The 57,422-nt window shown below is 65.8% G+C and carries 50 protein-coding genes, 3 tRNA genes and 1 pseudogene (1 of these 54 only partly in view); 18 read left to right on the top strand and 36 right to left on the bottom strand.

Annotated features, from left to right (window positions below; genetic code table 11):
• Positions 1-814: the 5' portion of a pirin family protein gene (locus IRT45_RS04995; RefSeq protein ID WP_194804671.1), read on the bottom strand. The gene continues 164 nt to the left of window position 1, outside the view; the window shows 814 of its 978 coding nt (coding positions 1-814); its start codon is at positions 812-814; its stop codon lies beyond the left edge, outside the window.
• A 59-nt stretch (positions 815-873) separates the two neighbouring features.
• On the opposite strand from IRT45_RS04995, the gene IRT45_RS04990 reads away from it, so the two are divergent.
• Positions 874-1,365 carry a MarR family winged helix-turn-helix transcriptional regulator gene (locus IRT45_RS04990; protein WP_194804670.1) on the top strand — a complete coding sequence of 164 codons (492 nt, stop codon included), beginning with the start codon at positions 874-876 and terminating at the stop codon, positions 1,363-1,365.
• 97 nt (positions 1,366-1,462) lie between these two features.
• Here the strand turns inward: IRT45_RS04990 and IRT45_RS04985 are convergent, their stop codons facing one another.
• From IRT45_RS04985 to IRT45_RS04965, 5 genes are all read right to left on the bottom strand, one after another.
• Entirely contained in the window at positions 1,463-2,503 is a 1,041-nt protein-coding gene (locus tag IRT45_RS04985) for a crotonase/enoyl-CoA hydratase family protein (protein WP_194804669.1), read from the bottom strand.
• 19 nt (positions 2,504-2,522) lie between these two features.
• Positions 2,523-2,882 carry a hypothetical protein gene (locus IRT45_RS04980; RefSeq protein WP_194804668.1) on the bottom strand — a complete coding sequence of 120 codons (360 nt, stop codon included), beginning with the start codon at positions 2,880-2,882 and terminating at the stop codon, positions 2,523-2,525.
• A 59-nt stretch (positions 2,883-2,941) separates the two neighbouring features.
• Positions 2,942-3,166 (bottom strand): DUF6221 family protein, encoded by a 225-nt coding sequence (locus IRT45_RS04975; RefSeq protein ID WP_194804667.1) that lies wholly within the window; start codon positions 3,164-3,166, stop codon positions 2,942-2,944.
• Between the two features lie 53 nt (positions 3,167-3,219).
• Entirely contained in the window at positions 3,220-3,663 is a 444-nt protein-coding gene (locus tag IRT45_RS04970; protein ID WP_194804666.1) for a YbaB/EbfC family nucleoid-associated protein, read from the bottom strand.
• A gap of 237 nt (positions 3,664-3,900) precedes the next feature.
• On the bottom strand, positions 3,901-4,536 hold the full coding sequence (locus tag IRT45_RS04965; RefSeq protein ID WP_228533668.1) for a hypothetical protein: 636 nt from the start codon (positions 4,534-4,536) through the stop codon (positions 3,901-3,903).
• On the opposite strand from IRT45_RS04965, the pseudogene IRT45_RS36645 reads away from it, so the two are divergent.
• The 3 genes and pseudogenes from IRT45_RS36645 to IRT45_RS04955 form a co-directional block, all read left to right on the top strand.
• Positions 4,495-4,752, top strand: a pseudogene (locus tag IRT45_RS36645) (hypothetical protein); the annotation flags it as partial. The gene IRT45_RS04965 and the pseudogene IRT45_RS36645 overlap by 42 nt on opposite strands.
• 164 nt (positions 4,753-4,916) lie before the next feature.
• Entirely contained in the window at positions 4,917-8,237 is a 3,321-nt protein-coding gene (locus tag IRT45_RS04960; RefSeq protein ID WP_194804718.1) for a protein kinase, read from the top strand.
• Positions 8,238-9,389: 1,152 nt separating this feature from the next.
• Complete coding sequence (locus IRT45_RS04955; RefSeq protein WP_194804664.1) at positions 9,390-9,737, top strand: dihydrofolate reductase family protein; 348 nt, start codon at positions 9,390-9,392, stop codon at positions 9,735-9,737.
• 110 nt (positions 9,738-9,847) lie between these two features.
• Here IRT45_RS04955 and IRT45_RS04950 read toward each other — a convergent pair whose 3' ends face one another.
• From IRT45_RS04950 to IRT45_RS04935, 4 genes are read right to left on the bottom strand one after another with little or no spacing between them, the layout of a single operon-like run.
• A complete protein-coding gene (locus IRT45_RS04950) occupies positions 9,848-11,482 on the bottom strand; it encodes a bifunctional 3-(3-hydroxy-phenyl)propionate/3-hydroxycinnamic acid hydroxylase (protein WP_194804663.1) in 1,635 nt (544 codons plus the stop codon).
• The gene (locus tag IRT45_RS04945) at positions 11,479-12,027 is read right to left on the bottom strand and encodes a VOC family protein (RefSeq protein WP_309240800.1); all 549 of its coding nucleotides are present in this window, start codon (positions 12,025-12,027) and stop codon (positions 11,479-11,481) included. The genes IRT45_RS04950 and IRT45_RS04945 overlap by 4 nt, the downstream gene beginning before the upstream one ends.
• A 34-nt stretch (positions 12,028-12,061) precedes the next feature.
• The gene (locus IRT45_RS04940) at positions 12,062-12,661 is read right to left on the bottom strand and encodes an amino acid synthesis family protein (RefSeq protein ID WP_309240799.1); all 600 of its coding nucleotides are present in this window, start codon (positions 12,659-12,661) and stop codon (positions 12,062-12,064) included.
• Positions 12,658-13,593 carry a fumarylacetoacetate hydrolase family protein gene (locus IRT45_RS04935; protein WP_309240798.1) on the bottom strand — a complete coding sequence of 312 codons (936 nt, stop codon included), beginning with the start codon at positions 13,591-13,593 and terminating at the stop codon, positions 12,658-12,660. Before IRT45_RS04935 ends, IRT45_RS04940 begins: the two co-directional genes overlap by 4 nt.
• Before the next feature lie 117 nt (positions 13,594-13,710).
• Between IRT45_RS04935 and IRT45_RS04930 the strand changes: the two genes are divergently transcribed.
• The 4 genes from IRT45_RS04930 to IRT45_RS04915 are packed head-to-tail and all read left to right on the top strand — an operon-like array spanning position 13,711 to position 18,079.
• Positions 13,711-14,898 carry an acyl-CoA dehydrogenase family protein gene (locus IRT45_RS04930; RefSeq protein WP_309240797.1) on the top strand — a complete coding sequence of 396 codons (1,188 nt, stop codon included), beginning with the start codon at positions 13,711-13,713 and terminating at the stop codon, positions 14,896-14,898.
• A gap of 8 nt (positions 14,899-14,906) precedes the next feature.
• Positions 14,907-16,112, top strand: coding sequence for a CaiB/BaiF CoA-transferase family protein (locus tag IRT45_RS04925; RefSeq protein WP_194804660.1), 1,206 nt, complete (start codon positions 14,907-14,909; stop codon positions 16,110-16,112).
• Positions 16,109-17,539: an aldehyde dehydrogenase family protein gene (locus IRT45_RS04920; protein ID WP_228533547.1), complete on the top strand. Its 1,431-nt coding sequence runs from the start codon at positions 16,109-16,111 to the stop codon at positions 17,537-17,539. Before IRT45_RS04925 ends, IRT45_RS04920 begins: the two co-directional genes overlap by 4 nt.
• Before the next feature lie 15 nt (positions 17,540-17,554).
• On the top strand, positions 17,555-18,079 hold the full coding sequence (locus tag IRT45_RS04915; protein ID WP_194804659.1) for a DoxX family protein: 525 nt from the start codon (positions 17,555-17,557) through the stop codon (positions 18,077-18,079).
• A gap of 62 nt (positions 18,080-18,141) precedes the next feature.
• Here the strand turns inward: IRT45_RS04915 and IRT45_RS04910 are convergent, their stop codons facing one another.
• The 3 genes from IRT45_RS04910 to IRT45_RS36640 form a co-directional block, all read right to left on the bottom strand.
• Entirely contained in the window at positions 18,142-18,822 is a 681-nt protein-coding gene (locus IRT45_RS04910; RefSeq protein ID WP_194804658.1) for a GntR family transcriptional regulator, read from the bottom strand.
• 75 nt (positions 18,823-18,897) lie between these two features.
• Positions 18,898-20,013 (bottom strand): alcohol dehydrogenase catalytic domain-containing protein, encoded by a 1,116-nt coding sequence (locus IRT45_RS04905; protein WP_194804657.1) that lies wholly within the window; start codon positions 20,011-20,013, stop codon positions 18,898-18,900.
• A gap of 38 nt (positions 20,014-20,051) precedes the next feature.
• Entirely contained in the window at positions 20,052-20,369 is a 318-nt protein-coding gene (locus IRT45_RS36640) for a cupin domain-containing protein (RefSeq protein ID WP_228533545.1), read from the bottom strand.
• A gap of 1,250 nt (positions 20,370-21,619) precedes the next feature.
• On the opposite strand from IRT45_RS36640, the gene IRT45_RS04895 reads away from it, so the two are divergent.
• Complete coding sequence (locus IRT45_RS04895; RefSeq protein WP_194804656.1) at positions 21,620-22,147, top strand: helix-turn-helix domain-containing protein; 528 nt, start codon at positions 21,620-21,622, stop codon at positions 22,145-22,147.
• A 12-nt stretch (positions 22,148-22,159) separates the two neighbouring features.
• Positions 22,160-22,729: a PIN domain-containing protein gene (locus IRT45_RS04890; RefSeq protein WP_194804655.1), complete on the top strand. Its 570-nt coding sequence runs from the start codon at positions 22,160-22,162 to the stop codon at positions 22,727-22,729.
• 74 nt (positions 22,730-22,803) lie between these two features.
• Here the strand turns inward: IRT45_RS04890 and IRT45_RS04885 are convergent, their stop codons facing one another.
• The 5 genes from IRT45_RS04885 to IRT45_RS04865 form a co-directional block, all read right to left on the bottom strand.
• Entirely contained in the window at positions 22,804-23,826 is a 1,023-nt protein-coding gene (locus tag IRT45_RS04885) for a Wadjet anti-phage system protein JetD domain-containing protein (protein WP_194804654.1), read from the bottom strand.
• Complete coding sequence (locus tag IRT45_RS04880; RefSeq protein ID WP_194804653.1) at positions 23,823-28,307, bottom strand: hypothetical protein; 4,485 nt, start codon at positions 28,305-28,307, stop codon at positions 23,823-23,825. Before IRT45_RS04880 ends, IRT45_RS04885 begins: the two co-directional genes overlap by 4 nt.
• Positions 28,304-29,038, bottom strand: a complete 735-nt coding sequence (locus IRT45_RS04875) for a hypothetical protein (RefSeq protein WP_194804652.1) — start codon at positions 29,036-29,038, stop codon at positions 28,304-28,306. The genes IRT45_RS04880 and IRT45_RS04875 overlap by 4 nt, the downstream gene beginning before the upstream one ends.
• Positions 29,035-30,606, bottom strand: a complete 1,572-nt coding sequence (locus IRT45_RS04870; RefSeq protein ID WP_228533543.1) for a hypothetical protein — start codon at positions 30,604-30,606, stop codon at positions 29,035-29,037. Before IRT45_RS04870 ends, IRT45_RS04875 begins: the two co-directional genes overlap by 4 nt.
• 525 nt (positions 30,607-31,131) lie before the next feature.
• Positions 31,132-31,207: transfer RNA gene (locus IRT45_RS04865), tRNA-Lys, on the bottom strand.
• Between the two features lie 348 nt (positions 31,208-31,555).
• Between IRT45_RS04865 and IRT45_RS04860 the strand changes: the two genes are divergently transcribed.
• Together IRT45_RS04860 and IRT45_RS04855 are read left to right on the top strand one after the other, a co-directional pair.
• Positions 31,556-32,740 carry an Ig-like domain-containing protein gene (locus IRT45_RS04860; protein ID WP_228533541.1) on the top strand — a complete coding sequence of 395 codons (1,185 nt, stop codon included), beginning with the start codon at positions 31,556-31,558 and terminating at the stop codon, positions 32,738-32,740.
• A gap of 354 nt (positions 32,741-33,094) precedes the next feature.
• Positions 33,095-34,549, top strand: coding sequence for an alpha/beta fold hydrolase (locus IRT45_RS04855; protein ID WP_228533539.1), 1,455 nt, complete (start codon positions 33,095-33,097; stop codon positions 34,547-34,549).
• A 103-nt stretch (positions 34,550-34,652) separates the two neighbouring features.
• Here IRT45_RS04855 and IRT45_RS04850 read toward each other — a convergent pair.
• Positions 34,653-34,725, bottom strand: a tRNA-His gene (locus tag IRT45_RS04850).
• A 54-nt stretch (positions 34,726-34,779) separates the two neighbouring features.
• Positions 34,780-35,418: an oligoribonuclease gene (gene orn, locus IRT45_RS04845; RefSeq protein ID WP_036499070.1), complete on the bottom strand. Its 639-nt coding sequence runs from the start codon at positions 35,416-35,418 to the stop codon at positions 34,780-34,782.
• Between the two features lie 170 nt (positions 35,419-35,588).
• Between orn and IRT45_RS04840 the strand changes: the two genes are divergently transcribed.
• Positions 35,589-37,313, top strand: a complete 1,725-nt coding sequence (locus IRT45_RS04840; protein ID WP_194804648.1) for a helicase HerA-like domain-containing protein — start codon at positions 35,589-35,591, stop codon at positions 37,311-37,313.
• A 48-nt stretch (positions 37,314-37,361) separates the two neighbouring features.
• Here IRT45_RS04840 and lysA read toward each other — a convergent pair whose 3' ends face one another.
• The 6 genes from lysA to IRT45_RS04810 form a co-directional block, all read right to left on the bottom strand.
• The gene (gene lysA / locus IRT45_RS04835) at positions 37,362-38,705 is read right to left on the bottom strand and encodes a diaminopimelate decarboxylase (protein WP_194804647.1); all 1,344 of its coding nucleotides are present in this window, start codon (positions 38,703-38,705) and stop codon (positions 37,362-37,364) included.
• A gap of 145 nt (positions 38,706-38,850) precedes the next feature.
• A complete protein-coding gene (cmrA, locus tag IRT45_RS04830) occupies positions 38,851-39,642 on the bottom strand; it encodes a mycolate reductase (RefSeq protein ID WP_194804646.1) in 792 nt (263 codons plus the stop codon).
• 11 nt (positions 39,643-39,653) lie between these two features.
• Positions 39,654-40,256, bottom strand: coding sequence for a VOC family protein (locus IRT45_RS04825; RefSeq protein WP_194804645.1), 603 nt, complete (start codon positions 40,254-40,256; stop codon positions 39,654-39,656).
• Positions 40,256-42,307 carry an NADPH-dependent 2,4-dienoyl-CoA reductase gene (locus IRT45_RS04820; RefSeq protein ID WP_194804644.1) on the bottom strand — a complete coding sequence of 684 codons (2,052 nt, stop codon included), beginning with the start codon at positions 42,305-42,307 and terminating at the stop codon, positions 40,256-40,258. Before IRT45_RS04820 ends, IRT45_RS04825 begins: the two co-directional genes overlap by 1 nt.
• 4 nt (positions 42,308-42,311) lie before the next feature.
• Positions 42,312-42,914, bottom strand: a complete 603-nt coding sequence (locus tag IRT45_RS04815) for a PadR family transcriptional regulator (RefSeq protein WP_194804643.1) — start codon at positions 42,912-42,914, stop codon at positions 42,312-42,314.
• Between the two features lie 199 nt (positions 42,915-43,113).
• Positions 43,114-43,731 (bottom strand): TetR family transcriptional regulator, encoded by a 618-nt coding sequence (locus IRT45_RS04810; protein ID WP_194804642.1) that lies wholly within the window; start codon positions 43,729-43,731, stop codon positions 43,114-43,116.
• A gap of 169 nt (positions 43,732-43,900) precedes the next feature.
• Between IRT45_RS04810 and IRT45_RS04805 the strand changes: the two genes are divergently transcribed.
• Genes IRT45_RS04805 through IRT45_RS04795 form a run of 3 tightly spaced genes read left to right on the top strand, consistent with a single transcriptional unit; the run spans position 43,901 to position 46,530 of the window.
• Positions 43,901-45,010, top strand: coding sequence for a ferredoxin reductase (locus IRT45_RS04805; protein ID WP_194804641.1), 1,110 nt, complete (start codon positions 43,901-43,903; stop codon positions 45,008-45,010).
• Positions 45,011-45,054: 44 nt separating this feature from the next.
• Positions 45,055-46,209 carry an acyl-CoA desaturase gene (locus IRT45_RS04800; protein ID WP_194804640.1) on the top strand — a complete coding sequence of 385 codons (1,155 nt, stop codon included), beginning with the start codon at positions 45,055-45,057 and terminating at the stop codon, positions 46,207-46,209.
• Positions 46,210-46,530 (top strand): hypothetical protein, encoded by a 321-nt coding sequence (locus IRT45_RS04795; RefSeq protein WP_194804639.1) that lies wholly within the window; start codon positions 46,210-46,212, stop codon positions 46,528-46,530.
• Positions 46,531-46,536: 6 nt separating this feature from the next.
• Here the strand turns inward: IRT45_RS04795 and IRT45_RS04790 are convergent, their stop codons facing one another.
• Complete coding sequence (locus IRT45_RS04790; RefSeq protein ID WP_194804638.1) at positions 46,537-47,079, bottom strand: DUF4254 domain-containing protein; 543 nt, start codon at positions 47,077-47,079, stop codon at positions 46,537-46,539.
• A gap of 358 nt (positions 47,080-47,437) precedes the next feature.
• Between IRT45_RS04790 and IRT45_RS04785 the strand changes: the two genes are divergently transcribed.
• The gene (locus IRT45_RS04785; protein WP_039778120.1) at positions 47,438-47,770 is read left to right on the top strand and encodes a hypothetical protein; all 333 of its coding nucleotides are present in this window, start codon (positions 47,438-47,440) and stop codon (positions 47,768-47,770) included.
• A 157-nt stretch (positions 47,771-47,927) separates the two neighbouring features.
• On the opposite strand, the gene IRT45_RS04780 is transcribed toward IRT45_RS04785, so the two are convergent.
• From IRT45_RS04780 to IRT45_RS04770, 3 genes are read right to left on the bottom strand one after another with little or no spacing between them, the layout of a single operon-like run.
• Positions 47,928-49,097 (bottom strand): ATP-binding cassette domain-containing protein, encoded by a 1,170-nt coding sequence (locus IRT45_RS04780; protein ID WP_228533536.1) that lies wholly within the window; start codon positions 49,095-49,097, stop codon positions 47,928-47,930.
• Positions 49,094-49,915 (bottom strand): ABC-2 family transporter protein, encoded by an 822-nt coding sequence (locus IRT45_RS04775; protein ID WP_309240796.1) that lies wholly within the window; start codon positions 49,913-49,915, stop codon positions 49,094-49,096. The genes IRT45_RS04780 and IRT45_RS04775 overlap by 4 nt, the downstream gene beginning before the upstream one ends.
• On the bottom strand, positions 49,908-50,714 hold the full coding sequence (locus IRT45_RS04770; RefSeq protein ID WP_309240795.1) for an ABC-2 family transporter protein: 807 nt from the start codon (positions 50,712-50,714) through the stop codon (positions 49,908-49,910). Before IRT45_RS04770 ends, IRT45_RS04775 begins: the two co-directional genes overlap by 8 nt.
• A 289-nt stretch (positions 50,715-51,003) precedes the next feature.
• Between IRT45_RS04770 and ectB the strand changes: the two genes are divergently transcribed.
• Complete coding sequence (gene ectB, locus IRT45_RS04765; protein ID WP_194804637.1) at positions 51,004-52,260, top strand: diaminobutyrate--2-oxoglutarate transaminase; 1,257 nt, start codon at positions 51,004-51,006, stop codon at positions 52,258-52,260.
• A gap of 103 nt (positions 52,261-52,363) precedes the next feature.
• Here ectB and IRT45_RS04760 read toward each other — a convergent pair whose 3' ends face one another.
• The 6 genes from IRT45_RS04760 to IRT45_RS04735 all read right to left on the bottom strand — a co-directional run bounded on the left by IRT45_RS04760 (position 52,364) and on the right by IRT45_RS04735 (position 57,318).
• On the bottom strand, positions 52,364-53,284 hold the full coding sequence (locus IRT45_RS04760) for an aromatic prenyltransferase (protein WP_194804636.1): 921 nt from the start codon (positions 53,282-53,284) through the stop codon (positions 52,364-52,366).
• A 281-nt stretch (positions 53,285-53,565) separates the two neighbouring features.
• A tRNA-Gly gene (locus IRT45_RS04755) sits at positions 53,566-53,641 on the bottom strand.
• A gap of 88 nt (positions 53,642-53,729) precedes the next feature.
• A complete protein-coding gene (locus tag IRT45_RS37695) occupies positions 53,730-54,944 on the bottom strand; it encodes a DUF445 family protein (RefSeq protein WP_309240794.1) in 1,215 nt (404 codons plus the stop codon).
• Positions 54,945-55,052: 108 nt separating this feature from the next.
• Positions 55,053-55,496 carry a nuclear transport factor 2 family protein gene (locus IRT45_RS04745; protein ID WP_194804635.1) on the bottom strand — a complete coding sequence of 148 codons (444 nt, stop codon included), beginning with the start codon at positions 55,494-55,496 and terminating at the stop codon, positions 55,053-55,055.
• Between the two features lie 37 nt (positions 55,497-55,533).
• Positions 55,534-55,875 carry an MmcQ/YjbR family DNA-binding protein gene (locus IRT45_RS04740; RefSeq protein WP_194804634.1) on the bottom strand — a complete coding sequence of 114 codons (342 nt, stop codon included), beginning with the start codon at positions 55,873-55,875 and terminating at the stop codon, positions 55,534-55,536.
• Positions 55,876-55,932: 57 nt separating this feature from the next.
• Positions 55,933-57,318, bottom strand: a complete 1,386-nt coding sequence (locus IRT45_RS04735) for an NAD(P)/FAD-dependent oxidoreductase (RefSeq protein WP_194804633.1) — start codon at positions 57,316-57,318, stop codon at positions 55,933-55,935.
• Between the last annotated feature and the right edge of the window lie 104 nt (positions 57,319-57,422).

Below are 57,422 nucleotides of genomic sequence, written 5' to 3'. Positions count from 1 at the left end.
CCTCGAATTGACCGGTGGGGCCTTCCTGGCGGTCGTCGGCGGTCAGCGCGACGGCCTCGCCGTGGCCGAGTACCGCCAGTTGTCCCTCGGTGAGGGTGCGGCCCTCGTCGCCGATGGTGCCGCTGCCGGCCAATACATAGGCCATCGCGGTGAACTCCTGCGGCCACGGCGTTTCCAGCCGCGCGCCGGGACTGATCGAGGTGTGCGCGTAGGCGATGGGCGTGTAGGTCGAGCCGGGGCCTTCGTATCCGCCGACATTGCCGGCGATGATGCGGACGAGTGCGCCGCCGTCGTGGGAGGTGACCAGTGTCAGTTCGCTCGCTCGTAGATCCTGGTAACGCGGGTCCGCCATCTTCAGCGACCGCGGCAGGTTGACCCACAGTTGCACGCCGTGGAAGACGCCACCCGAGATCACCAGTTCCTCCGCGGGAAGTTCGTCGTGCAGGATGCCCGAGCCGGCGGTCATCCACTGGGTGTCGCCCTCGGCGATCGTTCCGCCGCCGCCGTTGGAATCGTGGTGAACCATGGTTCCGTCGATCATGTACGTGACGGTTTCGAAACCGCGGTGCGGATGCCACGGGGCGCCCTTGGCCTGGTAGGGCTCGTAGGCGACCGGGCCCATGTGGTCGAGCAGGATGAACGGGTCGGCGGTGCGCACGTCGAGGCTCGGGAACGGCCGGCGCACCTCGAATCCGGCGCCCTCGAGTTGTTTGTGGGCGGTGGTCACGGTCCGGACCGGCCGCTGTCGCATGGTCTGCTCCGGGCGGGGCAGTCGCGGCAGCACCAGGATGTCGTCGACGGTGATCGCGGGCATGATGTCCTCCTAGGCCGGTTGGTGTCCATGTCAACCAATAACTCGGTAGGATCATTCCCATGGTGCGGTGGCTGGACGAACAGGAGCAACAAACCTGGTCTGCGTACATCAGGCTGCGTCAGCGGCTCGACGCCGCGATGGCCGCCGGGCTGGCCCGCGACGGACTGTCGGTCTCCGATTACGAAATCCTGGTGGCGCTGTCCGACGCGCGCGAGGGGAGCGTGCGCGCCCGCGACCTCGCCGCGCAGATCTGCTGGGACAAGAGCCGGCTGTCCAAGCATCTGGCGCGGATGGACAAGCGGGGGCTGGTGGTCCGCAGCCCGGCCGCCGACGATGCGCGCGGACGGCTGATCTGCCTCACCGACTCCGGTCGCCGGGCGCTCGAACAGGCCGCGCCCCGGCATGTCGACTTGGTGCGGCGGCTGTTCGTCGATCAGTTGACCGACGCGGAGGCGCGGGCGGTGCGATCGCTGGCGGACAAGGTGAGTGCGCGTGCCGAGCGCGAATCGGATATGCCGCCGGCGATCGGTGACGTTGCGCACGCGGATTGAGACGAACGCCGGATTGTCGTCCGAGTTTTCGGTACCGAGGCTCCGAAGTCGTCGCCGCCGGTTCGATACTCGGGTGGTTTCGTCCCGGATGCGGCATTCACCTGTCTTCGGCGCCATCCGACCGGTCGAATTGCGCCCGCTTCCAGTCGCCGAACGGTTCGTCGCGTTCACGCACCGCTTCCCGGAAGCCGACTGTGGCCGAACGCAATTGGAACGCATACCCTTCGCGCGTGTGCCGGGAGACCCCGTCGAACACGGTGCTCACCATGCCCGAGTTCGCGACGCCCTGGGCCAGCAGTGAGCTGTTGAGTGCCAATTTCGCCATGATCAGCTGATTGATCGGCATGCGCGAAATCCGTTCCAGCAGTTGCTCGGTGCGTTCGTCGAGTTCGTCCCCCGGACAGGACTCGACGGCCAGGCCCCACTCCTCGGCCTGCTTGCCGCTGAGGCAGTCACCGGTGAACAGCAACCGCTTGGCGCGCTGGTCACCGAGCCGATGCGCCCACATACCGGCCGCCGGAATGCCCCATACCCGAGTGGGGGGATAGCCGATCTTGGTGTCGTCGGCGCAGATGATCTGATCGCAGAACAGGGCGATATCGGTGCCGCCCGCGACCGCGAAGCCGTGCAGCTTGGCGACCGTCGGCTTGTTCGCGTGCAGCAGGCTGGAGAAGCCGCGGTTGAATCGGCTCATCATCTGGTAGTCGACCATGGGATCCCATGTGCCCCAAGGATTGTGGTTGCGCGCCTGCACCACCGGGTCGAGCACTGTTCCGGTCGTGGGCTGGGCCGACACGGTGGGGGACAGGCCGTTCTCCGCGAAGATCGAGAGGTCGTAGCCGCCGCAGAATCCCTTGCCGCGCCCCGAGACGACCATCACGTGCACGCGCGGATCCAGATCGGCGCGTTCGACCGCGTGGGCGAGTTCGATCGGAGTATCGGCGGTGATGGCATTGCCGTGCTCGGGACGGTCGAACGTGATGCGGGCGATGCGGCCGGTCACTTCGTAGGTGAGGGTGCGGTAGGCCGGGCCCTGCTCCGGTTCCGGACGGTCGGCGAACAGCGAGTCCTCGCCGCTGGTCAGGTCCTCGCGCCAGGCCGCGGGGCGGGTGCCGGAGTGGTGCGCGTCGTCGGTCACCCAAGAAGTGAACTCCAGTTCACTTCTTGCTGTCAAGGGTGGTGCGCGGCGGGTTTCCCTCGTCGGCGAGCCAGGGCGTCACCGGCGGCTTGATCCACAGAATCTTCTCGTCCGTGTGATCGCGTTGTGCGGCAGGATGATTCGGGTTGCGCGTGGCCCATGCGTCCTTCTCGTCGAGCAGCTGAGCGACCTGCGTCCAGGTCTCGTCGGTACTCGGCGGGTTGGTGCCGGCTGCGCGCGCGAGTTTCCGGCGAGTGGCCGCCGGGACGGTCGCGAGTTCGGCGCCGGAGACCCCGCGCTGCCACAGATAAGCCGCGAGCCGTCGCGCCTTCTCGGCGCGGCCCTTACTGGCGTGGTCGGTATGTGCGTAGTCGGCCATATCGGTTCCCGATCGCGAACGGATGCCGTCGAGCCTAACCGCGGACCCGCCGAGCGGAACTAGAGGATCCACTCCGGTTGATAGTCCGCATGGTCGGCCCAGCACAGCGCGACGCACCGCAACAACCGATCCTCCCGGCCGCCCCCGTCCGGCAGCTGTGCCAGCGTGACGATGAGCCGCTTGGCCAGCACCTCCCGCCACGCCCGCCGTTCTCCGTCGACGGCCCGCGCCGTATGTTCGTCCTCGCGCAACCGCGCATCGATGAACTCGATAATGCTCCCCACGGTTGTTTGGACGCCACGAGCCGGTCACCGGTTCCGTGGTCTGCCGGACTCGGCTACGGCACAGCTCCGCCCGCCGACCTGTCGGTTCCCCGGAAGAATTCGCGGATGTCCCGGAGTGTCGGCGACTCATCCAGAATGTCGGAGAGGTCGGGTTGGTCGTCCAGGTCGGCCGCGACCGACGCCGCGGCCGCCTCGCTCTGCCTGCGAGCCCGGCGGGCAGCCTCCTGTGTCGCCTCCACGATGGTGCGGACGAGTTCCGCCGCCGGCTTGCGCAGCGCGGCGGCCGACAGCGACAGATCGGTGAGTTCGCCGCCGGCGTCGACGGTCGCTGTGACCGAGCGGTCGGCGGAATCGGCTTGCACGCGAACGTTTTCCAGCTGCTGATTGATCTCCGCGAACCGGGAGTGCTGTTGCTCGTAGGAGTCGAGCAACCGCTCGACCTGGTTGCGCAGTCCGCTGTTGGCCGACCGCAGGGCCTCCCGCCGCCACCGATCCATATCGGTCTCCTCTCGCCGGCCGAACCGGGAGAGGCGATTGTCCTCCACCCTGCGTGACAGGCCGGACGCTGCTTTCTCGGTGGTGGGAGGATCGGTGGATCGTTCTTCGATAGAGAGATTGTCTTCTATCGAAGATGCACGTTTATGCGTGCACTAACACGGAGTCCCATGCGTTTGGTGTCGAGTGGCCGCCACCATGCCACATTCGAATTCGGTGGCCTGCAGGTGAACATCGACTCACCCGGCATCGCCCGCGTAACCCCCGTCGGCGCCGGTTATGCACTGGAATACCTGGCACCACCGAACTGGGATTGCGCGCTCGAGGGCGCGCAGCTCGGCGGCCCGTTCGGCGATTCGGTGGACCGCACTGTCTCGATCTACCCAGCGGAATCGCAGCTCGCGCCCGGGTCCGGCCTGCCCGAGAAGCGGCAGGCAGGTCTGTGTGGCAACGCCGACGATGGGGTAGCCCGCGGTCAGGCTTCGGTACCGGCCCAGGACGATGAGTTCGTCCGCGTGCAGGATCTCCAACGCCCCGATGGGAACTCCGTGCGACACGATCTCGGCGGTGTCGTGCGGGTGGCGTACTGGTCCGGTGAGGCGAAGCCCGACGTGATCGGAGCTGGGGCTGACGATATAGGCCGATGTCTCGATCAACTCGCGAATGCCGGGGATACTCCTGATCCCCGCAGTTTCGAGCACCTCGATGTCCCACGGCCCGGCCGTCAGCCGCAGGGCAGGCACGGGTAGTCGAAACAGCGGCGATCCTGTAAGTGCACGGCCGAACCCGTGGAATGCGGTGTCGAGTTCGATGCGAGATCCGCTGGTGACGGTCTGGCCGAACCCCATCCGTGCATCGGGGGCCGTGCTGCCCAGCAGAGTGTCGGCACCGGCCGCACGGGCATCGACCCGGCCGAGGTCGAGGACGTCATCTGGGGCTGCGTCGGACGGGTCGGCGAGCAGATCTACGACATCGCCCGTACGTCCGTGCCCGCGGCCGGCTGGCCGCAGACGGTGACTGGCGTAACGGTCGACGCCACTGCGGCTCATCGCGGCATCTTCGCCGCCGCCGGACTCGTTGCTGGCCAGTACCGCCCAAATTAGAAGTCTTCGGACTCACCGGGCGATTCAGAATGGCAAATCGGCGCCTGAGCGGATTAGGTGATCGTTGTATCGTTGGGGTGTTCCTGTCGTGAGGTCACCGGTGTGGCGCTGTGTCCCTGGGGATAGTCGCGATCTGAGGGATCGAAGTGACGATGGTTGAGGACGACCTGCTGGGTACACGCCGTGATGTGGTTCCGATGGTGGCCGCGGAACTGCGGGTGGCGGGGTTCGTCGATGCGGACGAGGTCGGGCGTGGCGGGTTCGGCGTGGTCTTCCGGTGCAGGCAGCCCGATCTGGATCGTGTGGTTGCGGTGAAGGTGCTCACCGGGGAGCTCGACGAGGAGAATCGGCAGCGGTTCCTGCGTGAGCAGCGGGCAATGGGCCGGCTGACCGGGCATCCGAATATCGTGAACGTGCTGCAGGTTGGTGTCACCGAAGCCGGTCGGCCCTATTTGGTGATGCAGTATCACCCTCAGGATTCGCTCGATGCACGAATCCGCCGCCATGGTCCACTCACCGTCGAGGAGGTTCTGCGGCTGGGGCTGAAGATCGCTGGCGCGCTCGACGCCGCGCACCGGCTCGGCATCCTGCATCGAGATGTCAAACCGGCGAACATTCTGCTCACGGACTACGGTGAGCCGGCACTGGCCGATTTCGGAATCGCACACATTGCCGGTGGTTTCACCACTGCCACGGGCACGATCACCGGGTCGCCTGCGTTTACCGCGCCGGAGGTGCTGTCCGGGGATCCGCCTACGCCGGCTGCGGACGTGTATGGGCTGGGTGCGACGCTGTTTTGTGCGTTGACCGGGCATGCGGCGTTCGAACGCGGCAGTGGTGAGCAACTGGTGGCGCAGTTCTTGCGGATCACGAGTCAGCCGGTCCCGGATCTGCGCGAGAGCGGCATCGACGATGTCGTGTGCACCGTGGTTGAGCGTGCGATGTCGCGGGATCCGCGCGAGCGGCCGTCGGCGGCGGAGTTCGGCGAGGAACTACAACGGCTTCAATCTCAGTGCGGGTGTGCGGTCGATGAGATGGCACTGCGTGCCGAACCGTATGTTCAGCGGCGCGAGGGCACTGTTGCGGCGCCGGTCCCGCTGACCACCGGTCCCTTGCCGGTGCACCGCCAGCCTCCCATAGCGGCTGGCATGTCGCCTGGTGGGAAGGGGGATATTCCGCTGGAGCTGACCAGCTTCGTCGGCCGGCGAACCGAGGTTGCCGCGGTTCGGGCACTGCTGTCGAGCTCGCGATTGGTCATGTTGACTGGAATCGGTGGTGTGGGCAAGACCCGGTTGGCGTTGCGGGTCGCTGCGGGTTCGCGGCGGGCGTTCGCCGATGGGGTTTGGCTGGTTGCGTTGGGGGAGCTGCGTGAGGGATCCCTGGTGGCCGAGATGGTGGCGGGGGCTTTGGGAGTGCATGCGCGTCCGGGGCAGACTGTGCCCCAGGCATTGACCGAGTTCCTTGCATCGCGAGAGCTGCTGCTCGTACTCGATAACTGCGAACAGGTCATCGACGCGGTCGCTGGCCTGTCCGAGATGTTACTGCGCGCGTGCGGGGGACTGCGAATCCTCGCTACGAGCCGTGAAGCGCTCGGCATCGCCGGGGAAGCAGTGCTGCAGGTGCCGCCGCTGACGGCTTCAGGCCCAGGACACGAGCTGTCACTTCAAGGGGTGTCCAGCTACGACGCCGTCACGCTGTTTGCCGATCGTGCGACGGCGTCTGTGCCGGGGTTCGAGCTCACCGAGGACAATGCGGACACGGTAGGTGCGATCTGCCGGCGTCTCGACGGGTTGCCGCTGGCGATCGAACTGGCCGCGGCGCGTCTGCGGGCGATGTCGCCGCAACAGATCCTGCAGCGGCTGGCCGACCGCTATGAGCTGCTCACTCGCGGCAGCCGGACCGCGCCGACCCGGCAGCAAACCCTGCGGTGGTGCATCGATTGGAGCTACCACCTGTGTACACCCACCGAACAGCTTGTGTGGGCCAGGCTGGCGGTATTCGCAGGGAGCGTTGAACTCGACGCCGCCGAACAGGTGTGCCGGTGCGACATCGCCCCGGGGGACCTGCTCGACGTGCTGACCGCCCTGGTAGAGAAGTCCGTTCTCATCCGAGAGGAGTCCGGTTCCGGGGTGCGGTTTCGAATGCTCGAAACGGTGCGCGAATACGGCCGGGACAAGCTCGAGCAGTACAGCGAGTACACAGATCTGCGTCGCCGGCACCGAGACTGGTACCTACACCTGGCCCGCGACGCCTACGACGGATGGATCAGTTCCCGGCAGCTCGACTGGATCGCGCGCCTGGACCGCGAACAGGCGAATCTTCGGGAGGCGTTGGAATCCTGTCAGAGCCACGACACCGCACCGTCCGACACCGCGTTGTCGTTCACGGCAGCCCTGACCCCGTTCTGGCTTGCCCGAGGCCAGATCAGCGAGGGAAAACTCTGGCTCGATCGCGCCCTCGCCAGCGGTTCGGGAAACCTGACAGCGCTGCGGGCCACGGCCCTGCGCTGGGATTGCCTGCTGACCGAAATATTGGGCGACCGGTCGGGAGCAGCCGCCCTGGCCGCGGAAGCACAAGCCCTCGCCGACAAGACCCATAACCCCGTTATCGAGGCATTCGCGGCCTCGGCCGACGGTCTCTGTACGCTCTTCGGCGGCGACCACGCGCGCGCGTGTGCTCGTCTGGAAGCAGCCTTGACGATGTTCAGCGGGAAAGCCGACCTCGTGATGGAGGTTTCGATGCTTCTCCCGCTCGGATGGGCATACGAACTGGCCGGAGAATTCCAGCGCGCCCACGACGCCCAGGAAAAGCTGCTTGCGATCGCCGAATCACACCGCGAATCGGTATATCAGTCGTACGCCCTGTGGTCGATGGCGTTCGGGGCGTGGCGCCAAGGTGATCACGACCGTGCGTTGCGACAGCTGAGCCGGGGGATCCGATTGGCTGGACAAAGGCAGGACCCGCTGGTGGCGGCGATCTGCCTGGAAATAATGGCGTGGATTGCCCACGATAAGGACGACGCCCGGCGATCCACAGTACTGATGGGGGCCGCGGAAATACTGGTACGACTGTCGGCCAGCTCCTCGGTGCTGTACCCCGACCTCGTCGTTTATCACGAGGAACACCAGCGAGCGGCACGTCGGGTACTCGGCCGACGATCGTTCGAGGCAGCGTACCGCGAAGGCGCGTCACTGGACCTCGACGCGGCTATCGCCTACGCATTGAGGGAACAACCCAAGCCGGTGGTCCGTGCTCCCGGCCAGTCGGCGCAACTGACCAAGAGGGAACACGAGGTCGCCGCCCTCGTGGCCGACGGGCTGACCAATAGGGAAATCGCGGCCCGTCTGGTGATCTCGCAGCGGACCGCGCAGGGGCATGTCGAGCACATCCTGACCAAACTCGGATTCACTTCCCGGGCGCAGATCGCGGCCTGGGCCGTTGAACAACGCCGACCTGAGGCTGGGGAGCCCTGACTCGGCGGCGACCCAGTACCCTCGGTCGATCCACTCGGCCAGATGAGGGTGCCTCGGCCCGAAACCGTGGTACCTGCACCGTAACCGGTAAAGATGCCTGTGTCGCCCGGCAGCACAAGCAGCCACTCCCGGATCGGTCCGACGATGGTCGGGAGGCCGGCCCGGGCGGTGATTTCCCACAGCATCGCTGCGCTGGCGTGCTCGGTGCTGCGCAATGCCATTGCGCTGCGGTCGCTGGTCGGCAGGATCGTATATTCGGATCGCGGCCCCCAAGCCGATTTCGCTCCCGGAAGTTCTGTAAACTCTTGTCAGACAACGGACTACGCGGCTCGATGGGGCGGGGGGCGCGTGCGCGGACAACGCCGCCATGGAATCGTGGTTCACGATCCTGCTGGATGCGGTGATGCTGGCCACCGTGCGGGACTGGGTCAGGCTCGCCGCCGAGTATCGGGACGAGGATCTGTCGAAGGGCGCCTTGTCCGGCACTGCGAGCCTGGTTTGCGATCGCCGTGTGCGGGCTGGAAATAGGTACTTGCCCGGGAGGACTACCGATGTGTCGGTGCATGCCCAGTGTCAGGCTTCACCTCACACATTGCCGACGCGACCAGCGCAGGACTCCTTATGGACCCTCACACACCACACCAGCCCCCATGGTCCGTCGGTGACGTCACGGGACGGCGTGAGGGCGAGGCGTTGATGATCCGGGCTTGTCTCGAGTGCGGGCTGCGGCTGGCTTCGGTGATCACCATTCAAACGGAATCTGATGGATGCGGTGTCCTGAGGGTGGCGGATGTACTCGGATTCCTCGGCCGTCCACACGTAATGAATCCTCGAGTGCCGGTTCCTCGGCGCTCATCATCGTCTGGATGAACGAGGCAAGCATCTCCCGCAGCAGGTCCGGGCTTGCCGCCCCGAGTTGATCGGCCTACGACTTTCGGGGGCGATAGCCGTGGACGTATGGGGACCAGGTGCACGGCTGAGGCCCGCACCAGTCGGTGAACCGGGTGCCGGCCTTTACGGAACTTCCGCCGGCCATCCCACCGCGAGGGCGACGAGCTCCAGACCAGCAGAGACGCACCCGCAAGGAAGCGTGGTTTCAGTGGTTTCGTCGTATCGAAACGCCGTCCAACTGCGGGTTTGTCGTTCGTCGCAATGCAGAGGAACAGTCCGACGCTGCTCGGCACCGATGTCGTCGACCAGATCGTGGCCCTCGAACAGCTCCCCGGCAACGAGTTGCAGGTGCATGGCAGCGGGCAGTTGGTCAAGACTGTCCTGGCACATGGTCTCGTCGACGAACATCAGTTCCTGATCTACCCGGTCGTTTTGAATCAGGGCAGGCGGCTGCTCGACGGGCTCTCCGCTCCTGCCGCCTTCCGGCTCACCGAGTCCCGGATGACCAGCAGTGGCGTGCTGGCCGCGACATACCTGCGTGTCGGCCGGCCCACCTACGTTTCATCTGCGGTGGCACCTGAACCCGAACAGCATCGACTCTTGCGCTAGTCGCTCCCGCCGAAGGTCGGTGCCGTTCGTGGGCGCGGCACTGACCGTTGACTACCACGGTGGCTGCTGTCGGGCATCGTGTCCCCGTCAGCCGCAGCTCGGTCTGTCGCCTATCCGTGCCGCGACTCCATGTGGGAACCGAGGTGGGTGAGTAGTTCGGCGATGAGCGTCTGGCATTCGTCGGTACTTGCTGCCGTGCCGTAGACGATGTGGTCGGGGCGGGCGATGACGATCGTTCGGTTCAGGTCCGTCAACCAGGAGGTCAGGAGGTTGTCCGCTTCGATGACGGTGCACGGCTCTTCGGTGGGGACCGAATTGCGAGGGAGTAGTCGAATTACCGAGCCATCGAGTGGCGCAATCGATTTCGTCAATGCGGCGATGTCGTCGGGGTTCACTTCCGCGCTGGTGATTACACGGAAACCACATCCACTCTGCTCGTCGAGCAAGACGGAGCCGCCTCCTGGGACCAGTACCCGCGGCTGCGGGAGAATCTGACCTGCGCCAGCAGTGTGTGTCGCGATCAGGCCGTCGGCCAGCGGTGGGAGGAAGGTCGATCGGTACGTGACTGGTACTGCGGTGTCGTCTGCGCCGCGGAGCTCGATGTCTCGTGCGCGGGCTTTGTTGAAGTCTCGTTCGCAGATGACCCGGCCGAGGTCGATGGTGTGGCCGGTGGTGGCGATGACATGCGGCCGGCGCTCGAGCTGGTAGCTGTCGAGTAAGTCCGGCACGGCCGTCGGAGCCATGAGGGCGTGCCGCAGTTTCCATGCCAGATTTTGCGCGTCGCGCATGCCCTGTGCCATTCCCTGGGCCATGAAAGGCGGCGTCATGTGCGCCGCATCACCGGCGAGAAGTATTCTGCCGCTTCGCCATTGGTCGGCGACGAGACCGTGGAACGTGTAGGCGGCCGAGCGCCACAATTCGGCGTCGCCGGGCTTGATCCAGCGCTCAAGAAATGGCCATGCCTCAGCGTCGGTGACCGCTCCGGGCACGAGCTCACCGGGATTCAGCATGATCTCCCAGCGGCGATGGTGCCCAGCAAGGACGACGAACGTGGACGGGCGCTCGGGCTCACAATATTGGACTTGTGTCGCGGGCAGCCGTGACAGTGCCTCGTCGCCGACGATCGCGTCGACGACGAGGAAGTCTTCGTGAAACTCGAGGTCGGTCAAGGTGATTCCGAGAGCTTGACGAACCGGACTGGACCCGCCGTCACAGCCGACGAGATAGCGTCCGGTGACCCGCTCGATAGTTGTCGTGTCGGCCCGCTGTACATCGACCCACGCGTGTTCTTCGTCCTGTCCGATGCGGGAGACGGTACATCCCAGCGAGACCGTGACCGATGGCAGAGCGGCGACCCGTTCGCGCAGGAGATTCTCGAAGGCCGGCTGGTCGAAGGCGTACATCGGATCCCAGCCGAGTCGATGCGGTGGAGGCGGTGAGTCCAGCCGTTTGATGACCTGACCGTCGACCCCGTGGTATTCGCTGGCACGGTAGGGCACGACATGCCGCTGCAAAGCCTCGGCGATCTGCAACTCTTGCGCAATTCGCATGACCTCGTGGTCCATGCCCGCCGCACGCGGTAGTGGGTAGAGTCCCGGCAGTTTGTCGAATACCGCCGTACGAATGCCGTGCTGGCCGAGCAGGCCAGCCAGGGCGGCGCCGGTGGGTCCCATGCCCACGATGAGAACGTCTGCGTCGTAATCTCTTCCGGCTTGCGCCGGTCGGGTGCGTTCGGGTTCGGTCATGACTGTTCGCCGAACTGCCGCCGCTGCCATTCCTCGACGGTGGCGAAGGTCGGATCCAGTCGGCAGACCCGTTCGGTTTCCGCCCAGATCTGCGCGTCGGCAACGCTGAGGTCGAGGGGATCGGCATGCGGCTGCGTCACATACCAGGGTGTATCGAGATAGACCTCGACAGTGTTGTCCTCGACATCGGAGAAGTAGATCGACAGCGCGTTTCCATGATTGAGGCCGCGCAGTTTGCCGGCCCCGGCAGATTCGGCTCTCGACCATGCCTCCCGGAGGTCATCGATGGTCGCGACCTTGAAGGACAGCTGCATCACGGTGCTCGGGGCATCCAGACCGCGTCCGGAGGCAAGCGCCAACTGATGATGCTGCGCGGGATTCCCCGAGAGAAACGCAATCGTAAACGGCATCGTGTGCCCCTCGCCGCGGTCGGTCTCGACCATGCCGAATACGGAGGTGTAGAAGTCGACCATCACATCGAGGTTGCGGCAGAACACGCCGAAATGAGAGAGGGTAGGCCGATAGGCCGATTCGTTGGAGGGCACGAGCAGACTCTTTCGTCGAGGGCAGTTCAGTGGGTCAGCGCTGTCCGTCGTGGACTGAGACATCGTCCTTGGACAGTCCACCCAGTCGCGCGTGGATGCGGCCGCCATCGCACATGGCGAGAGCGAACAGGATCTCGTCCGGACGTGGTGCGTCCTGGATGCCGACCTCGACCACGTTGTAGTGACTACGCACATAGGCTGCGTGGACGTAGTGCAATGGGACCATCAGCCGATACCCGGTGGCGGCCACCGCCTTTGCCGAGGGGACGATCGCCTTGGGGTTGCCGAGGGACTCACGCATTGCCCAGCCGCCTGCTTCATGCCACACGGCGCCGTGTTCGAGCTCGCCGTTCACTCCGACGATGCTGGCCTTGCCGTACGCCTCGACATTGTCCGCGCCGCCCAGGCCATCGATCAGTTCTTCGGCCAGGGACATGCCGAGCGGGCGCAAGGCGGTCATGAAGCCGGTCAAGTCCTCGACGTAACGCCCCGCGAAAGGGTTTGCCACAACCGCTGATGCGGTAGCGAGCCGGACTGGGCGCTGTGGTGCGGGACCGAATTCATGGAAGACGGTTTCGATGGAGAGTGCTCGTTTGCGGACCCGAACCAGTTCGGGGTCTTCTGCGGAGGTCACTTCTGCGCCTCGATGGGGTTGCGCAGGATGCCGATAGCTTCGATCTCCACCTCGACGACGTCGCCGGGCTTCATGTAGCGCTGTGGTTTGCGGGAGAAGCCGACGCCCGAGGGCGTGCCGGTGATGATGACATCGCCGGGAGCCAGGGTGAAGATCGTGGAGGCGTAGTTGATCAGTTGGGGAATACCGAAGATCATCTGACCGGTATTGCCGGTCTGTACCACTTCGTCGTTGAGGCGGGTCTCGAGCTTCAGTTCCCGGCCCGGCTCGATTTCGTCGGCAGTCACCATCCAGGGCCCGAAGCCGCCGGTCGACTCGAAGTTCTTGCCCGCGGCGATTTGCTTGGCATGGAACTGGAACTCGCGCACCGACGCATCGTTGTAGATGCTGTAGCCGGCGACGTGCTCCCATGCGGATTCCACCGGAATATCGCGGCCGCCGGGCCCGATGATGACCGCTAGTTCCCCTTCCCAATCCAGGGTCTCGGAGACGTTAGGTCGGATGATCGCGCCCTCGTGCGCGACCTGCGAGCGCCATACGCGCAGGAAGATCGGCGGGAAGTCGGACAGCTCCCGCTTGAGTCCGGACGCGAGCGCTTCCTGATGGTGGTCCATGTAGTTGCGCACCGAGGCGACGATCTTCTCCGGCCGGGGAATGACCGGAAGGTAGGTGACCTCGGCGAGCGGTATCGGATTCCCTTGCGCGACAAGCGCTTCACGCTCGGCATAGGAGTCTCCGGCGATGAACTCGGCGAGCGTCGGGGAGCCGCTGGGCCCGGACAGATCGATGACATCGTCGTCGACGACCGCGCCGAACGATTCGCGGTCCGCATGGCGGAATGACATGAGTTTCATCTGGTCACCTTGTCGTGGGGAACATCTGGCGGCGGGAGGCGTGAGCCCCATCGTCTCTGCCGGACCGAGCTTAGTCACATTTCATGCACAAAACAAGGTTCGTGCATTTTTGCTTGCCTCAGTGGGTGTCTGTGTGGTTCGCTGCTGACATCAGAAACATGGAGAAATTCTGTGTTGATGCAGGAAAGGATCACGGTGACTCAGTCGCGCTCCCCCCTCGAGCTCTTCGCCGTCGACGATCTCATCGATCAGGAAGACCTCGATCTTCGAAACGCGGTGCGGCAGTTCGCCGCGGACCGTCTGGCACCCCGAGTCGGCGACTGGTACGAGGCGGGCGATCTTCCCGCTCGCGAGCTCGCGGCGGAGCTGGGCAAACTCGGAGTTCTCGGGATGCATCTGGAGGGGTATGGCTGTACCGGGGCTTCCGCGACCGCCTACGGGCTGGCCTGCCTCGAGTTGGAGGCGGTCGACTCCGGTCTGCGCTCGCTGGTGAGTGTGCAGGGGTCGCTGGCGATGTTCGCCATCTGGAAGCACGGCTCGCAGGAGCAGAAACAGCAGTGGCTGCCTCGCATGGCGGCGGGTGAGGCCATCGGGTGTTTCGGTCTGACGGAACCCGACTTCGGGTCGAACCCCGCGGATATGCGTACGCGCGCGGTGCGCGACGGTGACGACTGGCTGCTGACCGGAACCAAGATGTGGATCACCAACGGGTCCGTGGCCGATGTGGCGGTGGTCTGGGCGCAGACCGATCCGGACCAGGGCGCCCGGGGCATCCGCGGATTCGTCGTCCCGACCGACACTCCGGGTTTCGCGGCACCGAAGATCACGCGGAAGCTGTCGCTGCGGGCGTCCGTGACCAGCGAACTGGTGCTCGACGACGTTCGCCTGCCGCAATCGGCGATTCTTCCCGCAGCACAGGGTTTGTCGGGTCCACTGTCGTGCTTGAACGAGGCTCGCTTCGGCATCGTCTTCGGCGCGCTCGGCGCGGCGCGCGACTGTTTGGAAACGACGATCAGGTACGCCCAGGAGCGCACTCTCTTCGACAAGTCGCTGGCCGCGTATCAGCTGACCCAGGCGAAAATCGCCGACATGACCCTCGAACTCGGCAAGGGCATGCTCCTCGCGCTTCAGTTGGGTCGTCTCAAGGATCAGGGAAGACTCGCACCGGAACAGATCAGTCTCGGCAAGCTCAACAACGTGCGTGAGGCCATCTCGATCGCACGGGAATGCCGCACCATTCTCGGCGCCGCGGGGATCACCCTCGACTATCCGATCATGCGGCACGCCAACAACCTCGAATCGGTGCTCACCTATGAGGGCACATCCGAGGTGCACCAACTCGTCATCGGCAGGGCCGTCACCGGCCAGGCCGCGTTCCGGTGACCGACCGGATGGACTACGCAGAACATGAAGCCTCGCACCTGCCGCTGGACGGTGTGCTGGTCGCCGACTTCAGCAGAGTCTTGGCGGGACCGCTGACCTCGATGTGGCTTGCTGATCTGGGGGCGACCGTGGTGAAGGTGGAACGCACCGGACAGGGCGACGAGACTCGGCGATGGGGTCCTCCATGGGTGGGCGACACCAGTACATACTTCACGGCCGCGAACCGGTCGAAGTTCAGCATCGATCTCGACTTCGCAAACCCGGACGACCGCGCCGCGGCGCGCCAACTGGCCGAGCGTGCCGACGTGCTCGTCGAGAACTTCAAGACCGGAAGCCTGGCTGCCTTCGGGCTCGACTACGAGACGGTCGCTCTGGTGAATCCGGCAGTGGTTTACGCATCGATCACCGGGTTCGGCAGTGGCCGCGGGAAGGACCTGCCCGGCTATGACTTCGTCGTACAGGCCGTCGGTGGCCTGATGAGCATCACCGGTCCGGTCGGCGGCGAGCCGAGCAAGGTCGGAGTCGCGCTCGTCGACGTGTTGACGGCCAAGGACGCGGCGATCGGTATTCTGGCCGCCCTGCGCGAGCGCGACCGATCCGGACGTGGACAGCATGTTGAGGTCAATCTGTTGTCGAGCTTGCTGGGTTCGCTGGCCAATCAGGCCAGTAGCTACCTGGCCACCGGGAATTCGCCGTCGACCCTGGGCAATCGGCATCCGTCGATCGCACCGTACGAAACCCTGCGGTGCAAGAACGGAATGATCGCGATCGCCTGCGGCAACGACAGCCAGTTCGCGAGGCTGACCGAACTGTTGGGAATCGGCGCTGCCGCAGCGGATCCGCGCTTCGCGACCAATCGCGACCGGATCGCCCATCGCGACGAACTCGTGGCTCTTCTGGAGGAACGGCTCGCCGAGCACGACGCGTCGGTCTGGGAGGAACGGCTGCTCGCCGCCGCGGTGCCGGCCGGTCAGGTCGGTACGGTGGCGTCGGGGTTCGCGCGCGCGGCGGAATTGGGGTTGGAGCCGATCGTCGAACTTCCAGCACCCCATGCGGATCAGGTCGCTCATCCGGTCCGCTACTCCCGTACCCGGGTTCGCAGGCCGGTACCGCCGCCGTCGCTCGGCGGTGACACCGCGACGGTCCGGCGGTGGCTCCGCTCTGGTGAATCGGTGACCGAACTCGATAGCGCTCTGGCGGAGAAGAATTCATGATGCACAGGAATTACATTGGCGGACAATGGCTCTCCGGATCCACGGCGTCGGTCGATGTCAACCCGTCGGATCTGGGAGACGTGATCGGCGAGTTCGCTCGCGCCGACGCGCAGCAGGCCGAGCAGGCGATCGCCGCGGCGACCTCCGCACAGCCCGGCTGGGCCGCGCTACCCGGTGCGGCCCGCGCGGAAATCCTCGACCGGGCCGGCCATGAACTGATCGCCCGCGCCGACGAGTTGGCCGACATTCTTGCCCGCGAGGAGGGCAAGACACTGGCTGAAAGCCTGGGTGAGGTACACCGCGCCGGGCAGATCTTCATATTCCATGCGGGAGAGGCGGTTCGAAATCCCGGCGAGTTCCTGGATTCGGTGCGCCCAGGTGTCGAAGTCCTGATCGGACGAGAGCCGGTGGGTGTGGTCACCGTGATCACGCCGTGGAACTTTCCGCTCGCCATCCCCGCGTGGAAGATCGCGCCGGCGCTCGCGCACGGTAATGCGGTCGTCTTCAAACCGGCCGATCTGGTGCCGGCCTCGGCGTGGCATCTGGTGAACATCCTCCTCGACGCCGGGCTGCCGGAAGGCGTGCTGAACCTGGTGATGGGGGCCGGTCGCGAAATCGGTGACGTGCTGACCGGTGACCGCCGGGTCAACGCGGTGTCGTTCACCGGATCGGCGACGACCGGTGAACGAGTACTGGCATCGGCCCAATCCCACAGTGCGCGCGTGCAATTGGAGATGGGCGGCAAGAATCCACTGGTGGTCCTCGGCGATGCCGACCTGGATGCGGCAGTGGCAGGGGCAGTCGAAGGCGCGTTCGGTTCGACGGGCCAGCGGTGTACCGCGTCGTCGCGGCTGATCGTCGTGGATGCGATCCATGATCATTTCATCGATCGCATGCGCGATGCCCTCCGCGACGTGGTCGTCGGCGACGCCCGCCATCGCGCTACGACTATGGGGCCGGTCGTGGACGAAAGCCAACTCGCACAGGACCTTCGCTATATCAAGGTGGCCGTGTCGCAGGGCGCGGAGTTGTCGGGCGGAGAGTTGCTGGAACGAGCAACACCCGGCCATTACCTGTCACCGGCCCTGCTGACCGGGACTCACAACCACCAGACCATCAACCGCGAGGAAGTGTTCGGACCGGTGGCATCGGTGATCAGAGTCGCCGACCTGGATGAAGCCATCAGTGTCGCCAACGACACCGAATTCGGTTTGACCGCAGGCATTTACACGCAGTCCCTGGCCGCTGCGGGCCGATTTCGGCGGGAATCGACCGCCGGCATGGTCATGGTCAACCTCCCGACGGCAGGCGTCGACTATCACGTGCCGTTCGGCGGACGACGTGGCTCCTCGTTCGGACCGCGGGAACAGGGGCGGGATGCGCGCGACTTCTACACCACCACTAAGACCTGTTACGTCCGCGGCTGATCAGGAAGTGCTTCGATGACTGATTCGCTCGATCTGGCATTGTTGCTGCTTCGCGTGATGCTGGCCTTCGTGTTCGCCGCGCATGCGACGCAGAAGCTGTTCGGCTGGTTTTCCGGTGCCGGGCTCGCGGGTTCCGGCGTTCTGCTCGAGAAACTGGGCCAACGGCCGGGTAAGCCGATGGCGGTGATCGCCGCGACGGCCGAATCGGCGGCGGCGGTATCGGTTGGCATCGGCTTGGTCACGCAGTTGGGCGCGGCGATAGGGGCCGGTACGATGCTGGTCGCCGGTGGGGCGCTATCGCTACGGTCGAAGGCATTCTGGAACTCCGCCGGCGGGGGTGAGTACCCGTTCGTGCTCGCGATAGTGTTGATCGTCGTGGGATTCAGCGGCCCGGGACGTTTCTCTCTCGATGCCACCCTCGGCGCGCCGTGGCACAACTCCGCGCGGTGGGGCGCGGCTATCGGCGGCATCGTTCTGGCGGCTGCGGTCGTTGCTGCGCTGCCGCCGCTGCTGTGGTCGGCCCGTGGCGATAACGAATGAACCGCGCAGTCCCGATGGTGCCATCGGGACTGCGCGGTTCGCGCGCAACCAGAGCAGCTGTTTCACTCCATGAGCAACGGCACGATCATCGCGATGTCCTGCTGTGTCCGGGTGATGTGACCGGTGAGCAAGGCAGTGGCCTCGGCCCTGTTGCGTCCGATCGTCGCGTTGAGGATCGCCTCGTGCTCACCCGATTTCGAACGCGGCTGAACGCGATGTGCGGCGGAGAATCGCCGGTACCGCTCGGCCTGATCGAAGAGACTCGAGCAGGTCTGCAACAGCCGCGGTGAGGTGCTCGCCGAGAGCAGGGTCATGTGAAAGTCCTTGTGCAACTGCGCCCATTCGCTGTTGAGGACCGTCGGGCCGTCGGGCAGGCGGTCCTCGACCTTCTGCAGCCGGTAGAACGACGCGACTGCCCGAGCCTCCCAATCGTCGTCGCCGATTGCGATGGACTCCTCGAGCGCCTGGATATCGAGAGTCAGGCGAAGGCGCGTGATGTCGTTGAAATCATCGACCGAGATCGGGGCAACCCGGAAGCCACGCCGCTCGTCGGCGATGACCAGCCCTTCGTATGTCAGGCGGTTCAGAGCTTCGCGCAGGGGGCTGCTGGAGCAACCGTACTGTTCGCGTAGATGATCGACTTTGAGCTTGTCGCCAGGACGATGCACGTTCGAGAGCAGAGCCTGCCGCAGTCGAGAGACGGTCTGCTCGACGAGGGGTGGTGGCGCGGGCACGGTGGTCATAGAGCAATTCTATGCATAATTTGGCCATTCTCGCAGTTTGTGAACTTCATGCGGGAAACCCCTCGTCGAGGGCCGTCATCGGGCGATGGGCGAGACGATAAAGTTGCTGAATCCGCCGTTGCGGTCCCCGATGCCGTTGATCGCGCTGTTCACTTCGGTCAGCGGGTAGACGCGGTGCTCGAGAGGGGACAGATCCAACGTGCCGGCCGCGACCATATCGGCCAGCTCCTGACATTCCCTGGCCGTCGACCACGCCGAGCCGACGATGCTGAGCTGCTGATCCATCATTCGGTGAATGTCGATCGGCAGGTCGCCCATCATCGCGCCGATGTTGACGCAGGTGCCGCCGCGGCGCAGCGAGCGCATTCCCTCTCGGAAGGTTTCATGCTCGGCTCCCGGCCCCAGTGCGTCGACATAGATGTCGACGCCGCGTCCATTGGTCTGGTCTTTGATCCAGGCATCGACCGGGCCATCGAGCAGCGAGTGCGTCCGCAGGCGACCGGGCACCAGCTCGGCGACGGCGTCGAGGAGTTCCCGGTTGCGAGCCGTGCCGTACAGCGTGGTCAATCCCATCGCCGGCGCCAGGAGCGCGGCACTCACTCCCAGAGTGCCGCTGATTCCGTTGACGAGAATGCTGCGACCGGGGCCCGCACCCGCTTTCTTCAGCGCTGAGTACATGGTGCCCAGGTAACCGAAGCGTGCGGCTGTGTTGAAGTCGAGATTGTCGGGCAGCCGCACCAGTGCGTATGCGGGGGCCAGCATGTGTTCGGCGAGCCCACCCGGATAGCGATCGAGTAGGTGCACCGACGTGGGGGAGAAGCCGAAATATCCGGCGAACGCGTAGCTGGAACAGTTGATGAGATCTCCGTCGCGGCAGGCCTCGCAGGACAGACAGTAGCGGCCGGGGTTGACATACACTCGGTCCCCGACCTCCCATTCGATGACGTCTTCACCGACTTCGTCGATCACGCCGGCCGGGTCGAGCCCGAAGGTGGCGGGCAAGGTGGGCAGCGGATCCTCGGGGAACCAGGTGGTCCAATTCTTCAGAATATTGCCCAGGTTGGGGACGATGTTGACCGCATGGACGCGGACCGTGACCTCGCCGCGTCCGGGTCGCGGCCGCGGGACCTGTTCGAGGCGCATCTCCTCGGCGACGTGGTGCATCCGGGCAGCAAGCATGGTGTCGGGCATTGTCGAGACTTTCGTGTTATGGCTTGGTGCAAGCATGTTCAGCGGGCTTGTCCGATGAGTACGACGAAGATCGTCGCGGGGTCGTCGCCCGGCACTCGCCAGGCGTGGCGGGTCCCGTTCTGGACGACGACATCACCGGTGTGCAGCTCGGTCGACACGCCGTTGTCGAGCTCGAGAACCGCAGTGCCGCTGAGGATTACGACGTAATCGACAGTAGGCGTCGTATGCATGCCGGGAGCGTCGGGTTCGAAGAGTTCCGCCAGTCCGGGCGTGTTCTCCATGTTCTCCGCAGCCGCGGCTGCAGGATCGAAATCGGCGGCGGTGAACACGCTGTCGGGCGGAAAGGTGACGGTCATCGCAACCGATTCACCCGGACCCGGAACGAAGCTGACAGGGCGTGCCGCGGCTTCCATGCCGCGTGGGGTCGGAGGTGCGGCGGTTGTCCAGACCACTGAGCTTTCGAAGCCTCGCGTGTATTTGTACTTCACCGCGGTCGACTGTGCGTCGTCCTCGATCACCGACCGTCCTGCGCTGTCGACGCTCGTTACTATCCGGCGAACCATCCCGTACCTACCCTTCTCGCGCCCCACAGTGGCGCCCATCACAGACATTTTATGCACAGCTTCAGTCTTTTGCATAGAACTCGGGCTGGTGCAGTTTTCGGTTCGAGCACTTCGATGCCCTGCCCCGTGGCTGCGGGGTCTGGATCCTCTGGGGGGAAACCTGTAACCGGGTGCGACGGCATCCGGGTCGGCTCCGCCGCGATTCGGCCCTCGATCCGACGGAGCCATGCGCGCCTGATCACTGAACCCGACGTGTCCGAGAAAGCGTTGCAAGGCTGGGAACTCGGACCGAAACCATTGACCGGCTGAGCTTTTCGAAACCCCGGGGGGATCGGATCGCCGAGGTGATGGGGCCTCGAGGCCGCCGGAGCGGTGATGTTGACGAGGGTCGCGCACTCGCGCGACTCTGGTCGGGTTGGCCTCGGTGGGGGCCTGGGCCAGGCCCGCTGACGGAAAGTTTGACCCTGAATTCTTGGCGTATTTTTGGTCTGGGCCGCTGGGCCGCTGGGCCGCTGGGCCGCTGGGGCGAGAAAAAAACCGGCCTGGATGCCGGTTCTGACCTGGTAATTTAAGTGCGCCATCAGGGACTCGAACCCCGAACCCGCTGATTAAGAGTTCCAGTCAATTGGCTTGTGGTGCGCAGATATTGGCGCACGGTGTGGGGTTCGGGGGTCGAGTAACGTGCTGGTTGTTCCTTTGCACCCTGCATGCTGGCGCACGGACGATCGCACGAAGTGTTCCTGAAAATTTGGGATAGTTCCGGGCTGGGTCGAGTCTGGGTCCTCCATGTGCTAGGACCCTGCTCACCGCCCGGTTCCGCGATCTGTCGGGGGCCTGGCGTAGCCGAGCGCCACTCCGGCGATACCGGAACCGCCTGTCGCTGTCAGCACCGTATTTCGCCTGGTGAGCGCGGATGGCGTCGACGCGTGTCAGCTTCCACACCAGCTCGGTGTTGTCAAATCCTGCTGCGGCTGCGATGCTGAAGAGCGAAAGATTCGAAACAGGTTGCTTATTTTTCGTTCCACTGAGCTGGAGGAGTGGCAATGACCGCGATGGCGATCGAAGAGCGGACCTATCTGCCGCAGCAACCGGATCAGCTGGCTCCGGTACTGGATTTCCTGACCGCCCATGAGCGGCGGCGGGGTGCTCGAGCCGAGCCGAGCTACGCATTGGTCGGCACGAGCGGTGGACAGCGCATCGAACTACCGCGTGAGATACACGAGGTGTTGGTGCAGGTCGTGGCGGCCTTGCAGGCGGGAAAGGCGGTCACGGTCGCTCCGCACAGCATGAGCCTCACCACCCAGCAGGCCGCCGATATCCTAGGCGTCTCCCGCCCGACCGTGGTCAAGCTGATCGAGAATGGTGAGCTGCCCGCGGAGCGGGTGAGCTCCCGGCGGCGCCTGCGACTGCGTGATGTTCTGATCTATCAACAGGCACGTAAGGAAGCCCAGTACGAGGTTCTGGCCGCGACCGGTGTCGAAATCGACGACACCGAGGATCCCGAAGTAGTGCGCCGGCGTCTGCGGGATGCTCGCCGGACGGTGGCGGCGCGTCGAAAAGCCAAGAGCTGACACAATCGTCGCGTGTTCACTGCCGTCCTCGATACTTGTGTCCTATGGCCGAGCTTGCAGCGAGACTTCCTGCTGTCCCTGGCGGTGGAGGCGCTGTATCGGCCGTTGTGGTCCGAACCAATTCTCGACGAACTCGAGTATCACGAAGCGGCCAAACTTGTTGATCGCGGCTTGAATCGCGCCAGTGCTGATGCGCGGGCTTCACGCTTGGTGGAGCAGATGCGTTCGATGTTCGAAGATGCCCTCGTGGAGAACTGGGAGCCTCACGAGGGTACTTTCGGCTTGCCCGACCCTGACGACGAGCACGTGGTCGCGGCCGCGGTGGTCGGGGGAGCCGGGGCGATTGTCACCGACAACATCAGGGACTTTCCGCGCGCGAAGGTTCCCCAGCACATCCTGATCCTGACGCCGGCCGCGTTCGCCGCCGACACAGTGGCAACCAACCCCGAGGTCGCTGTGCACGCCCTGGCCACGATCAGTGCCCGGTTCCGCAATCCGCGACAGACGGTGGATGAATTGCTGACGATTCTCGAAGCGCGCTACTCCATGACCGAAGCGGTCGAGCTCATGCGTGGCGTGTAAAGCCGACACCAGTAACAGCGCACCTCTCGCGTCTTCCGCCGTGACCACCACTACGCGCCGCCACGCGCGAGATGTCACCGCAGTCCTTTCACCCATTGCGCCAGCGTGGTGACCAGTACGGCTTCTTGTGCGATCCGCCCGTGCGCCGAGCGGATATGGGCCAGTTGTGACCACAGTTCGTATCCGAGGAGTCGATCGCCATTCACGTAGGACCAGTCGACAGTGTCGCGGTCTTGGATGGGACGGTCGGCCATGACCGACCACAGCCCGGTAGCAGGTTTGATTGGGACGGCGGTTGACGCGCGAGCCGCCGCTTCGGCGATCGCGATCCCGTGTGGATCGAAATCACCCCAATACCAGGCAGTTCCGGTGACCGGCCCGCGGCCCGCGACATCGACGCGCAGCGAGTCGACCTGGGCGGGAAACGTACGTCCGCTGCCCCAGGCGATGGCGCCGATCGGGTGGTTCGTGGCGTTGCTCAGGAGTTCGTTGAGAACCCAGTAGGTGTCGCTGTTCTCGACGATGAGGATGTCGGGGCCACGTCCTACGACCGCAGCGGGTAGGGGCGGTGGGTAGCGTGTGCAGGCCAGAAGATCCAGGGTGAGCCTGCCCGAATCAAATAGTGTGGTGCGGGTGAGCTCGTCGAGTCTCTTTTCCCTGCCGAGGATTTCGGCGGATCGATAACGCACCGGGACGAGTGGGACCGATTGGTTCGTGTGGTGCCCCAGCCAGGTATTGATCGCGACGAGGTCGGAGAAGAGTTCGTCCGACAGCGTGCGCAACGAGGCGGCCCAGCCCAGTTCCGCGCGCCAGGCGTGCGTCACCCATGGTTTGGATTTCGGTGCGGTGCGGCAGGCAGGAACGGTGACATGGCTGGGCCACGGTCGTCTCGACGACCGGGAAGGTAGTTCGATCATGTTGTCGTCGGCCAGTATTCGCAGGCACTCGTGCAGATCGTCGGTTTGCTGCGGGCTGCCGACGAGTCTGGGTGCGGCAGCACACCACAGTCGCCACAGTACGGTGTGTTCCACGCGAACGGAGCCCCGGGCGAGCAGTGCGGCGCGCAGCGCAGCGATCTCGGATGCTCGGACGCTCATCGGCGGATCTCATAGGTGATGGCGTCCACCCAGTTCCGGGTTGACTTCGGGTCGCGTTCTCGCACAATCGGTTCGACGACATCGATGCCGTCGGCGATCGTCGCCCGGAGTCGCAAGAACGACAGATTGCGTCGTAGGTCGCCGTCATTGCGGAGTTTGACGATCACCGATCCGGCTCCGGTAAACGCGGCTTCGACCGCAGGATCGTGCAGGCCGGTCGCGCAGACGAGTTGGACCCCGGTGTGGGCGGCGAGCCGGTGCTGCATCTCGATCAGCGGTTCGGCCGACGCCGCGCCGAACGGGTTGTCCAGCAACAAGGTTCCGGCGGGTCGTGCTCCGCCCTGCCGGTGTGCGGACCGCACGCGCGACAGTGCACAGTAGACGAGGACCGCGAGGGTGAGCACTTGGCCGCCCGAGAACTCGTGGGGTATCCGGTCGGGCGGGCAGTACGCGACGTGTCCGTCAATCCGGGGTTTGAGAATCTCGATCGACCATGCCCCTGCTCGGGATCGACTGACCACCGTGTCGCGTACGGCGTCCGCAAGCCAGCGCGCCCGCACGTCGGCGGATTTGGCCTTCTTCGGATTGTCGGCCAGTTCGGTCGACCAGCTGTCGACCCGGCTGGCCAAGCGTGCCGTCGCCTCGACGGCGGGGGCCTCCTCGAATCGGATCTTAATCGCGGGATTGTCCGAGAGGTCGCCGAGACCGGCGGGGAGTCTCGATGATTGGGAGACCTCACGCAGCATGCGTCGCTGGGTGCGGCACAGCGCCAGCAGATCGTCACAGAGGATGCTCCTGTGCACGTCGAGCTGTTCCAGGTCCGCGCGAGCCGAGTCGGTCACGGTCCGGATTCGGCGGGCCAGTGTCTCTGCCTCGGCGATGAGGTCGGCTTCCTGTAGTGACCGGAGCCGGATGATGTCGGGTGTTTCCAGAGCGGCGAATCGCGGATCGGTGGCTGTTGCGCGAACCTTGGTGACTGCGGCGTGGATCGCGTCGCGGGCGTCGCGCGCGGCACGGTCTGCATGCTGATGATCTTTGATGTGCGCGCGCATCTTCTCGCGGGCCGAGTCGGCTGGCCCGTTGAACACCGTGACGGTCGGAATGCGTTCGGCGGCCCACATTTCGGTGGTGAGAGTGAACGAGTTGATGTCCGCCTGGACCTCAGCGTGCAGTTGCTTGGCTTCCTCGTGCGCGGTTTCGGCCGCGTCGCGCCGGGTGCGCATCTCGATGTTGTGGCTCTCGAGCTGCTCGAGTAGCCCCGGAATGTCGTCCGGACAGGTTGGTGACCACTCCGTCGACGCGAGGTCGATGTAGTTCTGGTGATCCGGTGACGGCGGTTCTGCGGCGGTGAGATCGGCGCGCGCTTTCTCATGTGCTGCCTTGGCCTCCAGACGGGCCCGGTGGGCGCGATCGAAATCCGCTTGGGCTCGTCGCTGCGCGTCGGCGAGAGTTGTAGGGGTACTGGCTTCGATTGTGTCCGACAGACTTTCGGCCCGGCGAAGACCGTCGGCGTCGTGGCGCTCGGCCTGGCTCGCCGCGCGACTGACAGCCTTGTTGGCGTCTTCGAGTCTGGCGGCTTCGACCATGCCGTATTCGGCTTTTGCCAGTTCGTCGCGCAGGGTCTCCCATCGGGTCCGAAGGATCGAGGGGTTGCCGCCGGGATCGGTACCGGACTCGTCGACTCCTAGTTCGGCTCGTTCCCGGCGGAAGGATTCGCAGTCACTACGGAGGTTGGCGGCCTGCTGGATCGCGGTCTCGTAGGACTCCTCGGCCTGTTCCTTGCGGGCGGCGGCGTCGTCGCGATCGGATTTCGCACGGGTGAGCTTCGAGTCGATGCTGGGTATCGTAGCCTCGGCTTGTTCGGCTTGTTCCCACTGCTTTACCAAATCCGCTGCGGCCTTTTCATGTTCATCCGCCTTGCCGGATTCGGTCGTCTGCTTGCGTTGTTCAGCTCGGGCGGCGGCCGCCAGCGTCCGCTGTTCAACTCGATCCCGGGTCAGGTCCGCCAGTTCGGTTTCCGCTGCGTGCAGCGCCTCCGCAACACGTCGCGCGGTTCCTTCCAGGTCCTCGCGTGTGGCCGAACCCCAGCGCCGCGTGAACTCATGGCACTGCGCCTCACTCCTGCGGTATCGTTGCGCGACTTCGGCCGCGCGCTGTGCTTGCTCCTCGTGCTGTTGCGCCGCGGCCTCCAGTTCTTGCCGCATCTCGGCGGCCCAGTGCCTGTCCCAGGTCGCTCGATGTGGAATAACGATGTGGCGGAACGGAATCGGCGGCGGCGTGGTCCTCGCAGTGGTCGGCGGGGTAGTGACGGTCACCGGGGTCCTGGTGTGCAGCTCGCTGTCCAGAAGCAGCCGCACACCGTCGTCGAATCTGTTTTGATCGGAGATTACGACCCCGCCCGCGAGCTCCGGATTGGCGGCGATGAAGGGTTCACGTGCGTCGGCATCGACGATATTGTTCTCGATCCATTGCAGCCCGGTGACGGATCCAATTCCGGCAGCGGAAAGCACCCCGAGTACATCCAGCACATCCTGTCCGGTCGGCGCAGTACCGGTCAGATCCAGTACCTGGAGTTGGCGGTATGCGGCATCGGCCGCGGTGCCGTGTTCGGTAGATCGCGCATCCGCGGAGCGGGCTGCGTCGGCAGCGAGTCCGGCGATGCGGGTCAGTGTTTCACTGTCCTCTACCGCACCGCCGACCAGTTCTGCGACGGTGGGGTCGGCACCTACCGCCTCGATGTCGGCGACAAAGTCTCTGAACTTCCCCGACGCCGATTGCTCTTGTGCACGAAGGTCAATCAGACTCGGGTCCATATTCCCGATGGCCACACCGAGTTCGTCGAATCTCTGCTCGGCGGCTCGCTCGTGTTCGGCGGCGAGTTCGGCGGCATGTTTAGCCTTTGCCCTGCTCTCCTGCCAGCGGCGCTGGCATTCACTGGGGCTCTCGTGCTCACGCAGCCAGCCCGCTGCCGCAGCGGCGTTACGGATCTGGGCAGCAGCTTCGATGGTCGCTCGGGCGCGAGAGCGCTCGTCAGTGAGTTTTGAGATATAGATGCGGGCGTCGGTTTCCGTCTTCTCCGCCTGCTTCTTGATCTTGTCCGCGATGTCAGCTTGATCTTTGGCAGAGTCGGCTTCTGCCTTGGACTCAGCAATCAGTGCGTCGAGTCGGCCCGCCAATACAGCGGCTGCTCTGATGACGTCGGCGCGCAGCGGCCCCAGACCCGCGTCGGCCTTTTCGTAAGCTTGCCGCGCTGTTTCGGCGGCTGCTCGTGCGATGCGCAATGCCAGAACATCGCTGACCGCCCGCCACGCGCTCGTCGCATTCTCCGCCTCAGTTGCGAGTTCCTCTGTCTTCTCGACCGTCTGTGCGGTGGACACGACCCGGGCCCGTGCCTGCTCGAGGGTCAGCTGTTGACGGATATCGCTTACCTTGTTGTAGTCGCGGCGGGCATCGGCGAACGCGCGACCTGTGGCGGTGACAGTGGTGTCGAGTTCGGTCAGTATGCGTTGGTCCTGGATGACGCGGTTCAGCAGTGAGGTTGCAAATTCCCCGCCGAGCGTGATCGACTGCAGCAGCCGACCTTCCGTAGTCTCGCGATCCTCGGCAAGCCGTGCCACCCGCTCGATCAACGGTAAGACCGCGTCACCGAAGCTCGCTCGGCTTTCCAAGGACGATCGTTGGGCCGCCAAAATGGCGTAGACACCGAGCTTTTCGGTGAAGATTTCCAGGTCATGCTGGTCGTTCAAAGCCGCGACGAAGAATCGCACGACGTTGTCCGGCGAGTCGAACGACCGAAGTAGTTGCTCCGCACCGGTTTCCGAATCGTTCATGCGCATCTGGTAGCCGAACAGTACCGGGTCGATGCTGGTGTGGTGTTCCAGCGCCGACGTCCAGTCCTGTTGTTTGTCGACGAGAATTCCGTGTGTATCGGGAGACTCCGCGATCAGGTTGTCGACGGCGGCTCTGAAATGCCGGTATGTCATGCGACGCCCCTCGGAGATGAACGGCAAGTCGTCGATGCCCGGCAAGCTCGGCCCGGTGCGGAACAGATACCAGGCGCGATGCATGTTGGAAGTCGAGCGCATCTTGTGGGGCGGTTGGCGGCGGCCGTCTTTCCACTCCATCACCGTGCCGGTGACCGTGCGGTGTCCGGTGACGGCGTCTTCCCATTCGCACACGACGTGCGACGTGTCGCCGGTCAGGACATAGTCGCCGAGAATCTTCCCGCCGACCTGCGCCCGTGCAGCGGGCACGATCAGGCTGCAGATCAAGGTGATTAGCGTCGATTTGCCGCCGGTATTAGTGAGGGACAACAGGACTCGCGCGGCCGCCCCGGAACCGGTGCTGAAATCCAGATCGAGGGGATCGAACCGCGCACCGTCGGGTCCGACACCGTGCAGCCGGACCCGACGCAGGCGCAGTGGGGGTGTCGGAAGTTCCTGGGCGGGGGCTTGATTCGCATCGAAGAGTGATTCGGTCATGCGGGGACACCCTCGCTGGTGTCGTCGGCACGGTCGGCTAGGCCGTTGACCAGCCGGAAGAGTTCGGAGTCGGCGCACAGTGCGCCGACCGCGTAGCGAAACCGCGGTCGGGTCGACCAGACACCGCCATCGGCATCACCCTTGGCGGTCAGAAAGCCCGCCTCGGCGAGAATCTTGCACACTCTGACGACAACACCGGCACGATCGCCTGTCGAGCGCCGCCGCGCATTCGGGCGAGCGGGCGACAAATCGGTCCACCGTCGCCATGCCTCGATGAGGTCGCCGTCGATATCGCTGTCGTCCGAGCTGTTCTCGGCGAGGGATTGGGCTACCCGATCCAGGGTGTCGACGACTGATTGCGTGGTGAACACCGGGATTCGGTCGGGGTCGTCGAGCATGGCCGGATCCGGGTAGGCGGTTCGCGCCACTGCCAGGATCACCGCGCCGAGCACTGCGCGATGCTGTTGTGGTGCGCGTTTCGACACATCGGTGACGGTCAATCGCAGCGGTGAGTGATTGCGTGCCGTCGCGATGATGCCGTCTCGCTCGTCGACATCGAGATCGAGTCCTGCGCCGGTGAATACCTCGTCGACGGCGGCAGCGAAGTCCGGCTCTTCGTAGTATCTCCGCACGAGCCGATGCAATTCCTCATTGCGAGCCGGAGTCTCCTTCGGACGGGCCGCCCAGGCCAGGAAGCGGCCGATATCCTCGTGCGTACTCGGGGACTTCACTCGGTTTCCTCCTGCCCATCGTCGATCCAGTCGGGGCGCTTGGCCTTCGGTGCGGAAGCGGCTATATCGGCGCTCAACTCAGCGGGAATCAAGAGTAGATCGTTGGCGCGAAACATTGTGGAATCCAATGTATTTCCGGTCGCGACCGCCACCACCACCCGGTCACCAGCCGATCTGCCGGCCAAATGCGGAGCCCAAGCATGATGAGCCGCGTGGACGACGGTCGCCGCCAGCACGCTCGGATCCAGCGGCTGTCCCTCGTCGGTGTCCGATTCGGCGGCAACGGTTTCCGCGGTCCGTTCGATTCTGGCCAGCAGCTGCGACAGTCGTGTGGGCTCGGATAGGCCGTTCAGCAGCGCTTCGGCGACGACTTCGTAGGCGTCCCACCACTCGGGAGCGTCGACCGAATCGACCTCGGGCGGTTCGTATTCCGCACCCAGTTCGGGTGTCCGGGGCGGCGTGCACAGCTCATCGGTCATAGTTGTCAGGGACGGCCACCATCGAACAGGTAGTCCACCTGCCACGGCGAGCAGACGGTCCGCGGCACGTGCGGCTCCCTCCGTCGGTCCTGCCAGCAATGGCACAAGCAGGTCCGCGCCGAGGTCGATGCGATGGGTTCGCCGCGGTGGACGCGCGAAGCGGTCGTCCAATGCCTGCCGCAGCGCGCCACGTGCTCCGATGAGATGGCGATGCAACTCGCTGTGCCGGTACCGGCATTCGCGCAGGATTTCGAGCAGTCGGTTCAGAGCGTCGAGTTGCGTCCGATCGGTGATCCCGGTGCGTCGGTCGGCCACGGTTTCGAGCAGCGCCGTCTCGGCGTCGAGGCGGCCCCGGACATGGTCGAGCGCGGCATCGAGATAGGCGGGCACATCGCCGAGCCAATCGTGGGTGTCCGGATCGATGAGGGTGTCGGCGACAATGCGCCTGATCCGCTCCTGGTATTCGATCGACCGGTAGCGTGCGACGCGTGCGATCTGAACCGCCGATGCCACCGCGCCGCGTGCGATCAGGGCGGCCATCTGGGCTTCGTTCGCGATCTGCGCGGCTTCGATGTCGAGATCGAGGGCCTCGACGAAGATATTGATAGCTTGTTCGGACGCGCGCAGATGTTCGAGCCCGTCGGTGCTGTCCGGGTGCAGGTACAACAGCCGAAAGCGCTGTTGCCGCCAGGCCGGCCCCTCAGCCGTATGCACGAGATGCCGTACCACCTCCACATCGATGGTGACGAGCGAAACGACCACGCGCTCAGCAACCTTCGCCCATTCCCCAGGGGCAGCATCCGGCGCCTGCCGGGCAGCCTGTTCGGTTGCGTAGCCGAGGACCTCGTCCCAGGTCCTCCCGGACGACAGCCCCATCGCAAGCGCGACCTGATCGATCACAGCGAGCGCTAACCGGAACAGGTCGTAGTTCACCCAGAAGTCGCCATCGAGGCTGGACTTGGTTCTTTCCAGGTCCGTGAGGATCTGAATCGGGGCGAGCGCGCGACGACGTCTTGTAATGGAGTCGTCGTCGGTTGGAATGGCGATATTCCAGCCCTCGGCGTGGTTGAAGTCGTCTGGTTCCGACATCAAATGCGGCCCCCGCTTTCCTATCTCGGTGATCGACACGCGATGCGAGTCTGTTACCGGTGGTCAGGTGATGCCGGAGGACGCGCGGGCCGTACCACCCCCGAGCTGAAGGTTACGCCGTACCGCTGGTGTGTGTGACTACCTTCCGGGCCGGGACGGAGTGCTTCGTGTTTGGCACGACTTCAACCGGACGCGAGGCGCTTCCTGGGGGACGGTGTACAAGAATGTGACGCAGTACATGTTCCGGGAGGCGGTCGCGACGCTGATTTTGGCGAGGCGTCGGCTTCGAAGACAGCCGCGAAGCAGTTGGGTCACTCCCGCGACGGGGTCACGGAGCGGCCCTACATCGCGTCGCCCGAGCAGACCACGGGACCCGTCGACGGTGCTGGAGTTGAGTTTCGGCAGGGGCAGCTGACGAACGCAGTTGGCGCCCAGATTTTTTAGGATATTTTTGGGAACGGTCCGATTTGTCCGGTGAAACGGATACAGCCTCTGACCTGTCTTGTCAGGTCAGAGGCTGTATCATGGTGCGCCATCAGGGACTCGAACCCCGAACCCGCTGATTAAGAGTCAGCTGCTCTGCCAATTGAGCTAATGGCGCCTGGACCTCCGGATCGGGCTGCAGGCTCCGTTCCGGTGCGGGAGAAACCATAACAGTTGGGTAGGCGGAAAGTGAAATCGCCTGTTCAAAGGCTGTTCGAGGGGGGATCGTGATCTTGCGTGAATGCGGTAACGGTTGGCGGCCCGGAAGGGATGAATCGGGCAAGAGTGTGCGGGGCCGGCTCGTCGTGTTTACCCGGTTGCGATCCTTTCACCTGGCAGAATAGGTGGGCGTGGTCTCGACCGATCCCCGCATGGACGGTGGGTTGAGCAGCGCGGCTGGGCTTCCCGGTTGCGTACGAGGCATGAAACGGGGTTGCACATGGGCGGACGTCGAGGCTCGCGGCGGATGAAAGTGGTGGCGGGGTGGTTGGGCATGGTGTCGATGCTCGCCCTCGCGGTGACCGGATGCAGTGATTCCGGGGCAACGGGTAGTGGACCGATGATCGAGTCGAATTCGGCCATCGACCTGGTCACACCGAAGGTGCTGACGCCGATCGCCGACGGCGCCGTCGGCGTTTCGCCGGCCGATCCGATTCCGGTGAAGGTGGACAACGGGAAATTGACCGCTGTCACATTGCTCACACCGGATGGCACTCCGGTGGCGGGGCAGATCGCGCCCGACGGGACCTCGTGGCAACTGACCGAACAGCTCGGCTTCAACCGCACGTATCGGCTGCGGGCCGAGGCGGTGGGGATCGGTGGCACCACCTCGACGGCCATGAGTTTCACCACTCTCGCCCCGCGCAACAAGACGCATCCGTGGTTGCTGCCCGGGGAGAACGAGGTCGTCGGAATCGGTCAGCCGGTCGCGATCCAGTTCGACGAGAACATTCCGGATCGCCGCGCCGCGCAGGATGCGATCAAGATCACCACGACACCGGCGGTGGAGGGCGCGTTCTACTGGGTGAACAATCGCGAAGTGCGTTGGCGCCCCGAACATTTCTGGGCTCCGGGAACCCGGGTCACAGTGGATGTGAACACCTACGGCCGCGATCTGGGTGGCGGGCTGATCGGTGACTCCGATATCCATTCCAGCTTCACCATCGGGGATCCGATGGTCTTCACCGCCGACGACAACACCAAGATGGTCACCGTCGAACGCAACGGCCAGGTGATACGAACCATGCCGACCTCGCTGGGCAAGGACTCCACGCCCACCCAGAACGGCATCTACATCATCGGCGACCAGTTCGACCACATGATCATGGATTCGTCCACCTACGGTGTCGCCGCCACCGGCCCCAACGGGTATCGCACCCCGGTCGACTGGGCGACACGCATGTCCTACAGCGGCATCTTCATGCATTCGGCCCCGTGGTCGGTCGGCCAGCAGGGCTATTCGAATACCAGCCACGGCTGTCTGAACCTGAGCCCGGAAGATGCCCGCTGGGTCTACGAGAACGCCAAGCGCGGCGATATCGCGATCGTCAAGAACACCGTCGGTGACACCCTGTCCGGTGTCGACGGGCTCGGCGACTGGAACATCTCGTGGGCGGACTGGAAGGCCGGCAACGCCGACACCAATCGCTGACCGCCGGTGACGACGCGGGCCTTCCGGATATCCGGAAGGCCCGCTCGTCGTTCGGGTCTCATGCGGTGCTCCGACGCTACACTTGCTTGCGCCGATCTACTCCCGCGATATCCGGGCCGAGGTGTATTACACCCGCGTTGCCCCCAAATCGCTTGTGTTCGTGGCTCTTCCGGGGCGTTAGCTGCTCCGCTGGGTGGTCGGCTGTGGCTCCCGGTGCGATGCGGTCTCGACTTGCTGAAGGGTCAGGTCCTCATGGGTGTTGGAGATCGGTACGCGGTGACGTCCGCTGAGCGTCGTCCTCGCGATGTCGGCGGGGTTGTCACGTCGGTGATCGTTGCCGTTCTCGCGGTGACAATGGCCTCTGCTTCCGGTATCGCGGTCGCGGGAGCGGCGGATCCGCCGGCGCGCTTCCTGCAGCAACATCTCGACTGGCGTCCGTGCGAGGATGCGGCCCTGGCGGCGGAGGGCGCGCTCTGCGCGGATGTCGAGGTGCCACTCGATTACGCCGACCCGGAGGGGCCGGGCATCCCCATCGCGGTCTCGCGGATTCCGGCGAGCGACCCAGAACACCGTCGCGGTGTGCTGCTGACCAACTCGGGCGGGCCGGGTACGCCGGGGCTCGATGCGTTCGACCTCGTCGGTGATGTGCTCGAACCGGATGTGCTGAGCCGCTACGACCTGATCGGATTCGACCCGCGTGGCGTCGCCCGCTCCGGACGGCACCAGCGCTGCGGATGGCCGGTCGCGACCCCGATCCGCTCGGCGGGTGTCGGACTACCCGGATTCGTCACCGAAACTGCCCTGCAGGCACAGCTGGTCGCCGAGTGCCTGGTGGGAGGTGACCGGAATTGGATGCGGCAGCTCAGCACGCGCAACACCGCCCGCGATATGGATGTAATCCGTGCGGCGCTGGGTCAGGATCGCATCAGCTATTACGGCGTGTCCTACGGAACGTATCTCGGCGCGGTCTACGCGCAGTTGTTCCCCGGCCGCTCCGATCGCATGGTGCTCGACAGTGCCATCGATCCGCAGCGCTATTGGCTCGGGCTGCAACAGGACTGGGGTCCTGCGGTGGAAGCGGCCTTCGACGACTGGGCCGTCTGGGTGGCGCTTCGTGATGGGCAGTATCACCTCGGCGACTCCGCGCCCGAGGTGCGCCGGAGAGTCGAGGCCCTGATCGGCCGGGCGTCGCTGTCGCCGATCGTGGTCGAGGGCTTCGGCTTCGACGATCATCTGCTGCCGAATCTGCTGTGGACGATGTTGCGGGACGCGCGCTTGAACGACGCCCTGGCGGCATCGGTGCGGGCCGTTGCCGACGCGGCGCAGGGGCGCGCACCGGAGGTGCCCCCGCAGCTGCACCAGCAGATCGAGTACTACGAGCACGACGAAGATTCGGTCATGGTGCAGATCTGGTGTGCGGACGCACCGATGCCCGCCGATCCCGCCTGGTATTGGAATGCGATCCAGGCGGCCCGTCCGAGTCAGCCGATCTTCGCCGCACTGGCGAACAACGTCCAGCCCTGTGCGTTCTGGCCGCCGCCGGTGGAACCGCCCACCGTGGTCGACAACGCGGTGCCCGCCCTGATCCTGTCCGCCACCGGCGACAATCGGACGCCTCATGCGCACTCCGTGGCACTGCATCGGCAGATGTCAGGGTCTCGATTGATCACCCTGGCCGACACCAGGATTCACATGGTGCTGCGTCCCGGTCTGAGCACCTGCATTCTCGACACGGCCAACGACTACTTCCGGGACGGGGACTTCCCGGCAGACGACCGGACGTGTCAACCCACCACACTCATCGAATGAGTCGTCCGGTCGGGCCGGTCAGAAGGTCGAGGACTCGGATCACAGACTCGGACCAATGACGAAGGGGCAGGTCCGGAATCTCTTCCGGACCTGCCCCTTGCAGGGTGACCGACGGGACTCGAACCCGCGACAGCCAGGATCACAACCTGGTGCTCTACCAACTGAACTACGGTCACCATTGCCGGTAACAACCGGCGCGGTAGATGGTAGCGCGAAGACCGCCGGGAAACCTAATCGGCGGGTGTGGCGGGCGGCTGGGTGCCGGTGGAACCGGCGCTGACCTGCGCGGCGATCTCCGCGATCTCGGCGGTCGAGGGTCCGGGAGCGGCAACGAACGCGGTCCGCCGGTAGTACCGCAGCTCGCGGATGGATTCCTCGATATCGGCGAGGGCGCGGTGGGCCAGGCCCTTCTCCGGCTGGCCGAAGTAGATGCGCGGATACCAGCGCCGGCACAGTTCTTTGATGGAGCTCACATCGATCATCCGGTAGTGCAGGTGGGCGTCGAGTTCGGGCATGTCGCGGGCGATGAAGCCGCGGTCGGTAGCGATGGAATTGCCGGCGAGCGGCACGGTGCCGGGGGTGGGAACCCACTCGCGCACGTAGTCGAGAACCTGCTGCTGCGCCTGTTCCATGGTGACCGTGGAGCGGCGCACCTCCTCGGTGAGGCCGGATTTGGCGTGCATTTCCTGCACCACCGGCGGCATCGCCGCCAACGCGTCATCGTCGGCGTGGATGACGATATCGACGCCGTCGCCGAGGATATTGAGATCGCTATCGGTTACGAGCGCGGCCACCTCGATCAGCTTGTCGCTGTCCAGGCGCAGGCCGGTCATCTCGCAATCCATCCACACCATCAGTTTGTCGGACACCCCGGCAACCTTAGTGCGCGGACGGTGCGAATCGGACCGACCGCACCGGATGCGCGCCATCCGGCCCGTTGCAGCCGCCTTTCGGCAAACCTCCCGCTACAGTTTTGCCCAGGTGTATGCGTGATTCCAGTGGTGTCGGCAGCGGTGGGCAGGGCGACGGAGGATCGGCGATGACCAGTTCCGAGGACAAAGCGGCGAAGGCGGCGGCCGCGCGCAAGGCGGCCGAGGAAGCGGCTCGGGTCGCGGCCGAAGCGGCGGCCGCGGCGGAGGCGGCCGAGGCCGAAGCCGCCGCCGAACCGGCCACCGCTGCGAAACCGGCCGATTCCGCTACGCCGACAGCGACTGCCGACGCGGAACCGCTTGCCGGCGAGACGAATTCGATCGCACAACAGATCGCGGCGGGTTACGCCTTCGAAGGGGCGGCGCTGGAACTGGGCGCGGTCGTCGTCGACGGGGAGATCGATCCGGCCGCGCGGGTACGGATTCCGATGCGCACGCTGAACCGCCACGGTCTCGTCGCCGGCGCCACCGGAACCGGTAAGACCAAGACCCTGCAAGGCATCGCCGAACAGTTGTCCGCGGCAGGGGTCCCCGTGGTGCTCGCCGATGTGAAGGGTGATCTGTCGGGGCTGGCGCAGCAGGGCGAATCGAACGACGAGCTCGCCGCCCGGGCCGCGCAGACCGGTGACGCCGACTGGGCGCCGCACGGATTCCCGACCGACTTCGTCTCTCTCGGCACCGAGGGAATCGGCGTGCCGATTCGCGCGACCATCACCTCGTTCGGTCCGATTCTGCTCGCTAAAGTGCTGGGGCTCAACGAGACTCAGGAATCCACCCTCGGTCTGATCTTCCACTGGGCCGACACCCGCGGACTGGCACTGCTGGACCTGAAGGATCTGCGTTCGGTGATCCAGCATCTGACCAGTCCGGAGGGGAAGGAGGATCTGAAGGGGATCGGCGGGGTGTCGGCCGCGACGGCCGGGGTGATCCTGCGTGCCTTGGTGAATCTGGAGGCCGACGGCGGCGACACCTTCTTCGGTGAGCCGGAACTCGACCCCGCCGATCTGTTGCGGACCGCCGGCGGACAGGGCGTGATCACGCTGTTCGAACTCGGATCGCAGGCGGCGCGGCCGGTGCTGTTCTCCACCTTCCTCATGTGGGTGCTGGCCGACCTGTTCCAGACCCTGCCCGAAGTCGGCGATGTCGACAAACCCGAGCTGGTGTTCATCTTCGACGAGGCGCATCTGCTGTTCGCCGACGCGTCCAAGGCGTTCCTGGAGCAGGTCGAGCAGACGGTGAAACTGATCCGCTCCAAGGGCGTCGGCGTGTTCTTCTGCACCCAATTGCCCACCGATGTGCCCAACGCGGTGCTGTCGCAATTGGGGGCGCGGATCCAGCACGCACTGCGCGCGTTCACCCCGGACGATCAGAAGGCGCTGTCGAAAACGGTGCGCACCTACCCGAAGACCGCCGCCTACGACCTCGAAAACGCCCTCACCACACTGGGTATCGGCGAGGCGATCGTCACGGTGCTGTCCGAACAGGGTGCGCCGACGCCGGTGGCCTGGACCCGGCTGCGGCCGCCGCGGTCGCTGATGAACACCATCGGCGCGGACGGCATCCGCTCGCGCGCGCAGTCGAGCCCACTGTTCGAGAAGTACGGCCGCACCGTCGACCGGGAATCCGCCTACGAGATGCTGGCCGCGAAAGTCGTTGCGGCCGAGCCGGAACCGCAGCCGGTGCCGCAGGGCTCCGGCGGACGGGCGCCGGAGCCGGACGTCTCGGCGGCGGAACGGATCATGAGCAATCCGGCGGTGAAGAGTTTCCTGCGTTCGGCGGCCTCGGCCGCGGGTCGCGAGATCAGCCGCAGCCTCTTCGGCACCCGCAAACGCTGAGCATCGACGCCGGACGGTACTCGACCTCGCACCGAGATTTGTTGCCGCTCAGCCCCGATCGCGGAGCGATAGATCCTCCACGGTCTCGCGCCGCACCAGCTCCCGCATCCGGCCGTCACGGACCGCGACGATCGGCGGCCGCCCCACACCGTTGTAGGCCGAGGCCAGGCTGTGGTGGTAGGCGCCGGTGCACGGCACGGCCAGCAGCTCACCGACATGCAGATCGGCGGGTAGGCGGATATCGGTGGCGAGGATGTCACCGGCCTCGCAGTAGCGTCCGGCCACGGTGGCGGTGACGGTCGGACCGGTGGGGTGCCGGCCCGCCACCACGGCGTCGTAGCGAGCCCCGTAGAGGGCGACCCGCGGATTGTCGTTCATGCCACCGTCCACGATCACGAACGTCCGGCCGCCCGGGACATGCTTGATCGCCGTCACGCGATAGATCGTCACGCCCGCGCGGGCGACGATGCCGCGACCCGGTTCCATCGCGATCACCGGACGGGGGAAGCGATGTCGCGCGCACGCCGCGTCCAAGGAGTCGTCGATGATGTCGGCCAGTTCGGACAGATTCAGTTCCGCGTCGCCGGCGCGGTAGGCCACCGCATGGCCGCCGCCCAGATCGAGCTGAGTCAGCAATACGCCGTAGTCGTGCCGGACCTCGGCCATCCGCGCGATGAGCCGCCGCACGGCTTCCCCGTAATGGTCGGGGTCGTGGATTTGCGAGCCGAGGTGGCAGTGGAAGCCGCGCAGATCCAGCAGGGGATGATCGATGATCGCCCGGATCGCCTCCTCGGTGGTCCCGTCGTGCGGGGCGAAGCCGAATTTCTGATCGCTGACCCCCGTGCGCACGACCGGACGTCCGTGCACGTCGATGTCGGGAGTCAGGCGCAGCAGCACTTGCTGCGGCCGCTCGACGACCGTGCCCAGCAAACTCACCTCGGTGAGCGAGTCGAGCACGATCCGCCCCACACCGGCGCCGACCGCGTATTCCAGTTCGGCGAAAGGTTTCCCGCTGCCGTGCAGCATGATTCGCCGCGGATCCACCCCGGCCGACAGCGCGATCGCCAGTTCGCCGGCCGAGCACACGTCGATGCCGAGGCCCTCGTCGGCGACCAGCCCGGCGATGGTGCGGGTCAGCAGAGCCTTTGCGGCGTAGACGATTTCGGCATCCGGGAAGTGTGCGCGGTACGACCGGCAGCGGGTGTGGATCTCGGTTTCACCGATCACATAGGTCGGTGTGCCGTAGCGGTCGGCGACATCATCGAGGGCGACCCCGTCGACGGTGATGCGGCCCAGTTCGTCGTAGTGCGTCCGGCACGGCCAGACGGTGGTGTCCAGGCGCGGGGACGCCATCCCCGAACGCAGGGACGGGAAGATCTCGAGCAACGTCACGGCGTGTCTCCTGTGGTGCCCCGCTTTCTCCTCGACTGCGGGGGTCACTGTCAGGACTACGCCGGTGACAGGCGCCGGAACCGTCTCGATACGCCGTCTTGACCGGCGGCGCCGCGATCCTGACGCCGCCCTGACACCCTGCTGATCAGCCCGCCAGCTTCTTGTAGAACGAGCCGACGATCGGCGCGGTGAGCGCCCGCGGCGCGTACTGGCCGGCGACGCTCATACCCTTGCTGATCAGGCCGGGAACGACGCGCATCTTGTTGCGCGCCAAGGCGTCGATGGAGATTTTCGCGGTGTAGGCGGCCGACACCCAGATGAAATCCGGAATCTTGCTGCCGACCTCGTCCTGATCGGGGTTGTCGGTGCGTACCGGGCCCGGCGCGAGCAGCGTGACGTGCACGCCGCTGCCGGTCAGTTCGCCGCGCAGCGATTCGGAGAAGGTGTTGGTGAAGGCCTTGGTCGCGGCATAGGTGGCGTTGTTGGGGATGGCCATGTTCCCGGCCGCCGAACCGGTGATCAGGATGCCGCCGCCGCGGGCGAGCATGCCGGGCAGCACCGCCAGGGTCAGATCGTGGACCGCGACCGCGTTCAGTTCCATCACCGAGCGTTCGACGTCGGCGTCCAGGTCGGCGACGGCGCCGAAGGTGGCGACACCGGCGTTGTTGCACAGGATGGCGATCTCACGACCGGCCAACTCGGCCACCAGCGGGGAGCGCTGTTCACGATCGGACAGGTCCACCGCGCGAACCTCGGCGGTCACCCCGTAGGTGTCGGTCAGTCGCTGCGCCAGCTCGGCGAGCAGATCGCCACGCCGGGCGACCAGGATGACCGAATAGCCCCGTTTGGCGAGCTCCTCGGCCAGAGCGGTTCCGATTCCGGAGGATGCTCCGGTGACGACGGCACGGTTGTCGGCAGTGGGTGCAGGCAAGCTCACGGTCGCCGAGCCTAGCCGGACTTCGCCTCGCCGCGGGGCTTGGGCTCGAGGAAGGCGACACCCCAGTCGATATGCCCGTGCCACACCCCGGCGATTCGTCCGCCCTGCACCGCCGGCTTCGGATCACCGACCGGGCCACCGGCCGCACGGACCGCGGCCACCGTGGCGTCGAGATCCGGAGTGCCGAAGGCGACGCCGACCAGCGCGGGCCGCTCGATGGGGGCGGAAACGACCTCCAGGAACGCCTCGTCGACCCGGTAGAAGGCCATTTCCGGGCCTTCCGGGCCGCGCGGGTGGAAGCGCCGCCGCGGGCCGGTTCCCAGTACGGCGTTCAGTGCGGCGACGGATTCGTCCAGATCCGGCACCCAGTAGACGACGTGATCGACGAACGTCACCCCGTTGGGATGGGCCGACTCGGTCTCCACATCGTGCAGCAGTTCCGGCACACCCAGTGTCGCCGCGTCGGCCTCGATGCCCTCGAACCCCCAGCCGGTGCCGACTCCGAGCGTGCAGGAGATCCGCCCGATTCGCATCATCTGGTTCTCGGCCACGAAACCCAATGCGGCCCAGGCTTTCTCGTCGCCGGGTAAACCGAGCCGGGTGAGGATCGCCATCACAGCGCCGCCGCCAGCCGGGTGCCCTGATCGATGGCACGCTTGGCATCGAGTTCGGCGGCCACGTCGGCGCCGCCGATCAGATGGATGCGCACACCCGCCTGCTGGAGCGGCTCGACCAGATCGCGCACCGATTCCTGTCCGGCACACAGGATCACGGTGTCGCAGTCGATGACGGTGGGCCGGTCGCGCTTGTCACCGAAGCTGATGTGCAGTCCGCGATCGTCGATGCGTTCGTAGTTGACGCCGCCGATCTGTTCCACCCCCTTCGCCTTGACCGCCGCGCGATGCACCCAGCCGGTGGTCTTACCCAGGCTCTTGCCGAAGGGCGTCGACTTCCGTTGCAGCAGGACCACATCGCGGGGAGCGGGCGAGGGACGCGCGGCGGTCAGCTGGCCCGGTGCCTCCGGATCGTCGGCGGTGACACCCCACTCCTGCTTCCACTCGTCGAGCTTCAGCGCCGGATGCCCTTCGACGGTGAGGAATTCGCTGACGTCGTAACCGATTCCGCCCGCGCCGATCACCGCGACCTTCTTGCCGACCGGCTTCTCCTCGCGCACCAGTTCGGCGTAGGTGAGCACCTTCGGATGGTCGATACCCGGGATGTTCGGGATGCGCGGGCGCACGCCGGTGGCGACCACTACGTGGTCGTAGCTGCCTTCGATCAGTTCGCCGGCGCTCACCCGGCGGTTCAGGACTACCCGCACCCCGGCGAGTTCCAGTTTGCGGGTGAAATACCGGATCGTCTCGTTGAACTCCTCCTTGCCCGGAATCCGGCGCGCGATATCGAACTGGCCGCCGATCTTGTCGTCGGCCTCGAACAGATCCACCTTGTGGCCGCGCTCGGCCAGGTTCACCGCCGCCGACAGTCCCGCCGGTCCCGCACCCACGACCGCGATGCGCTGCATCCGCCGGGTGGGCAGCAGCCGGAGTTCGGTTTCATGACCGGCCCGCGGATTCAGCAGGCAGGACACGGTTTTGTGGACGAAGGCATGATCCAGGCAGGCTTGGTTGCAGGCGATGCAGGTGTTGATCTCGTCGTCGCGGGCGGCGCGTGCCTTGGCGGCCCATTCCGGGTCGGCCAGCAGCGGCCGGGCCAGCGACACCAGATCGGCGTCGCCGCGGGTGAGGATCTCCTCGGCGGTCTCGGGCATGTTGATCCGGTTCGAGGCGCAGACCGGAATGGTCACGCGCGCGGTGATCTTCGCGGTGAACTCGACGAAGGCGGCGCGCGGCACCGAGGTGACGATCGTCGGCACCCGCGCCTCGTGCCAGCCGATGTCGGTGTTGATGATGCTGACGCCCGCCGCTTCCAATTCCGTTGCCAGGGCGAGGATTTCGGGCTCGGTCTGACCGTGCTCGACGAATTCGGCCATCGACAGCCGGAAGACGATGACGAAGTCCGTGCCGACCGCGGCCCGGATCCGGCGCACGATCTCCAGCGGGAAACGCCGCCGGTTCTCCGCCGACCCGCCCCAGCGATCGGTGCGCTTGTTGGTGCGCGGCGCGAGGAACTGGTTGATCAGATAGCCTTCGCCCCCCATGATCTCGACGCCGTCGTATCCGGCGAACTTCGCCAGCCGCGCACAGCGCACATAGTCCTCGATGGTGCGCTCGACGCCCTTGTCGGAAAGTTTGCGCGGGCGGAACGGGTTGATCGGCGCCTTGATCGAGGAGGCCGAAACACTGAACGGCACATAGGCATAGCGGCCGGCGTGCAGAATCTGCAGGGCGATCTTGCCGCCCTCGGCGTGCACCGCCCTCGTGATCGCGCGGTGCCGATAGGCCTCGGTCTTGTTGGTGAGTTTGGCGCCCAGCGGCAGCAGCCAGCCCTCGCGGTTGGGTGCGTAGCCGCCGGTGATGATCAGGCCCACGCCGCCGCGGGCGCGCTCGGCGAAGTAGGCGGCGAGCCGGTTGGTATCCCAGGCGCGATCTTCCAGCCCGGTATGCATCGAACCCATGACCACGCGGTTGCGCAGCGTGGTGTGGCCCAGATCGAGCGGTTCGAACAGGTGGGGGTACGAATGCGGCGAATCGGAATTCGCGGTCATGGGATCACCTTTCGGAAACGGAATCCGGTTGCGGGGCTGAGGCTTCCGGATCGGGTGACGACGAACGCAGCGCACCCCGCAGACCGGCCAGTACCTCGTCGCACCATTCGACGAAGCCGACCTCGACCCGGATCCCGCCCCGCAGCACCAGATACTGGTAGAGAGCGGTGCCGGTGAGCCGGTCCGGGGCGGGGAAATCCTTCTTCTCGATGAGGCGGTACAACTCCAGCCGCTGGGCGTGCTGGTCGCGATGGCGTTCGACCTCGGCGCGCAGTGCTCCCAGATCGCCGTGTGCGGCGGCGCGGATCTTGACGCCCAATTCGCTGCGCAGCGGGCCGATGTCGTCGGTCGGCTCGGCAATCCAGCGCGCCAGTTCGGCATGTCCGGCATCGCTGACGGTGTAGACCTTCTTGTCCGGCCGCCCGTCCTGAGCGATCGCCTCGCCGGTCACCCAGCCGCGTTCCTCCATGCGCTTGAGCACCCGGTAGATCTGCTGATGCGTTGCGCTCCAGAAGAATCCGATCGATTTGTCGAATCGGCGCGCCAGTTCGTACCCCGAACCGGCCCGCTCGCTCAGCGATACCAGCAGTGCGTGTTCGAGGGCCATGCCGTGAGGTTAACCGATACCCGCTGTACTATGCAACGTGGTGCATATTCCCGCCCAGGGGAGCCGGAACTGCGAGAACCCTGTGAGCACGTGCCGTTTTCTGTATCATCACCCGCGGTGCTCTGCACTATCTCGGATACGGGAAGGGCGCCTCGCACGGCCGCGAGGCCCGCGGGGCGTCCTTCTGTATGAGGGGCGTTCAGGCGGTGTGGGGTTTCCAGGCGGCCATGCCGAGGGCGATCATTCGGACCTGGCCGACGGTGCGGTCGACGACGAGGGGGCGCTCGCGTAGCGGGGCGGCGACGAAGTCGGCGATGTGGTCGGCGACGGTGGAGACGATCAGGTCGGCGGCCAGTTCCAGATCATCGGTCGGCCAGGCGTCCAGTGCGGGGATTCGCGACATGTCGACCACCAATTCCCTTGTGATCAACTGCATTTCGGAGGCGATCGCGGTGCGTAGCGCCGGTGCGCCGCCGTGGCGTTCGCGGATCAGGAAGCCGTAGAGGTCCTCGCGGCCGGCGATCTGCGCGAAGACGAATCGCACCGTTTCGGCCAGGCGCGCGTCCGGGGTGCGGCGCAAGTGCCGCAGCGCCAGGCGCAGCTGGCGCACACCCTCGTCGACCAGGGTGGTTCCCAATTCGTCGAGGGAATCGAAGTGGCGATAGAAGGCGGTGGGCACGATCCCGGCCGAGCGGGCGACCTCACGCAGGCTCAGTGCCGCGAATCCGCGCTCGGCAGCCAGGGCCAGCGTGCCGTCCAGCAGCGCTCGCCGCGTGCGCTCCTTGCGCTCGACTCGGGTTTCGGCCTGCTCGCTCATCTCGCTGAGCATACATCCGTTCACGATGGGTCCATTCGGGGAGATGTTGCATCGGTCACACCAGATGCAGGTTGAACTATTGCGGTACCGCCAGGCACACTAGTTCAGTGTACAGATGTGCACCGAAAAAGGTGCACGCGATCAAACGACGAAGGCTGGGGAGAACCGCATGGTGGGACTGCTCGATCTGGTCCAGACACTGACCTCGCCGCACCCGCTCGACCGGTATCTGGAGTTGGTGCGACCGACACTGACGCTGCGCGATATGCGGGCCGAGATCATCGGCGTGGATCGGTCGGTGCCCGGTTCGGTGACCCTCACACTCCGTCCGACCCGGCAGTGGGCCGGCCACGAGGCCGGCCAGTTCGTGCAGGTCGGCGTGGTGATCGACGGGGTGAAGCACACCCGGTGCTATTCGCCGATCGATGCCGAGGCCGGACCGCGCCGCACCCTCACGCTGACCGTGAAGGCGCATCCGGAGGGGCTGGTGTCGCGGTATCTGCACCGGCACGCGAAGCGGGGGATGGTCGTGGACCTCGCGCCCGCTTCCGGAGTGTTCCGGCTGCCGGAACAGCGGCCGGACAAGGTGGTGCTGATCAGCGGTGGTAGCGGTATCACGCCGGTGCTGTCGATGCTGTCCACGCTCGTGGCCGAGGGGTACCGCGGCGACGTGGTGTTTCTGCACTATGCCCGCTCGCCCGAGGAGGTGCCGCACCGGGAACTGCTCGCGGATATCGCCCGTCGCCACGACAACGTCGACGTCGTGCTCGGTTATCCCGAACTCGCCCGGTCGGAGCGGCTGGACGGCGCGCCGTGGAGCTGTGCGGTCGTGCCCGGCGCGAAGTTCCTCGACTACGACGAGCTGTCACGCATCGCGCCGTTCTTCGCGACGGCGCAGACCTACGTCTGCGGCCCGCCGCCGCTGATGGAGTCCGTGCGTCGCATCTACCAGGCCGAGGATCTCGACGACCGCTTGCACAGTGAGGAATTCGTCCTCACCGCCGCGCCGGCCGACACCACCGACGTCGAGGGCGTCACCACCTTCTCGGTGAGTGGCGCGCAGTCGGAGAACACCGGTGCGAGTCTGCTCGAGCAGGCCGAATCGGCCGGTTTGACGCCGGAGTTCGGATGCCGGATGGGCATCTGCTTCTCCTGCACGGCGGTCAAGCGGTCCGGCTGCACCCGCAACCTGCGCAGTGGCGAACTGGACAGCGATCCCGACCAGCCGATCCAGCTGTGCGTCAGCGCCGCGGTCGGCGACGTCGACATCGAGATCTGAGTCGCACCGAAAGTCGCACCGAAATTCGAAAGGGGAGAACAGCTATGACCATACTCACCGAAACCGAGAACGGGCCGCTGGTCCTGTCACCGGAACAGGTCGCCGAGATCGGCCGGGAACTGGACGCACTGCGCGACCGCATCACCGCCGATCTGGGGGAGCGCGACCGCGAATACATCTACTCGATCATCAAGGCGCAGCGCGGTTTCGAGATCGCCGGGCGCGGCCTGATGTACCTGGGCTTCCTCCCGCCGTTCTGGCTGGCCGGGGTGGCGGCGCTGAGCCTGTCCAAGATTCTGGACAATATGGAGATCGGCCACAACGTCATGCACGGCCAGTGGGACTGGATGCGTGAACCGGGCCTGAATTCCCGTGTGTTCGAATGGGATACGGTGTGCCCGGCCGATCAGTGGAAGCATTCGCACAACTACATGCACCACACCTACACCAACATCCACGGCCGCGACCGCGACATCGGCTACGGCGTGCTGCGCATCGACGAGAGCCAGCAGTGGAATCCGTACTACCTGGGCAACCCGGTGTACGCGCTGGCGCTGATGCTGTTGTTCGAATGGGGCGTGATGCTGCACGATCTCGAGGCCGACAACATCGTCAAGGGCAAGCGGAAGTGGGCCGATATCAAACGCCTCGCCAAGGGGCAGATCCGCAAGGCCGGCCGGCAGGTGCTCAAGGACTACATCGTCTTCCCGCTGCTGAGCGGCCCGCTGTTCGTCTCCACCCTGGCCGGCAACGTGACCGCCAACCTGGTGCGCAACGTCTGGGCGTACTCGATCATCTTCTGCGGACACTTCCCATCGGGCGTACAGACGTTCACCGAAGAGGAGACCGAGAACGAGACCCGCGGCGAGTGGTACGTGCGGCAGATGCTCGGTTCGGCCAACATCAGCGGCAGCAAACTGTTCCACATCCTGTCGGGCAACCTGTCCCACCAGATCGAACACCACCTGTTCCCGGATCTGCCGGCCAACCGGTATCCGGAGATCGCGCCCGAGGTCCGCGCGCTGTGCGAGAAGTACGGCCTGCCCTACAACACCGGCCGGTTCAGCAAACAGGTCGGCTCGGTGTGGCTCAAGATCTGCAAGCTCGCCCTTCCCCCGGCCATCGTCGGGAAAGGCTCGCAGCCTGGTGTTATCGTGATGCGAGAGCGGCAGGTCGAGCCGAGCGAGGTGGGCGGGTAGATGATCGGAAAATTCGAGAGCAACAAGGATCTGATCCAGGAGCTGACATCCTCCGGGGCACGGCACGTCGGCAATATCGCAACGATCATTACCGGCACGGTTTCGGAAGTGACGCGCGAAATCGGTGACTGGATCACCGATGCCATCGAGATGCGGGAGGCCGCGGCTGCGGCACACCGTGATCGGGAGGCGGCGGCCGACGTGAACGCCGGGCGCGACCAGCCCGATGTGCTGGTCGACGAGCCCGAGCCGGCGCCGAATGTGAATGCGGCCCAGCCCTTCATCGATGCCGATGTGGAAATCGTCGATCCGAAACGCTGAGCGGGATCAGAACACCGGCAGCCGGCGCCGGTGCTCGGCGATATCGGTGATCAGGTCCTTGTAGCCGTCGGCCAGTTCGGCGAGGCGCACCCAGTGCAGGTGTGCCTCGCCGTCCGGTGTGGAGGCGGGGAGCTCGTCCGCCGGATAGTTCGAGGCGGGCAGACCGAGCGCATGGTGGGCGGCGACCCATTTTCCGGCCATCCGGTCGATGACCGCGCCGAGGGTTTCGGTGTGCAGCGAGGCGCCCTCGCGGTGCGCGATGTTGTCGGCGACCCAGACGTCGATACATTCGATCAGCCGGGTGCGGTCGCGATCGATGTGGTCGACGAGTCGGCTGGCGCCGGCCACGCGGGCGCTGGAGGCCTTCGGCGCCTGCGCCTCCCGGTAGGCGTGCCGGCGCAATTCGTGGCAGCGGACCAGCTCCCGGGCCACCTCGAGCACCGGATGGTCGCCGGGTGGCGGTGTGGTGGACCGGAATGCGCGCAGCAGCGCAGATACCGACGGAAGTGCGCCGGTCGCGTCGTTGTCACCGGCGTATGCGGTCGCCATCGTCTCCCACCCTCGTCTCAGCGGTCGGAATCTGGTTACGCCAGGGCCGAGGAGGTTTTCGGGGAGGGGCTCCCCTCGGCTCCGGCGTAGTCCCGCGGAATCGGACGCCGGCTGTTCGGTCGCACTGCTCACGGGTGTACGAACCGGGATATCCGCGACGATGCGATAGGCGTGTCCGAATGCGGGGACATATTCAGGAAAGCGTGTCCTGACTTGCCATGCAACGGTTGACGCGCCGAACACCCAAGGTGCCGGACAATCGTTATATGCATCACGCCGGGATCACATGATCGCGAAGATCCACCATCGGCGGCGCGGCGCCTGCGCTACCGGTTGCGGATGGCTAGCCTGAGGATTTGTGCCCGCCTATATCTCTTCGCCGGAGCTGACCTTCGGCTTCCTGTTCGCTCTGGAAGATCCCGAGCGAATCGCCGAGGTGGTGCGAAATCTGATGGAGCGTCGCACGGTCTCGGTCTTCCGTCTGGCGCACGTCTCCGGCGCGGCCGGTCCGCCGGAACGTTATGTCGTGAACTGGGCTGCCATTCCGCAGATTTCGATCACCACCGCCGCACCGGACGCCGACGCCATGCAGGCCGAGCGGATCATGCTGGTCAACGCTTTTCTGGGCGAGGGCGGTGAGGTCAGCTTGTACTCGGCGGACAGCAATCGCCCAGACGACAAGCGGCAGTGACGCTTTCCCATCGCCGGCACACAGGTTTTCGTTACGGAGACACTCCGCACAGTGTCTCTTACGTCCCTCTCAGCTACCGGCCAGCGGCGATTAAGTTCCGGCCAGCAGGGTGGGTTCTGGTCGATCGCCCGGCACGGGGGTCGACGGCCTGTGCCCCCTACAGAGAGGTAGAAGCATGATTCCGGTCATCATCGACACCGGTAGCGCCGCACTGAGCGGCATCCTCGACACCGGCAGCGCCGCCCTCAGCGGCGTCCTGAACACCCTGTTCACCGGGTCGTTCGGCGGCTGATTCCGGCTCGCCCCCGGGGATGGTGCCCCGGGCCACTGCCCCGGCGTTCGAGAGCGCCGGGGCGGTGCCGTCTCCGGCGGAGTAGATGCGGCGCACCACATCCTCGATATCGGGTTCCTCGATGGACAGGTCGCGCACCTCGACCCGGTTCGAGATGGCGGCGAGAAGCTGTGCGGCGGTGGTGATTTCGGGATCGAAGGCCAGCCGCTGCCGCATGCCGTCGGCCTCGGCCGTCAGCAGTGTCGCCCCCGCGAGGCCGGTGAGATCGTCGCCGGGCCGGGCCAGATCCACCACGAGGACGCGGCGCGCGCCGACGGTGCGCGCCAGGCCCGGCAGCGTGCCGTCGTAGGCGAGGCGGCCGTGGTCGACCACCAGTACCCGTTCGCAGAGGCGCTCGATATCGCCCATATCGTGGGTGGTGAGCAGCAGCGTGGTGCCGCTTTCCGCCCGTTCCCGGCGCAGGAATTCCCGCAGCCGCTGTTTGGACAGCACATCGAGGCCGATGGTCGGCTCGTCGAGAATCAGCAGCTCCGGACGATGCAGGAGTGCCGCGGCGATTTCGGCGCGCATCCGCTGGCCGAGGGAGAGCTGACGCACCGGGGTGTCGAGGGTGTTGCCCATCTCGAGCTGTTCGACCAGTTCGTCCGTGCGGCGGCGCGCCGCGCCCGGTTCCAGGCGGTGGATGGCGGCCAGAATGGTGAACGATTCGCGCAGCGGCAGATCCCACCACAGCTGTGACCGCTGTCCGAACACCACGCCGATCCGCCCGGCCAGTTCGCGCCGCCGGCGCACCGGGTCGAGCCCGCAGGTGCGCACGGTGCCGGAGGTCGGCACGAGGATGCCGGTGAGCATTTTGATCGTGGTGGATTTCCCGGCCCCGTTGGCGCCGATATAGCCGACGGCCGAACCGGATTCGATGCGAAAGCTCATCGAGTCGACGGCGGTGAGCACCTCGCGCACGTGCCCGCGCCGGCCCCGGCGGCTGCGCCGGAGCACGAATTGCCTGGTCAGTTCCGATACTTCGACGGTGTTCATCCGCCCCCTCCCTGGTAGTGGCGTACCCCGATATGCCAGAGCGTCGACGCCATTATCCAAACCCACAGCGCCGCAAGGGGTCCGAACCACGCCAGCCCGGCGGGCAGCCACGGCGGTCCGGGGAGGCCGAGGAGGGCGATCGTGGGCAGATAGGCGACGAACGACACCGGTATCGCGAACCCGAACAGTGCCCGCAGCGGGCCGGAGAACACCGAACTCGGCTGCTGGGCGGCGAAGGATCCGCCGTAGGTGAAGCTGTTGGTGAGTTCCGAACCGTCCACCAGGTGGAATTGCAGGCCCGCGGCGCAGACGAACAGCCCGGCGAAAATGGCGATCCCGCTCAGTGTGCTGCTCACCGCCAGCGCGATATGCGTTGGGCTCCAGTCGATATCGTTGCCGATCAGGCCGGCGATCAGGGCCACCGCCGCGACGGTGGCCCGCGACAGACGCCGCAGCGACACATCGCTGGTGATCAGCTGGAGCAGCAGGGGCTGGGGTCGCAGGTGGAAGGCGTCGAGGGTGCCCATCCGAATGTAGGTCGCGAGGGTGTCGGTGTGGCCGACGGCGATCTGCGCGAGCGCGAAACTCAGGTTGGACAGGCCGAACAGCAACAGCATCTGGGTCGAGTTCAGGCCGCCCAGCGCCGTGACGTTGTGGTAGATCAGCCACATCTCCGCGAATTCGACCACGCCGATCAGCAGGGAGGAGAACAGGTCGGTGGCGAAGGAGAGCGGATAGGCGCGCTGTGAGCGCATCCGTGAACGCAGCACGGCCACATAGGGTGTGAGCCTGCTGCCGTACGGTGCGAGTTCAGCCACCCTGCACCTCCAGTTTGCGCCGGCCCGCCGCGATCAGCGTCCGGCCGAGGCCGATCGCGATGGCGATCCACAACACCTGCATGCCGATGATCGACCAGGCCGCCGAACCCGTCGCCCGACCGGACAACACGTCGACCGGCCCCTGCAGTAGCCAGGGGAACGGGGTCAGCCGCGCGGCGGTGGCCAGCGGCGCCGGAAACAGGTGGATGGGTACGTAGAGCCCGGCGAAGAACGTGGACAGGATCTGATAGAGCATCCGGATTCCGCGCGTCTCGATCAGCCAGAAGCCCAGCAGGCTCACCGCGAACAGCAGTAGCAGCGAAAGAGTCACGGCCGCAACGACACTGACGGCGCCGAGCAGATACGGCGCGAAGGTGCCGGGCAACACCAGCTGCGCCGTGATCAGACCGGTGGCGACCGACGGCAGGCCGCGCAGCGCCAGTGTGCACGACGAGCTGCCGAGATCGGTCGCCAGATAGAAGAATTGGATATCGATGGGGCGTTGCAGATCGACTGCCACATCGCCGGTGCGCACCCGTTCGGCGATATCGTGCGGCGGTCCCATCACCCGCAGGGCGCCCAGCATGGCCTGCGACAGCCACACGTAGGCGCCGATCGACGCACCGGTGTAGCCGCCGAAGCCCGGCGTGGAGCGCGCCGCCGCGATCATCACCGCGGCGCGGATGAGGCCGAAGACGACATTGGCGGCCAGGCCCGCGAAGACGGCCGACCGGTAATTCCATTGGCGTCGGAAACCGGCGCCGAACAGACGTGAATAAACCCCCGAGAGTGCGCGCACAAGTTGTCCAGAATACGACGTGGTCGCCCACGCGGCGAGCGAATTTCGAAGAACCGGAGTGGGGAAGTCCGAGCGGTCGGTATGGTCGTCGCACCCGATGGCCGGGCCGGCTCGGATGCTCGATGGTTGCCGGAGCCGCCCGTCGCGGCCCGCCGGGGCGATGTCCCGGCCGTTGCCGGGGCCGATGTGGATTTGCGCGAAACCTTGCCGCGACCTCCATTGCAGTGTTAGAAACAGTCATGTTTCACACTGGGGTCGCCGCGGTGACTCCCGCCCCTGAGGACCGCCTATGACCACCGTTTTCGAAACGCTGGAATCGGATGTGCGCGGATACTGCCGGGTCTGGCCGACGGTCTTCGACACCGCCCGCGGCGCCTGGCTCCGCGACGAGCAGGGCCGTGAATACCTCGATTTCTTCGCCGGCGCCGGCGCGCTCAACTACGGGCACAACAATCCGCTGCTCAAAGCGGCGCTCATCGACTACATCGCGCGGGACGGGCTGACGCATGCCCTGGACATGGCTACGGTGGCCAAACGCGATCTACTCGAGACGTTGCGCGATCTGATCCTGGCTCCCCGCGGTCTCGACTACAAGGTGCAATTCCCGGGTCCGACCGGGGCGAACGCGGTGGAGGCGGCGCTCAAGCTGGCGCGCAAGGTCACCGGTCGCACCACCGTGCTGAACTTCACCAACGCCTTTCACGGGATGACCCTGGGCGCCTTGGCGGTGACCGGCAACGCCGCCAAACGCGCCGGTGCGGGGGTGCCGCTGACCCATGCCCAGCCGCTGCCCTACGACGGCTACCTCGGTGATGGAGTCGACGAATGGGTCTGGGCGGAGCGCATTCTCGACGACACGTCCTCCGGGGTCGACCGGCCCGCCGCGGTGATCGTGGAGACCATTCAAGGAGAGGGCGGGGTCAATGTCGCGGGCGTGCAGTGGCTGCGCCGGTTGGCGGAGCTGGTGGCGGCGCGCGGCATCCTGCTGATCGTCGACGATGTGCAGATGGGCTGTGGGCGCACCGGCCCGTTCTTCTCCTTCGAGACCGCCGGCATTGTTCCCGACATCGTGGTGTTGTCGAAGTCGATCGGTGGCTACGGCCTGCCGATGGCGCTGGTGCTGATGAAGCGGGAACTCGACCAGTGGGCGCCCGGAGAGCACAACGGGACGTTCCGCGGCAACAATCCCGCCTTCGTCACGGCACGGGCGGCCTTGACCCGGTATTGGAGCGACGACCGGCTCGAACTGGCGACCCTCGCCCGCGGTGAACGGGTGCGGCGGGCGCTGACCGGCATCGCCGACTCGGTCGGCGGATTGTCCACGCGGGGAAGGGGTCTGGTGCACGGCCTGGTCTTCGATGATGCCTCCGAGGCGGGCAAGGTGAGCCGGGTCGCCTTCGAGGAGGGACTGCTCGTGGAGACCTCGGGCGCCTGTGACGAGGTCGTGAAACTGCTTCCGCCGCTGACGATCTCGGATTCGGAGTTGGATCACGGGCTCGAAATACTCGCGCGCGCCGTCGATATCGTCTGCGGCAGGCGCGGCTAGGGGGATCGGACCGTCGGCTGCCGACCCACACCCGGCAGCCGACCGCGGGGCCGGGTTCCCGCTGCGGGACCCGGTCCCGCACCTTCGGGTGCGCCGCGGACGACTACGAATCGGACGGTTGCGAATCGGATGTCTTCATCTTGTCCAGGATTCTGGGCTGCCACTGGTAGAACCAGCTGAATTTGTAGGATTCTCCGGCGGGCGACGAGGTGGCGGCAAAGGTGAATCGGCGATCGTTCGTGGCGAACGGGGCCTTGTCGGCGAGTTCCCGGAAGCGCGGCTCGATCGGAATCGGGAGCGTGCCCGGATCCGGTGTGATCACCGGGAAGCACAGTCGCTCGATGCGGGAGGATTCCCAGCCGAACGTGGCGTATATGTCGAATGCCTTCGCGGTGAGGGCGAGAAATTGCGCGCTCGGTTCCGGAAATCCGGCGTCCCGATGCAGTGCGGCGACGGCCTCGGGTGCGAAGTGCTCGGCGGGCAGTCCGGGGAAGTACACGTTCATCGTCTTGTCGTGGTAGTCGATGCCCAGCAGGCCGACCTTGTCCGCCAAGCCGTGCCGGGCGAACATGTCGATGTGGTCGGCGAGGCCGGCCGGCATGGACGGGAGTGCGGCGAGTTCCGTCACGTTCTGGACGGCGTCCGTGGGAAAGAACGGCCAGATCTTCTTGAAGCCGCCGGCGACGCCGATATCGATGCCGTAGCTGTCGACGGGGCAGTGTTTCCGGACCTGGTCCAGCAGGGATCCGATCGGATGATCGGTCTGCGGGAGCAGTCCGTTCGAGCGCGCGATGTCGTAGGGGTCGATGTCGTTGGGCAGCGTGAGGAAGCGATAGTCGAGGTCTCCCGCACGACGGGCCTCGGTGACGACTCGGAACGAGATCACCGATTGCGTGAGCATCGTGCCGAATGCGGTCAGGACCGGCGATACCGCGTCTCGGGTGCAGGGGACGTTCGCCAGCCGCGCGGATTTCTCGATGGCCACATACAGATCGTCCAGCGCGGATTCGGTAGTGGTGGACATGCGTCCTTCCTGAGAGGGGTGCTACGAACAACATCACGGTCTCGACGAGACGACGGCCGGGCAGTGAGTCGTGCCCGGCGGAATCGAATGCGGAACGCGCACAGGATTTTACGGAGAGATGGCATCACACGACTTCGGTCGACTGCCCGCTGCTGGGAGCCTGCCGGATCGGAATGTGCCGAACAAGGAAGGGTGAGCGCTCGGGAAGCGGACATCGAATGCGCTCGAGCGAGAAAATGGCGCTACCGGGCCGATACTTTCGTGGCGGTCCGGTGCTTTCGTGGAGCGGATGACGGGATTCGAACCCGCGACCCTCACCTTGGCAAGGTGATGCGCTACCAACTGCGCTACATCCGCATCCCGCCTCGCGGCGGTGCGAGAAAAACAATAGCCGATAGCGGCGCGCAACCGCGAATCCGCAGGTCAGCGCGCTGCGTATCGGGCCTCAGCTGAGCAGGAGGTGGACCTGCAATTCACCCACCAGGAAGCCGAGTACACCGCCGATGGCGACCAGTTTCCACTCGTCCTGTTTGAACGCCGGGCGCAGCAGCCCTTCGTATTCGTCGTCGGTGAGCTGGCGGGTCTTCTCGATCACCAGGTTGCGCAGATCCAGCGTGCGCATCGCATGGTCTTCGAATCCGGCTGCGGCACTGCGGATATAGGCCAGCATCTCGGGGACGATCTCGCGTTTGACCCGGGTGATGGAGTCGCCGGCGACCAGCATCACCAGCGGTCGCGCGGGTGCGGACTGGGTATCGATGAATTCGTCCATGCGCCGCGCCAGGATCGACGCCAGCCGGTCCGAGCGCTCTCCGTTGAGGACCGCCTCGAGCATCTTGGCCGGGGTGAGGATTTCGGTGGCGATCAGATCGCCGTAGTCGACGCAGACCTGTTCGCGGCGCTTGTGGAACAGCCCTTGCCAGCCGATGCGGCCGAAGATCCGCCACGGCCGCACGGGCCGGAAGATCATCTGCAGCGCCAGCCAGTCGGTGACCAGGCCGGTGAATCCGCCGAACAGCGGCATCAGCCAGGAGGAGTGGGTGAAGGCCCAGGTGACCATCTGCACGAAGCCCAGCAGGGTGCCGAACAACAGGCCGGAGCGCACGATGAAGCGCAACTCGTGATGGCCCACCCGGCGCACCATCTCCACCAGCAACGCCTTGTCGTTGACCAGGGTGTCGATGGCTATGGACCGCAGATCCATGATCTGGTCGAGGTTGGTCCGCAGGTCGGTGACGATCTCGTCGATGAGGTCGGGGACATCGCGCTGGACGCGGCGGATCATCGCCTCGCGGGCGAACTGCGGCATGGTCACCCACAGCCGCGGTTCGTAGCGCATCATGAGCTCGTCGACGGTGTGCGCGACGGCGTCGTCGAGCGGTTCGCGCAGGGTGGTGGTGAGTTCGGCGACGTCGATGCGGTCGAGGATCTCCTGCGGATCGATCAACCGGGAGAACATCAGGTCCACCGCGATCGTCGCCATCCGCGGCGCCGCCTTGGGGATCACGCCCTGCCAGCCGAGCCAGGGCGGGATGCCGCGGAATTCCAGCGGGCGGCACAGCATTTCGACGGCGACGAGTTTGGTGGTCCAGCCGATGAACGCGGCGATCACCGGAATCGAGCAGTAGAGCAACCAGTGCTCGGTGAAATCGGCGATCACGCGTCCGCCCGGCGGGAATTCGGTGCACAGCGGTGATTCGGCGAACAGCGCCGGGATGGAGAGGTGTCGAGCCGCACCCGCGAACAGTAACAGGTTCTAGCGAGGCGCTTACTGGGAGCCGGGGGTGGCCGCCAGGAACATGTAACTCTTCTCCTCGACCCGCCGCGCGATGCGCCACGCGCCGTCGACGCGGGTGAAGGTGTCCAGGTACCACAGGCCGCACAGCATGAGGTTCTGCTGCCCCTCCGCTCCGCCGAGGAGCATCGGGTTGTGGCACATGGTGCGGCCGGTGGCGGTGTCACCGTCGACGGTGATCGAGGAGTTGCTGATCAGATGCTGGAAGGCGGGGAAGTTCGGCATCACCGTGGCGAGGAACTTCTTGATCTCGGGCAGTCCGCCGCTGGCGCCGCCCATGGCGGAATAGTCGATGTGCGCGTCCGCGGTGAAGAGGTCGTCGAGCAGATCCCACTGCTGGGTGTCCACGGCATGGGAGTAACGGACCATCAGATCCTCGATCTCGATCCGATCCGAAATCTCTTGCAGCGACAGCATATGTCCTCCAGTGGTAGCGGCTCGGCGACGATGCGGGCTATTCGGAAGCCGCGTCGAAGGCGCGCACCAGCGTGCGCGGCGCCTTGTGTCGCCAGGCGTCGGTGAGCAACTCGCTCAGTAGGCCGGTGTCGGCGGAGCCGAGGTCGACGCGGACCGCCGACAGACGCTTGCCCCACCACTTCTCCGCGCAGCAGTCCGGATATTCCGCGACCGCCTCCCGGATATCGGCTTCACTCGCCATCACGTGGGCGTGCGCGGGATCGGGCAGCGTCGCGAAGATCGCCTTGCGGACGCGGAACGACGGCATGTCGAAATGTGGCGCTTCGGTGGACTCGGGTAGTCCCAGCGCTATCCGCCGGACGTCGTCGGCATCGGCCATGGGCCGATTATGCGGCCGAATCCGCGTCGTCGCGGCCGGTTCGGCGAGATGGGCCGGCTAGCCGAGATCGGCGAGGGCGGCCTCGATCGCGCGGTGGAAGGTGGGATAGGCGTAGATCATCTCCCGCAATGTGGTGACCGGGACCCGGGCGTGCACCGCGACGGCCAAGGCGCTCAGCACCTCGCCGCCGACCGGGCCGACCGAGGTGGCGCCGACCAGAATGCCGCGATCGGCGTCGGCGACCAGCTTGACGAAGCCGGCGTTGCCGGGCCCGTGAATCCAGCCTCGGGTCGAATCCGGAACCTCGGCCCGGCCGGTCCAGACGCTCAGTCCGGCCTCGCGGGCCTGCGACTCCGTCATCCCGACCGCGCCCACCTCCGGTTCGGTGAAGGTGACATTGGGAACCGCGTGATACCGCGCGGGTTCGCCGGGGGAGCCGAGGATATCCGCGGCGGCGATGCACGCCTGATACATCGACATGTGGGTGAAGGCGCCGTGCCCGGTGACGTCACCGATCGCCCAGACTCCCTCGGCGGCGCGTAGCCGGTCGTCGACCCGGATGCCGTGCGCCTGCTCGTCCAGGCCGATGGCGCCGACGCCCAGTGCGGACAGGTCGGTGTTGCGGCCGGCGGCGACCAGCAGGCGCTGGGCGCGGATCGGATCGCCGTTGCTCAGCCGGACGGTGAAATAGCTGCCGTCGTGGTCGATGCGGGTGGCCTCGACGCCGGTGCGGACCGAAATCCCCTCTTCGGCAAAGATTTTCGCCAGCATGTCGGCGGCCTCGGGCTCGGCGCGCGGCAGCAGGCGGCTGCGTACGACCATCGTCACCTCGGCTCCGAACCGGGAGAAGATCTGCGCGAATTCCGCGCCGACCGGTCCGCCGCCGAGGACGATCAGGGATTCGGGCGCCTCGGTGGTGGTCACCGCCTCGCGGTTGGTCCAGTACGGGGTGTCGGCCAAGCCCTCGATCGGCGGTACGGACGGGGCGGTGCCGGGATTCAGCACGATCGCGCGCAGGGCGCGGAATTCGCGCGGTCCGTCGGCGGTATCGACGCGGACCTGGCCCGGACCGGTGATGCGCCCCCAGCCCCGCACGAAGGTGCCGCCCGCGGATTCGAACCGTTCGACCGCGACCTTGTCGTCCCAGTTGTCGGTCGCCTCGTCGCGGATCCGCTTCGCCACCGGCGTCCAATCCGCCTGCGCCCGGACGCTTCCCGCGAGGGTGCCCACACGTCGTGCCTCGGCGAGGGTCTCGGCGGCGCGCACCATCATCTTGGTCGGCACGCAGGCGTAGTAGGGGCATTCGCCGCCCAGCAGCCGGCCTTCGACGCCGACCACCGCGAGCCCGGCACGCGCCAATTCGGTCGCCACGGCCTCGCCGCCGGGCCCCATGCCGATGACGACGGCATCCACGGATTCGGTCGCCGGGGTTTCGGCGGGCATGCGATCACGCTCCTCTGATTCGACTCGGTGGGGACGGCGGGGTCCCGCAGACCATGGTGACAGCTGGGACGCCGCCGGTGGGGGATCGACAGGTGCGGATCGTG

This window comes from Nocardia sp. BSTN01 (assembly GCF_015354405.1).
Lineage (GTDB): Bacteria > Actinomycetota > Actinomycetes > Mycobacteriales > Mycobacteriaceae > Nocardia.
Note: the sequence above shows the minus strand (reverse complement) of the source record. Positions and strands in the feature narration are given on the sequence as shown.

Excerpts from the sequence above, each read along its gene's own strand:
- IRT45_RS04990 (WP_194804670.1), top strand. The coding sequence starts at position 874 with ATGGTGCGGTGGCTGGACGAACAGGAGCAACAAACCTGGTCTGCGTAC.
- IRT45_RS04980 (WP_194804668.1), bottom strand. The coding sequence starts at position 2,882 with ATGGCCGACTACGCACATACCGACCACGCCAGTAAGGGCCGCGCCGAG.
- IRT45_RS04970 (WP_194804666.1), bottom strand. The coding sequence starts at position 3,663 with ATGGATCGGTGGCGGCGGGAGGCCCTGCGGTCGGCCAACAGCGGACTG.
- IRT45_RS04960 (WP_194804718.1), top strand. The coding sequence starts at position 4,917 with ATGGTTGAGGACGACCTGCTGGGTACACGCCGTGATGTGGTTCCGATG.
- IRT45_RS04955 (WP_194804664.1), top strand. The coding sequence starts at position 9,390 with ATGCAGAGGAACAGTCCGACGCTGCTCGGCACCGATGTCGTCGACCAG.
- IRT45_RS04950 (WP_194804663.1), bottom strand. The coding sequence starts at position 11,482 with ATGACCGAACCCGAACGCACCCGACCGGCGCAAGCCGGAAGAGATTAC.
- IRT45_RS04925 (WP_194804660.1), top strand. The coding sequence starts at position 14,907 with ATGGACTACGCAGAACATGAAGCCTCGCACCTGCCGCTGGACGGTGTG.
- IRT45_RS04920 (WP_228533547.1), top strand. The coding sequence starts at position 16,109 with ATGATGCACAGGAATTACATTGGCGGACAATGGCTCTCCGGATCCACG.
- IRT45_RS04915 (WP_194804659.1), top strand. The coding sequence starts at position 17,555 with ATGACTGATTCGCTCGATCTGGCATTGTTGCTGCTTCGCGTGATGCTG.
- IRT45_RS04910 (WP_194804658.1), bottom strand. The coding sequence starts at position 18,822 with ATGACCACCGTGCCCGCGCCACCACCCCTCGTCGAGCAGACCGTCTCT.
- IRT45_RS04905 (WP_194804657.1), bottom strand. The coding sequence starts at position 20,013 with ATGCCCGACACCATGCTTGCTGCCCGGATGCACCACGTCGCCGAGGAG.
- IRT45_RS36640 (WP_228533545.1), bottom strand. The coding sequence starts at position 20,369 with ATGACCGTCACCTTTCCGCCCGACAGCGTGTTCACCGCCGCCGATTTC.
- IRT45_RS04895 (WP_194804656.1), top strand. The coding sequence starts at position 21,620 with ATGACCGCGATGGCGATCGAAGAGCGGACCTATCTGCCGCAGCAACCG.
- IRT45_RS04885 (WP_194804654.1), bottom strand. The coding sequence starts at position 23,826 with ATGAGCGTCCGAGCATCCGAGATCGCTGCGCTGCGCGCCGCACTGCTC.
- IRT45_RS04880 (WP_194804653.1), bottom strand. The coding sequence starts at position 28,307 with ATGACCGAATCACTCTTCGATGCGAATCAAGCCCCCGCCCAGGAACTT.
- IRT45_RS04870 (WP_228533543.1), bottom strand. The coding sequence starts at position 30,606 with ATGTCGGAACCAGACGACTTCAACCACGCCGAGGGCTGGAATATCGCC.
- IRT45_RS04860 (WP_228533541.1), top strand. The coding sequence starts at position 31,556 with ATGAAAGTGGTGGCGGGGTGGTTGGGCATGGTGTCGATGCTCGCCCTC.
- IRT45_RS04855 (WP_228533539.1), top strand. The coding sequence starts at position 33,095 with ATGGCCTCTGCTTCCGGTATCGCGGTCGCGGGAGCGGCGGATCCGCCG.
- IRT45_RS04840 (WP_194804648.1), top strand. The coding sequence starts at position 35,589 with ATGACCAGTTCCGAGGACAAAGCGGCGAAGGCGGCGGCCGCGCGCAAG.
- IRT45_RS04825 (WP_194804645.1), bottom strand. The coding sequence starts at position 40,256 with ATGGCGATCCTCACCCGGCTCGGTTTACCCGGCGACGAGAAAGCCTGG.
- IRT45_RS04820 (WP_194804644.1), bottom strand. The coding sequence starts at position 42,307 with ATGACCGCGAATTCCGATTCGCCGCATTCGTACCCCCACCTGTTCGAA.
- IRT45_RS04815 (WP_194804643.1), bottom strand. The coding sequence starts at position 42,914 with ATGGCCCTCGAACACGCACTGCTGGTATCGCTGAGCGAGCGGGCCGGT.
- IRT45_RS04810 (WP_194804642.1), bottom strand. The coding sequence starts at position 43,731 with ATGAGCGAGCAGGCCGAAACCCGAGTCGAGCGCAAGGAGCGCACGCGG.
- IRT45_RS04805 (WP_194804641.1), top strand. The coding sequence starts at position 43,901 with ATGGTGGGACTGCTCGATCTGGTCCAGACACTGACCTCGCCGCACCCG.
- IRT45_RS04800 (WP_194804640.1), top strand. The coding sequence starts at position 45,055 with ATGACCATACTCACCGAAACCGAGAACGGGCCGCTGGTCCTGTCACCG.
- IRT45_RS04795 (WP_194804639.1), top strand. The coding sequence starts at position 46,210 with ATGATCGGAAAATTCGAGAGCAACAAGGATCTGATCCAGGAGCTGACA.
- IRT45_RS04790 (WP_194804638.1), bottom strand. The coding sequence starts at position 47,079 with ATGGCGACCGCATACGCCGGTGACAACGACGCGACCGGCGCACTTCCG.
- IRT45_RS04780 (WP_228533536.1), bottom strand. The coding sequence starts at position 49,097 with ATGAACACCGTCGAAGTATCGGAACTGACCAGGCAATTCGTGCTCCGG.
- ectB (WP_194804637.1), top strand. The coding sequence starts at position 51,004 with ATGACCACCGTTTTCGAAACGCTGGAATCGGATGTGCGCGGATACTGC.
- IRT45_RS04760 (WP_194804636.1), bottom strand. The coding sequence starts at position 53,284 with ATGTCCACCACTACCGAATCCGCGCTGGACGATCTGTATGTGGCCATC.
- IRT45_RS04745 (WP_194804635.1), bottom strand. The coding sequence starts at position 55,496 with ATGCTGTCGCTGCAAGAGATTTCGGATCGGATCGAGATCGAGGATCTG.
- IRT45_RS04740 (WP_194804634.1), bottom strand. The coding sequence starts at position 55,875 with ATGGCCGATGCCGACGACGTCCGGCGGATAGCGCTGGGACTACCCGAG.
- IRT45_RS04735 (WP_194804633.1), bottom strand. The coding sequence starts at position 57,318 with ATGCCCGCCGAAACCCCGGCGACCGAATCCGTGGATGCCGTCGTCATC.